This is a genomic window from Cytophagales bacterium (assembly GCA_019456305.1).
Lineage (GTDB): Bacteria > Bacteroidota > Bacteroidia > Cytophagales > VRUD01 > VRUD01.
On the sequence record VRUD01000033.1, the window covers coordinates 1 to 43,920 of the forward strand.

The 43,920-nt window shown below is 36.3% G+C and carries 40 protein-coding genes; 8 read left to right on the forward strand and 32 right to left on the reverse strand.

The window, feature by feature from the left end:
- Together FVQ77_08680 and FVQ77_08685 are read right to left on the reverse strand one after the other, a co-directional pair.
- The coding region (locus FVQ77_08680) for a hypothetical protein (protein ID MBW8050396.1) at positions 1-2,279 on the reverse strand (2,279 nt) is incomplete at its 3' end.
- A 223-nt stretch (positions 2,280-2,502) separates the two neighbouring features.
- Positions 2,503-3,282, reverse strand: a complete 780-nt coding sequence (locus tag FVQ77_08685) for a tetratricopeptide repeat protein (protein MBW8050397.1) — start codon at positions 3,280-3,282, stop codon at positions 2,503-2,505.
- A 1,255-nt stretch (positions 3,283-4,537) separates the two neighbouring features.
- Here FVQ77_08685 and kdsA point away from each other — a divergent pair.
- Positions 4,538-5,353, forward strand: coding sequence for a 3-deoxy-8-phosphooctulonate synthase (gene kdsA, locus FVQ77_08690; GenBank protein MBW8050398.1), 816 nt, complete (start codon positions 4,538-4,540; stop codon positions 5,351-5,353).
- 54 nt (positions 5,354-5,407) lie between these two features.
- Here the strand turns inward: kdsA and apaG are convergent, their stop codons facing one another.
- The gene (apaG, locus tag FVQ77_08695; GenBank protein MBW8050399.1) at positions 5,408-5,794 is read right to left on the reverse strand and encodes a Co2+/Mg2+ efflux protein ApaG; all 387 of its coding nucleotides are present in this window, start codon (positions 5,792-5,794) and stop codon (positions 5,408-5,410) included.
- A gap of 410 nt (positions 5,795-6,204) precedes the next feature.
- Between apaG and FVQ77_08700 the strand changes: the two genes are divergently transcribed.
- Complete coding sequence (locus tag FVQ77_08700) at positions 6,205-6,867, forward strand: uracil-DNA glycosylase (GenBank protein MBW8050400.1); 663 nt, start codon at positions 6,205-6,207, stop codon at positions 6,865-6,867.
- Between the two features lie 4 nt (positions 6,868-6,871).
- Here the strand turns inward: FVQ77_08700 and lepB are convergent, their stop codons facing one another.
- The 6 genes from lepB to FVQ77_08730 all read right to left on the reverse strand — a co-directional run bounded on the left by lepB (position 6,872) and on the right by FVQ77_08730 (position 11,150).
- A complete protein-coding gene (lepB, locus tag FVQ77_08705; protein MBW8050401.1) occupies positions 6,872-8,329 on the reverse strand; it encodes a signal peptidase I in 1,458 nt (485 codons plus the stop codon).
- 15 nt (positions 8,330-8,344) lie between these two features.
- The gene (locus FVQ77_08710; protein ID MBW8050402.1) at positions 8,345-8,599 is read right to left on the reverse strand and encodes a CopG family transcriptional regulator; all 255 of its coding nucleotides are present in this window, start codon (positions 8,597-8,599) and stop codon (positions 8,345-8,347) included.
- The gene (locus FVQ77_08715) at positions 8,583-8,852 is read right to left on the reverse strand and encodes a BrnT family toxin (protein MBW8050403.1); all 270 of its coding nucleotides are present in this window, start codon (positions 8,850-8,852) and stop codon (positions 8,583-8,585) included. The genes FVQ77_08710 and FVQ77_08715 overlap by 17 nt, the downstream gene beginning before the upstream one ends.
- A 225-nt stretch (positions 8,853-9,077) precedes the next feature.
- The gene (locus FVQ77_08720; GenBank protein ID MBW8050404.1) at positions 9,078-9,533 is read right to left on the reverse strand and encodes a hypothetical protein; all 456 of its coding nucleotides are present in this window, start codon (positions 9,531-9,533) and stop codon (positions 9,078-9,080) included.
- Between the two features lie 229 nt (positions 9,534-9,762).
- Positions 9,763-10,503 (reverse strand): 4-hydroxy-tetrahydrodipicolinate reductase, encoded by a 741-nt coding sequence (dapB, locus tag FVQ77_08725; GenBank protein MBW8050405.1) that lies wholly within the window; start codon positions 10,501-10,503, stop codon positions 9,763-9,765.
- A gap of 176 nt (positions 10,504-10,679) precedes the next feature.
- Entirely contained in the window at positions 10,680-11,150 is a 471-nt protein-coding gene (locus FVQ77_08730) for a TlpA family protein disulfide reductase (GenBank protein ID MBW8050406.1), read from the reverse strand.
- A gap of 293 nt (positions 11,151-11,443) precedes the next feature.
- On the opposite strand from FVQ77_08730, the gene FVQ77_08735 reads away from it, so the two are divergent.
- Entirely contained in the window at positions 11,444-12,958 is a 1,515-nt protein-coding gene (locus FVQ77_08735; GenBank protein ID MBW8050407.1) for a DUF5106 domain-containing protein, read from the forward strand.
- 148 nt (positions 12,959-13,106) lie between these two features.
- Here FVQ77_08735 and FVQ77_08740 read toward each other — a convergent pair whose 3' ends face one another.
- The 6 genes from FVQ77_08740 to FVQ77_08765 all read right to left on the reverse strand — a co-directional run bounded on the left by FVQ77_08740 (position 13,107) and on the right by FVQ77_08765 (position 18,885).
- Positions 13,107-13,298 carry a hypothetical protein gene (locus FVQ77_08740; GenBank protein ID MBW8050408.1) on the reverse strand — a complete coding sequence of 64 codons (192 nt, stop codon included), beginning with the start codon at positions 13,296-13,298 and terminating at the stop codon, positions 13,107-13,109.
- Positions 13,299-13,505: 207 nt separating this feature from the next.
- Positions 13,506-14,366, reverse strand: coding sequence for a cation transporter (locus tag FVQ77_08745; GenBank protein ID MBW8050409.1), 861 nt, complete (start codon positions 14,364-14,366; stop codon positions 13,506-13,508).
- A gap of 129 nt (positions 14,367-14,495) precedes the next feature.
- A complete protein-coding gene (locus tag FVQ77_08750; GenBank protein MBW8050410.1) occupies positions 14,496-15,452 on the reverse strand; it encodes a 1,4-dihydroxy-2-naphthoate polyprenyltransferase in 957 nt (318 codons plus the stop codon).
- A 25-nt stretch (positions 15,453-15,477) separates the two neighbouring features.
- The gene (locus FVQ77_08755) at positions 15,478-16,047 is read right to left on the reverse strand and encodes a glutathione peroxidase (protein MBW8050411.1); all 570 of its coding nucleotides are present in this window, start codon (positions 16,045-16,047) and stop codon (positions 15,478-15,480) included.
- Between the two features lie 278 nt (positions 16,048-16,325).
- Complete coding sequence (locus FVQ77_08760; GenBank protein MBW8050412.1) at positions 16,326-16,892, reverse strand: Uma2 family endonuclease; 567 nt, start codon at positions 16,890-16,892, stop codon at positions 16,326-16,328.
- Positions 16,893-16,947: 55 nt separating this feature from the next.
- The gene (locus tag FVQ77_08765; protein ID MBW8050413.1) at positions 16,948-18,885 is read right to left on the reverse strand and encodes an arginine--tRNA ligase; all 1,938 of its coding nucleotides are present in this window, start codon (positions 18,883-18,885) and stop codon (positions 16,948-16,950) included.
- Between the two features lie 116 nt (positions 18,886-19,001).
- Here FVQ77_08765 and FVQ77_08770 point away from each other — a divergent pair, with 116 nt between their 5' ends.
- From FVQ77_08770 to rocD, 3 genes are all read left to right on the forward strand, one after another.
- Positions 19,002-20,351: a GTPase gene (locus FVQ77_08770; GenBank protein MBW8050414.1), complete on the forward strand. Its 1,350-nt coding sequence runs from the start codon at positions 19,002-19,004 to the stop codon at positions 20,349-20,351.
- A 32-nt stretch (positions 20,352-20,383) separates the two neighbouring features.
- Positions 20,384-20,803: a clan AA aspartic protease gene (locus tag FVQ77_08775; GenBank protein ID MBW8050415.1), complete on the forward strand. Its 420-nt coding sequence runs from the start codon at positions 20,384-20,386 to the stop codon at positions 20,801-20,803.
- 79 nt (positions 20,804-20,882) lie between these two features.
- A complete protein-coding gene (gene rocD / locus FVQ77_08780) occupies positions 20,883-22,091 on the forward strand; it encodes an ornithine--oxo-acid transaminase (protein MBW8050416.1) in 1,209 nt (402 codons plus the stop codon).
- A gap of 68 nt (positions 22,092-22,159) precedes the next feature.
- Here the strand turns inward: rocD and argF are convergent, their stop codons facing one another.
- From argF to FVQ77_08810, 6 genes are all read right to left on the reverse strand, one after another.
- Positions 22,160-23,164, reverse strand: a complete 1,005-nt coding sequence (gene argF, locus FVQ77_08785; GenBank protein MBW8050417.1) for an ornithine carbamoyltransferase — start codon at positions 23,162-23,164, stop codon at positions 22,160-22,162.
- Positions 23,165-23,167: 3 nt separating this feature from the next.
- On the reverse strand, positions 23,168-23,659 hold the full coding sequence (locus FVQ77_08790; protein MBW8050418.1) for a hypothetical protein: 492 nt from the start codon (positions 23,657-23,659) through the stop codon (positions 23,168-23,170).
- Positions 23,652-23,882, reverse strand: a complete 231-nt coding sequence (locus FVQ77_08795) for a hypothetical protein (protein ID MBW8050419.1) — start codon at positions 23,880-23,882, stop codon at positions 23,652-23,654. The genes FVQ77_08790 and FVQ77_08795 overlap by 8 nt, the downstream gene beginning before the upstream one ends.
- Before the next feature lie 45 nt (positions 23,883-23,927).
- On the reverse strand, positions 23,928-24,896 hold the full coding sequence (arcC, locus tag FVQ77_08800; GenBank protein ID MBW8050420.1) for a carbamate kinase: 969 nt from the start codon (positions 24,894-24,896) through the stop codon (positions 23,928-23,930).
- Between the two features lie 852 nt (positions 24,897-25,748).
- Positions 25,749-29,657, reverse strand: a complete 3,909-nt coding sequence (locus FVQ77_08805; GenBank protein MBW8050421.1) for a PAS domain S-box protein — start codon at positions 29,655-29,657, stop codon at positions 25,749-25,751.
- A gap of 1 nt (position 29,658) precedes the next feature.
- Positions 29,659-31,242 (reverse strand): hypothetical protein, encoded by a 1,584-nt coding sequence (locus tag FVQ77_08810; GenBank protein MBW8050422.1) that lies wholly within the window; start codon positions 31,240-31,242, stop codon positions 29,659-29,661.
- Between the two features lie 216 nt (positions 31,243-31,458).
- On the opposite strand from FVQ77_08810, the gene FVQ77_08815 reads away from it, so the two are divergent.
- Both FVQ77_08815 and FVQ77_08820 read left to right on the forward strand, forming a co-directional pair.
- The gene (locus FVQ77_08815; protein ID MBW8050423.1) at positions 31,459-32,070 is read left to right on the forward strand and encodes a fumarylacetoacetate hydrolase family protein; all 612 of its coding nucleotides are present in this window, start codon (positions 31,459-31,461) and stop codon (positions 32,068-32,070) included.
- Between the two features lie 327 nt (positions 32,071-32,397).
- Positions 32,398-34,497: a M23 family metallopeptidase gene (locus FVQ77_08820; protein ID MBW8050424.1), complete on the forward strand. Its 2,100-nt coding sequence runs from the start codon at positions 32,398-32,400 to the stop codon at positions 34,495-34,497.
- 339 nt (positions 34,498-34,836) lie between these two features.
- Here FVQ77_08820 and FVQ77_08825 read toward each other — a convergent pair whose 3' ends face one another.
- The 11 genes from FVQ77_08825 to dnaB all read right to left on the reverse strand — a co-directional run bounded on the left by FVQ77_08825 (position 34,837) and on the right by dnaB (position 43,748).
- Positions 34,837-36,333: a NupC/NupG family nucleoside CNT transporter gene (locus FVQ77_08825; GenBank protein ID MBW8050425.1), complete on the reverse strand. Its 1,497-nt coding sequence runs from the start codon at positions 36,331-36,333 to the stop codon at positions 34,837-34,839.
- Between the two features lie 7 nt (positions 36,334-36,340).
- Complete coding sequence (locus tag FVQ77_08830; protein ID MBW8050426.1) at positions 36,341-36,937, reverse strand: hypothetical protein; 597 nt, start codon at positions 36,935-36,937, stop codon at positions 36,341-36,343.
- Between the two features lie 162 nt (positions 36,938-37,099).
- Positions 37,100-38,068, reverse strand: a complete 969-nt coding sequence (locus tag FVQ77_08835; GenBank protein MBW8050427.1) for an electron transfer flavoprotein subunit alpha/FixB family protein — start codon at positions 38,066-38,068, stop codon at positions 37,100-37,102.
- A gap of 18 nt (positions 38,069-38,086) precedes the next feature.
- Entirely contained in the window at positions 38,087-38,473 is a 387-nt protein-coding gene (locus FVQ77_08840; protein ID MBW8050428.1) for a type II toxin-antitoxin system PemK/MazF family toxin, read from the reverse strand.
- Positions 38,445-38,663, reverse strand: coding sequence for a hypothetical protein (locus FVQ77_08845; GenBank protein ID MBW8050429.1), 219 nt, complete (start codon positions 38,661-38,663; stop codon positions 38,445-38,447). Before FVQ77_08845 ends, FVQ77_08840 begins: the two co-directional genes overlap by 29 nt.
- Positions 38,664-38,909: 246 nt before the next feature.
- Positions 38,910-39,887, reverse strand: coding sequence for a hypothetical protein (locus tag FVQ77_08850; protein ID MBW8050430.1), 978 nt, complete (start codon positions 39,885-39,887; stop codon positions 38,910-38,912).
- Positions 39,888-40,030: 143 nt separating this feature from the next.
- The gene (locus FVQ77_08855; protein MBW8050431.1) at positions 40,031-40,423 is read right to left on the reverse strand and encodes a HEPN domain-containing protein; all 393 of its coding nucleotides are present in this window, start codon (positions 40,421-40,423) and stop codon (positions 40,031-40,033) included.
- Positions 40,416-40,700, reverse strand: coding sequence for a nucleotidyltransferase domain-containing protein (locus tag FVQ77_08860; protein ID MBW8050432.1), 285 nt, complete (start codon positions 40,698-40,700; stop codon positions 40,416-40,418). Before FVQ77_08860 ends, FVQ77_08855 begins: the two co-directional genes overlap by 8 nt.
- Before the next feature lie 60 nt (positions 40,701-40,760).
- Entirely contained in the window at positions 40,761-41,504 is a 744-nt protein-coding gene (locus FVQ77_08865; GenBank protein MBW8050433.1) for an electron transfer flavoprotein subunit beta/FixA family protein, read from the reverse strand.
- Positions 41,505-41,583: 79 nt separating this feature from the next.
- The gene (locus tag FVQ77_08870; protein MBW8050434.1) at positions 41,584-42,165 is read right to left on the reverse strand and encodes a DNA-3-methyladenine glycosylase I; all 582 of its coding nucleotides are present in this window, start codon (positions 42,163-42,165) and stop codon (positions 41,584-41,586) included.
- Between the two features lie 14 nt (positions 42,166-42,179).
- Positions 42,180-43,748 (reverse strand): replicative DNA helicase, encoded by a 1,569-nt coding sequence (dnaB, locus tag FVQ77_08875; protein MBW8050435.1) that lies wholly within the window; start codon positions 43,746-43,748, stop codon positions 42,180-42,182.
- Positions 43,749-43,920 lie beyond the last annotated feature (172 nt).

A 43,920-nucleotide genomic window follows, 5' to 3' on the forward strand; every position in this document is an offset into this window, starting at 1 on the left:
CCTGCCCCTGTAAGAAGGCTATCATAATAAGTTCCTGCTGCACTCCTTGATATCCCGTAAATCATAATACTGGAACCATCACAAACAGAAACTGGTGCATCAACAATATTGTATGTCGGATCAAGGGTCAATACGGTGGAATGAACACTGTCACAGCCGTTAATAGTAGTTAAGCTGTCAAAATACGTTCCCGCAACACTTCTGAATATCCCGTAGATCATAATACTGGAACCATCACAAATAGAAACTGGTGCATCAACAATATCATACGTTGGGTTGACCGTAATTGCAATACTTGAGCATGAACCAGGAGTAACACATCCTCCTTCTCCCCTGGCGTAATAGGTTGTAGTAACAGTTGGTGAAATTAGAATAGATGTGCCCGTTCCTTCGGGTGTTCCTCCGCAACTACCCGAGTACCATTGCCAGGACGCGGCATCGTTAAGAAGGCCCGCAGAAACAGATAGGGTGGTACTGGCGCCATCACAAATCGTTGAGCTGGCAACTGTAAGTGTCGGCAGGTCTGGATTGGTGCATCCGCCACATGAAGTGCAGCTACTGTAAATTACAGCAGTATAGCCAGCTACCCTCATACCAAGTCCGTTATGCTGCACACCAAGTGTATTGGTATCACAGATGAATGCATTATTTAATGCAACAGTGTCAGTGACACTAACTATAAAGGGGTAAGTAGGTGGAATACAAAGGTTAAAATCGTTATTGTCAGTAAAAGCACCGATTGAATCGCTATTAAGATAAAAGGTTAAGTCAGCGGGTGTTGGAACATCATTTATGCTATATAAATTAAAAATTATTGAATCTATTTTTACGGTATTGAGGATAAACTGGTCAGATGTTTTTAAGGTCGTATCTCCTGTTACTGAACCGTCTCCGCATATATTAAAAGTAAAATTACTACAAGTAGTATCTCCGCTTCCGCCATTAACGTCATAGATACAAATTGTATCTACTTGTTGTAAATTAGCAATGACCTGATAATTTTTTAAGCTATCGTTGGCATTGTTAGCATCCCCTGATAAAGCGGTCCATGCATCAAAAATGTATGAGCCGGGGATTGATAGATCAGCTAAAGTATCGAAGGTGAAAGTAACGGTATCGCCAGGATTAAGTAAACCCAAAATTGTATCAAAAATGATAGGGCCTCCGTTAAAAGTGTAACCTACCCGGATAGTATCCTGCGTATTAATACCAAAGTTTTTGACCCTGATCGTAACATTTTCAGTTGCATTTAAGCCACACTGATAACCGCTTGGCGGTGCATCAATGGCGATAACTCCAACATCATCAGGAAATGGAGGAGTTTTGAGAATTGTTCCATTGAAACCCACTGCATAGCCTGTATCGGGATAAGTAAAATAAACTGATTTGAGGTTTTCGGTAGTTCCTGAAGATTCAGGAATCCAAGTGGTTCCTCCATTGATAGTTTTCAGAATGGTGCCATTATCACCTACCGCATAGCCTGTATTTGCATTGACAAAATATACAGAGTACAAATTCTCAGTAGTTCCGGAAATTTGCGCATTCCAATTGGTTCCTCCGTCTGTAGTTTTTAAAATGGTTCCAGTCCATCCAACTACATATCCTGTATCGACACTGGGAAAATGAACGCCCTCTAAATAATCAAAAGTTCCGGAAGTTTGTGCAGTCCAACTGACCCCGCCATTGGTCGTTTTGAAAATGACGCCAAGTGTACCCACCGCATATCCGGTATTGACATCTGTGAAATATACCCCGGTAAGCACATCGTCAAAGCCACCTAATGAAGTTGAACTCCAAGTGGCTCCTCCGTCTGTAGTTTTTGCGACTGTATGTTCTAAGAAAAAGTCAAAATCTGTATCCTCACCACCTACTGCAAAGCCGGTATCTGTCGCAGGGAAATAAATTGAATAAATCGCCCATAGTGTAGTAGATTGTGCAGACCAACTGTTTCCTCCATCAATAGTTTTATAAATACTGAATCCAAAAGCGCTGGTCACATACCCGATGCTAGCGTCTGTGAAATACAGTGAGCTGGGGGATGAAAAAGCTGGAAGAGGAGCCTTAGGAACCCAGCTACCGCCTTGATCATCGGTTTTTAAAACAGTATCGTTTTGACAAGCAACATAACCCGTATCGGGATGAGGAAAATGAACGGATTCCAGGTTACAATTGCTCCCTGAAGTTAGTTGCGACCATTGGCCTTTAACATGCTGAGCAAATAAAACCAACGAACAAAATAGAACAGGAGCAACGGATTTTTTAAAAACAGGTGTTTTCATTTCAATTAATTTTTTAATGGTTTAATCATTTGTTGCCGACAGGTTGGAAAATTTACTGAAAAGCAAAAAAAAGAAACTACGTCCTGGTCATTTGTTCCTATAAAAACTTCTACTTCTGAAAGGATATCAATATCTCAACAATGCAAAGGTAAAACTAAAGCACGCAATAGGTGCAAGAACAAAAAAAAAAATAATAAAAGAAGAATTGAAAAGCATGAAAATGTTAATTACTTTCGCTAAAAGTAGATAGTAATTTCTCGTACTTTTCCATTTCTTTCTGATTGTTGAGTTTAGTATATGCTTCTACAAGGATTTCATAGTTGGCTTTTTTTATACGCCCCCAACCTTTTTCTTTAGCAATGGCTAAACTTTTCGTAAAATATTCTATAGATTCTCCATGTTTGCTTAGAAGGCAATAAGCTTCACCAATATTATACATAGTCATTGCAATACCATATTTATCTCCCAATTTTTTTCTTATTTTTAAGGTTTTCATTTCATATTCTAAGACTTTTTCATAGTTGTCTTGTTCATAATAACAGCCCGCTATATTATTCAAACTCCAGGCAACTGCTCCTAACATTTCAGATTTTTCACTTACTTTTAAACCCTGTTGTAAGTATTCAATTGCTTTTTCATAGTCTTTTTGGATTCTATAAACTACTCCACTTTTTGTAAGGCTATATGCAATACCCTTTTGAAAATCTAATTGCTTTGATAAATTCAAAGATTGATCGCAATATTTAAGAGCAATCTCCTGATCTATTGTTCTATAATGCCAGCATAGTTCATATAATGTTATTGCTTTGTTCGTATCTTCTTTGACAGTTTCGAGAACTGCAAGAAGGCTGTCAATTATTTTTGATTGTTCTTGTGCAAAAGCCTGTCCTGAGCGTAGCAAAGGAACAAAAGTAAAAAGTGTAAAGAGGAAAGGTAAAACAACGTATTTACCATACCACCCGCCCGATTTTAAACGGCTTGTTTGTCTTTTTAATTTGTACATGATTGATAATGGTTTGATCAAAATTAGTTTAAAAACATGACGCAATATAATACATAAATTTTAGAAAGTCAAGTAAAATCAAACTTTTTAAAAAATTTTAGTTTTAAAAAAAATTTAGAATACTTATTTAGGATTAGGCGTTTAAATATCTCATTAGCGTAGGGTTTTATACCCTACGCTAATCAATAATGTTTATTCCAGTGAACATTTTTTTATATATCTGTTGAGTTTTATGCTCAAATTTATGATATATTTGGAGATTATTATGCGCCTAATTCTATACTTATTTATTAATATTTGTATATTTGACCAATATAATTATCATTAGATGTAATCAATTTTTATAAATAACAATGAATGGGAATTATTATTTATGCTTAAAGCTACTATCGATTATCAATTGATTTTTGAGATTCCTTCCTTTTATTATCGCCAATATGTATCAATATTACTAAGATTGTAGCAAGGATTACTATCACGACCAATGTAATTCCTAATATCTTCATAATTAATTAATTTTTTTTAGAATAACTACAGCGTAAATCAAAAGTATAAATGTAGCGATAATACTTGTAACGAAAAGCCAATTGGGCATTTTTACTTCTGAGACAAATTTACCGATAACAAAACTAATAAAAATTAATTTACCTAAATCGGCCATTATGCCTGAAACAGCTTTTTTTTGATTATCGTTAAGTACCATCAGTTAAGAATGTAAGTATGTTTGAGATGTAATTCTGTACATTCCATTGTTTTGAATGAGACGCCATAAATGGCATCTGTATATTCCGGATTGTTATTTGATAAATATGTTTTAGATGTAATCATAGGGCTTGCCCCGCACATAAAATTTATGTGCGGGGCGAATATACATAATGTTTTTTATTATCATGCAAATTTAAAAGTTTTTTTTAAAGTTGTACCTAAAAATCTAAATTAAAAAGAAAGAAAAGTTGACCCCCGTTAGATATAATCAATAAAAGCAACAAACAAGTAACATATAATGCAATATTTATAAACATTTACCTGATAGTATAAAAATATCTAACGGGGTGAATGTAAATGTTATGATACTTCCTTAATTTTATGCCGTAAAAGTAAAAAATTAAAACTTTACCCCGCACATAAATTATGTGCGGGGCAAACCACCACTTTTCTTATGAAATACGATAATACAACTGGTAAAGATAATAATAAAAAATATTAGTGAAATTCGTGTAATTAGTGGTTTCAATATCTAAATTTGCAATTAATTATGATGTTAGACATTCCAAAACTAAAATATACTGATTCAGGTAATTTTTTTCTTATAGCCGGGCCCTGTGCCATTGAAGGGAAGGAAATAGTATTTGAGATAGCTGAAAAGCTAAAGGTCATTACTGATAAGTTTCAACTCCCATTCATTTTTAAGGCATCCTATCGTAAGGCAAACAGAACAAAATTAGATTCATTTACAGGCATTGGCGATAAACCCGCACTTGAAATATTGAAGAGAGCAGGGGATGAGCTTGATATACCTACGCTAACAGATATTCATAATAAAGATGAAGCAAAAATTGCTGCGGATTATGCTGATGTGCTGCAAATACCGGCTTTTTTATGCAGGCAAACAGACCTGTTGTTGGCAGCAGGCAAGACCGGGAAACCTGTGAATATAAAGAAGGGACAATTTCTTTCAGGAGCAGCCATGCGATTTGCGGTAGAAAAAGTAAGAAGCACGGGTAATGATAAGATCATCTTGACAGACAGGGGAAATTTTTATGGTTATTCTGACCTGGTGGTTGATTTCAGAAATATTCCTGAAATGCAGTCTAACAAGGTGCCTGTGGTATTTGACGTTACACATTCATTGCAACAGCCAAATCAATCCTCCGGAGTTACCGGTGGCAGGCCGGCATTGATCGAAACCCTGGCAAAGGCTGCTATTGCTGTTGGCGCTGACGGATTGTTTATTGAAACGCATCCCAGACCCGCTGAGGCGAAATCTGATGGAGAGAATATGCTGGCGTTGGATAATATGGAAGGATTGTTGGAAAAATTGATTAAAATTTGTAAGGCCTTAAGCGCATAGCGCATGGCGCATAGCGATGAACGCCATGCACTTACGCGCTATGCGCTATGCGCTTTAATTTAGCCGAGATGGCACTTCCATTACAAATTCAGGTATTATTACTTTAAACGCAGCCCCATCCATGAGACGTTCCATTGTATAATATCCTCTCATTTTTCCAATGGCTGTATTGAGGTTACATCCTGAAATATACTGATGCGTTTCACCTGGCTCTAATACAGGTTGTTCGCCTACCACACCTACACCTTCAACTTCCCTCAATCTACCATGAGCGTCATGGATATACCAGTGCCTTCTTAACAGTTGAACCGTATGATCGCTAAAATTTTCAATAGTGATCTCATATTCAAACACAAAATGAGCCTGACCAGGATTGGAATATTCAGGAAGATAGGTGGTTTTAACTTTTATTTTGATATCTTTAACTATTTGTTCTGGCATAATTTTTTTTTAAAAAGAAAAATAGTATGGATTCATATAAGACAAAATCCGAAATTCAAAATCCGAAATCCGAAACCACTAATTACACGAATTACACTAAATTAGTGAAATTCTTAATTAGTGGTTTCAAAAAATTATGCTGCAAATTTAACAATAGTTTTAAATATTTAAGAGGTTTGTAAAAAAAAATAGGCTCTATTCTAATTATTGGTTGATAGATTATCGGTTTTCGGTTCAGTAAATTCAATAAGTTGGCAAAATGCAGTTGGCAGTTGGCAAATCTTTCCTCGCCTTTGGCGAGGGAATTTTTTGCCAACTGCCTATTGCCAACTGCCGACTTGAAAAGGCCAACTGCCAACTGTTTTTATAATTACTACCAACCAATAATTAGAATAGAGCCAAAAATTATTATGAACGTACAAATCGCTCCTTCCTGGAAAAATGTTTTGAACGATGAGTTTGAACGGGATTATTTCACGAATTTGGTAGAATTTATTAAAGGGGAGATAAGCCGGCAAAGAATTTATCCACCCGGCAAATTGATCTTTAATGCCTTTGATCAATGTCCGTTTGATGAGGTAAAGGTCGTCATTATCGGGCAGGACCCTTACCATGGTGCCGGGCAGGCAAATGGATTATGTTTTTCAGTCAATGACGGGTTACGATTTCCACCTTCATTGATAAATATTTTCCAGGAAATTAAATCAGACCTGGGGAAAGAGATCCCCGGTTCGGGAAATCTTGAAAGATGGGCAAAACAGGGGGTGCTGCTTTTAAATGCCACCTTAACAGTAAAAGCGCATACTGCCGGATCGCATCAGAATAAAGGCTGGGAACAGTTTACTGATACGGTTATCAAAGTGATCTCGAAAAATAAAGAAGGTGTTGTTTTTTTGCTGTGGGGCGCCTATGCGCAGAATAAGGGAAACATTATTGATACCTCTAAACATTTTGTCTTAAAATCTGCGCATCCGTCTCCTTTTTCAGCAGACAGAGGGTTTTTTGGATGCAGGCATTTTAGTAAAGCGAATGAGTATTTGAGGCAGAGAGGATTAAAGGAGATTGAATGGTGAATGGTTAACGAATTATCTTAAAAAGCCTGTTCCACCGGATCTTGCTATTTTTAAAGCTAAATAGTTTTCCATCAGGGTCTAACGAGAGCCAGATAAACAAAGCTTTGCCAACAACATGATCTGCAGGTACAAATCCCCAGAACCTTGAATCTAATGAGTTGTCCCTGTTGTCGCCCATCATGAAGTAATAATCCTGCTGAAAGGTATATTCATTCACTACTTTTCCATCAATATAAAGTGTATCATATTTTACTTCAGCGTCTTCCCACCCTTCGTAATGTGTGATCAACAATTCATAAAAGGGCAGTGTATGAGGGGTGATCTTTACAGTTGTGCCTTTTTGGGGAATAGTAACAGGCCCAAAATGATGTTCATTCCATCTGCAATCCCAGCTTTTCCACATAAAACTTGCTGAACAAGGGAAAATACGATTTTCTTTTTCTTCTTTAGTTCTCTTTAATGGTATTATATTTTTAATAAACGGCACCGATTTTAGTTTCTTTACAGTTTTATTTTTTGTCCAAATAACATAACCACCCTGGACTAATTGAAACTCTGTGATGTCATATTTTTTAAAGACCCTGTCCTTGATTATAGCATCTGTTACAGCCAGATACCGATGCTGCATTTCAGGTAAATTTTCTGTAGGCACTTCATTAATAAGTACCTGCCCATCCCTTACTTCTAATTTATCACCTGCAATGCCTATACACCGTTTAATATAATTTGTTTTAAGGTCAACCGGGCACTCAGGACAAGGATCCTGAATTAATGAAGAAAGAAAGACGGGTGGAAAATTAAAAACCACCACATCGTTATTTTTGATTTTTGAAAGGCCTGGCAGCCGATACTGCGGTAACTGGATCCATGTAAGATAGGATGGAATGTCAGTACCCCAAATCTTTTGATGGGTTAAGGGCATTTGTAGCGGAGTTTTGGGTGTTCTTGCACCATAATGCATTTTGCTTACAAACAAAAAATCACCTACCAGCAGAGATTTTTCCATGGAGGGTGTAGGAATTGTAAAAGCTTCTAAAAATGCCCATCGAATGAGCGTTGCAGCAACTACAGCAAAAACAATTGCCTCAGGCCATCCCCCGTATCTTGATCTATTTCGGGTCACTCCCTGAACATCTGTCATTTTAATTACATTTATTTTCCTGTCTAATGTTTCAATTTTAACTTCATCCCGGGTACCCGGGACCAAGGCTGCCGGTCTGTCTTCAATGATCTTCCCATGAATTATGCTGCCATTTTTTAAAAAGACTACATCTGTTTTTTTACTGGATGTAATAATTAAGGTAAGAATAATTATCTCGGAAATTATATAAAGTACAAAAGCAGGGTATAATTCTACATTGGTTGTTAAAAATACAAAGAAGAATAAAAGAAAAACAATTGCAGAGATTGTAACAAAGGTAGATTTTTTGTCTTTAAAAAGTTTACTTTTTATTTGTTTCATTTTTGTTAATTTGTTTTAAACCTTTTGTTTAATATGATAAATTTTTTCTATTTTTTCAGAAAGCCACATTTTAATAATAATTTCTTTTGATACATTTAATTTCATAGCTTCTTTATCAAGAATATCAATTATCCATTGAGGCATATCAAGGTTAATTTTTTTAACCACAATAGCTTTATCAAAGTCCATATAATCACTAATATCTTCACAATTATCAAATTTCTTATCAAGATCTTTAGCAGAAATATTTTTTTTATTTGACTTTTTCATAGTAATACTTTTGTAATTTTTTATCTGCCCGGTGGCAGCTTATTAATCTAATAATAGATTCTCTATATAAGAAAACACACGTATAAATTTTGTTATTATATTTTGAAATGATAAAATATCGTTGTTCTTCTTTAATTTTTTTGGCAGGTACTATTACATATTCATGATCCCATAATTTTTCAGCCTCTTCCAGACTAATTCCATGTTTTTTGAGATTGCTAATATTTTTATCATTGTCATATTCAAATTGCATATTGGTAAAATACGAGAAATAATTTCATTTTGGTACAAAGTTAGTAAAAAATTAATTACTATTTACAAGTATCCGGGAGTCAATATCATTACCCAACATCTAATATCCAGCAACCAGCAACAATAACCATGACAGATAACTATAACGTGCGGGCTAAAATTAGTGCTTTGGCTTGTGTTTGGCTCTGTGCGGCATTAATTTTAGCTAAGTGTTAGCAATAGTTTTTTATTTCATTGTCAATTCATTCGAACTAGTAGAAATTGCTTTATTATCACTGAACTCTATAGACAAATAAAAAACTGTATTAGCTGTGTCTTGCAATTGGCTTCTATCTATAAAGAAGATTAGTGATTCGTTTTCGTGCTTAGGTCCTAGAAAAACGTTGCCATATTCCACTTCCTGTTGCGAATTAAAAGTTGTGATGAAATCTTGGATGTTCTCAAAACTTAGTCCCGCAGCGCAATCACAGTTCTCTGCGAGACGTTGACACCCCACTCTGTTTAAAGTTTTAGGTAAATATCCATTCTTTGAGGTGTCTCCAACGACATAAAGGCTTTTTCCTTCGGGCTGTTCCGAAATACTAAATTTTGTAATTGTTTCATTACAGCCTTTCCAGCCTTCTGGGTCATACATAATTCCACCGGTTGGACTGTTTTCATCAGAATAATATTCTCTTTCCATGTGTATTATTATTCCAATAGTTTCCGTGCTATCTGTTATGGTAGTCTCAGAAAAATCAGTACATGCAGAATTAGGTCCTTCTCGATAACTTCCGATTTGAATTTCTGCTCGGACTATTCGATAATGATCTTTTACCTTCTCTCCGATACAAGAAGAGAGCACGATTCCTAATATGAAATAGATGAGTATAGAGTTCCTCATAATTATTGCTAACATCCAGCAACCAGCATCAAGTATCAAGCCCCAACATATCCTCCATTCCAAAAACACCTTTTTTACCTATCATCCATTCAGCGGCTAATACAGCCCCCTCAGCAAACCCTTTCCTGCTATGTGCACTGTGACTTATTTCAATGCTATCAACGTCCGAATCATACTTTATTATATGTGTTCCGGGGACATTATTTTCTCTTTTTGAAACAATGACCACTTCCTCTGATTTACTACTGCCACTGCCACTACTACTTTTTACATTAACCCACTTTTTCTTTCTATCAATTGATCCAATAATATCATTGGCAAGGCTGATTGCTGTCCCACTAGGGGCATCCAATTTTTCAGTATGGTGTGTTTCTTCCAATGAGACATTATATTGCAGATAATTATTCATCATGCGGGCAATTAATTTATTAAAATGAAACAACAAATTTACACCAATGCTAAAATTTGAGGCATAAAAAAATGATCCATCGTTTTCTTTACATAATTTATCAATTTCTTTCTTTTTGTCCAGCCATCCTGTAGTGCCTGAAACCACAGGAATATTTTTTTCTATACAAAACTTAATATTGCCGTAAGCAGCGCCTGGTTTGGTGAATTCTATGGCAACATCAATATTTTCTAATGATATATCCTGCAATTCAGCGCTATTATTTGCGTTGATCTTACAGGTTATCCGGTGATCTCTTTTCAGCGCTGTTTGCTCAATGGCTTTTCCCATTTTACCGTAGCCAAGCAATAATATATTCATAAATAAGTTTTCTAAAAAGTTTGTAAAAGTATATAATTATATTAACTTACCCCAAATTTCTATTCCGATGCAAATATACCTAATCTGTAAAAGGGTTTATTAAAAGTAAAGATTGAGTTTCTTAGTTTACTTTGCTTTTTAAAAAGTGGGATGGCAATATTTTATACAATTCGGATTTACTGAGGAATTGCATTTTCCAGTTCCTGTAAAGTGAGCTTACCTTCATGAAAAAAGGTATAATTTTTAGCGTTATTGATTATCAAAGTGGCAGGAATAGAACCTGTCCATTTTTCGTTGATCTGAGGGATCCAGGTATTTTCGTCTGGTTCGTCTAATAAAACCACTTTTGACCTGATCTTGTTTTTTGTTAGGAATTTTTTTAACTTACCTACCTGTTTAGGAAAATCAAGGCTAACTAATAGTACTTTTACTTTCTCATCAGAATGATTTTTCTTGATCTGCTCAAACAAAGGTAATTCTTCAAGGCAAGGCCGGCACCACGTAGCCCAGAAATTGACAACATAAGTGGTATCATTGCGTACTTCGTAGTATGATTTTAATTCGGATAATGAAACTATTTTTACAGTTTGTGCTTTAAGTATAAATGAGAAAGCAATTAAGAATAAGGCTAATATTGTTTTATTCATCATTTTTGTAATTTCATGTAAATGTCATAATTTTGCTACCCAATAACAAAAAAATATTGCCACTAAAGCACAAAAGCACTAAATCCCACGAAAGCAGTTTGCAGTTGGCAGTAGGCAATAAGCAGTAGGCAATAGGCAAATAGGTAGGCAATATTGCCTACTGCCTACTGCCAACTGCCAATTTCTTTAGTGGGATTTTGTGATTTAGTCCCCCCAAAGGCGGGATTGTGGCAAAACAAACTAAATTCCCCCGATTGCATCGGGGCAGGCGATACAATAAATTATATAGCAGGATGAAGAATTATATTCTTAAAATAATAGTTTTTGTTTGCGCTTTTATAATCAGTGTAAAATCTTTTGCAGGAGATGGTTATATCATCAGGATCAAGGTCAGTGGAATTAAAGACACTGTTTGCTTTCTCGCAAATCATTACGGAGGCAAACAATACTATAAGGATACTGCCAGGGTAGATGCAAACGGAGTATTTATTTTCAAAGGAGATAAAGCATTGCCGGGAGGTATCTACTTAGTCATAATTCCGGGTACAAAATATTTTGAATTTTTGGTCACCGAGCAAAATATTTCAATAGAAACAGACACGCTGAATCTCGTTGGAAACTTGAAGGTCAAACGCTCTGAGGAGAATAAATTATTTTACGGATACATCAGGTATATCAATAATAAAAGAAAGGAAATTGGCCCGCTGAGAAAAGCGCTGAGAGCTATAAAGGATAATGAAGATTCAACCGCATTGTTAAAAGAACGAATTGCTAAAATTGACGAAGAAGTTAATAATTACCAGCTAACATTCATTAAAGAGCACTCAACTACTCTATCCGCTAAAATATTTAAAGCATCAATGGAAATAAAAATTCCGGAGACACCGATCCTTAAAAACGGTAGAAAAGATTCGTTGTTTGCTTATAGATACTATAGAGCGCATTTTTTTGATAATGTTGACCTTTCTGATGACAGGTTGTTGAGAACTCCGATCATACACAATAAGATTATAAAATTCATTCAAAAAATGACTCCGCAGATACCTGATTCTATCAATAAAGCGGCTGATTTTGTTGTGGAAAAAACAAGAGCAAACAAAGAAGTATTCAAATATGTAGTCCACTGGATCACGAATACTTATGAAAAATCAAAGATAATGGGTATGGATGCAGTGTTTGTGCATATGGCTGAGAATTATTATATGACTGACGATGTTTACTGGATAGATTCAACCCAGCGATTCAGGATAAGCGAGAGGGTGAAAACGTTAAAACCGCTGTTGATCGGGAAAAAAGCCAAAAATTTAATAATGAAAGATGTTCATGAAAAGCAGGTCTATTCTCTGCATGATTTTTCCGGCCAATATACTATCCGCTTATTATCCGGAGCGGACTGCAAAGAAAACCGGAGCTATACGGTTCTGCCTTTAAAAGCCAGGTTTACGATTCTTTGTTTCTGGGACCCGGATTGCGGGCATTGTAAAAAAACCATACCGAAGCTTGAAGCTGTCTATCAAAAATATAAAAGAGATGATGTTGAAATTTACGGTGTTTGTACTGAAGCTGTTCTTACTAAATGCATTGCTTTTATTGAAAAGTATAATTTGACATGGCTGAATGTAGCTGATCCCTGTTATCAAAATAACTTCCGAGCTGACTATGATATCAGCAGCACGCCTAAAATATTCCTTTTAGATGAAAATAAAAAAATAATAGCTAAACAGCTTGATGTGAAGCAATTGGATGATTTTTTGGCGAGATTGCTGAATAAAAAGATAGAACCCGAACAGGAAGAGGGTAGTGAGTAGTGATGTCTAAGACTATGACAAATGACTAAAAACCTTTCGCTGTTCGCCAATTACAACTTACAGTACAAATAACCCGCGATATAAATATCGCGCTACAGGCAGCACGAAATTTATTTTGTGCTGAAAAGAAATATTTATACAAATTATACTAAAGATAATCAGGATTATAATAAGTTCCTTTCCAATCATCCCAATTTTCTACCAATCCGGCATTAACTGGATTTTCAATAATATAATATATTATCCTTTCTTTCTCATTATCGTCTCTCACAGTGATAAAATAATCGGTTTCTGATAAAAGAAATAAATGTGGTAAGTTTCTATTATATTTGGTTTTCATAATACGATGATTTACTTATCCTTGAATAATGTAATTCTAATGACATGAATTATTAAATTAAAAAATGCAAAATTAATACCACATAACGATCAGCGATATAAATATCGCGCTACAAGTAAAACGATTTTTTTTTGTAGCACGATATTTATTTCGTGGAACAATATAACGACCAGCGATATAAATATCGCGCTAAAGTCAGCACGGAATTTATTTTAGTTCACATTTCTCATTTTCATATTCCACTTCCAAAGTAACATGTTGAATATTGAGATGAGAGACCAGGGATTTCACTTTTTCTTTTATCATGATTATATCCTTTTGGGAAATATTTTCCTTAATCACTACATGGGTGGTGAGCACGTGTTGTTCACCATCAAGCGACCAGGTTTGTGTATGGTGAACTGATTGCACATCATCAATTGTAATAATTTTATTTTCGATTTCACTAATATTAATTTGTTCCGGAGTTCCTTGAAGGAAAACAAATAAAGTTTTTTTCAAATATTTTAAGCCATTGTAGAGTACATATAAGGTAATAAGGATTGACAGAATGGGGTCAAGGATATAAATTTCTTTAAACATCAGCACGATACTCACAATCAATATGGCTGCCCAGCCCAATACATCTTCCAGTAAATGCCATGTTATAACCCGTTCGTTGAGCGTTTTTCCACCTTTTAAGCGCAGTACCGCCAACCCATTCACTATGATCCCTCCAAGGGCAAAGAAAAACATCCCTTCCGCATAAGATGGTTCAGGATTAATAATTCTCGGTATTGCTTTAGAAAGTATATATAAAGAGCCTCCTACCAGGATCAGGCCATTTATTAAAGCTCCAAGTAAAGAAAAACGCCTGTAGCCGAAGGTAAAGTTTTTGCTTGCTTTTTTAGCAGAAAATCTTTCCAGGTACCAGGCAAGACCAAGCGAAAAGCTATCCCCCAGGTCGTGCAAGGCGTCTGACAGGATTGCTATACTATTTGTCCATATCCCTCCGAATATTTCTATAATGGTAAAACAGAGGTTGAGGAAGAAAGCAACTTTAATATTGCCGGTACTGTTTTTGGTCATTGGTTTAATTAATTGTATCGGGATTTTAATGTTTTCTTTTGCCACTAAAGCTCAAAAGCACTAAATCCCACTAAATTATTTAACAAATCGTTTGATTCCCTGCCCTATATTTACAATCATTTTATGAAGTTATGTTCTATATATCGCAATTAACTCTCCTATACCAAAAGTGACGACAAATATCAGCGTAGCCATGGCCATTTGTTTCAAATAAGGATCCAGTTCTACGGGCTGTTTCTTCCAGACAGCAATGCCGTTCATTAATACGAGTGGTATGCTGATAAGAAACAGAAGCTGTGAAGCGCTCTTATAATTGACCATGATGTAGATCAAAGTGCATCCAATACCGCATATCAATAAAAACCAATGATAAATTTTTGCTTTAAAAGCTCCAATTCTCACAGGAATAGATTTTTTACCTGCAATCTTATCTGATTCAATGTCTCTGATGTTATTCACATTTAATACTGCTACGCAAAAAAAACCACAACTGGAGGCTGGTAACATAACTGTAAAGCTGATCTCAGCAATAAAAGCAGCATCAGTAGTAAAACTCTGTAGTTGATGAAGGCAATAGGTACCAAACACACCTACCCAGCCGAAGAAAAACATCACAAAAATATCTCCTAATCCGGCATAGCCGTAAGGGTTTTTTCCTGCTGTGTATTTAATAGCTGCTGCAATGGCTAATATTCCCAATAGAAAAAAGAAAAAAAGGCTGTTTACAGATGGAAGGCGATGAGGAATAAATGCTGTAAAAAGTAGATATGAGCCTGAAATTAAAGTTAATACTGCGAAGACCACAATAGCAATCTTCATAGTATCGGGAGTAATATAGCCCGACTGAACTGCTCTTTGAGGCCCTTTCCTGCTAACGTTATCGGCACCATGCTGCCAGTCACCGTAGTCATTAGCAAGGTTTGATAATATTTGCAACAACGTAGCAGTTAAGGCGCAAAGAATGAAAATCGTTAGATCAAAAGCACGATGAGAGGCAGCTAAAAAGCTGCCCATCCCAATACTTGCTAAGGCAAGGGTTAAGGTTCGTAATCTTATAGCAGAGATCCAGGACTTTAAAGTGTTCATGTGTTCTATATTAACACAATTTTCTTCACTTATTGATCGCGCTCAATATTTCCTCACTCATCGGCTTAACGCCTGACCCGAAAGATTTGACAAGCTCCCCATCTTCATTAATGAGATATTTGGTAAAATTCCACCTGGGTCGCTGGTCATTCCAGCCATTCTGTTCAGGGTCTGAGATCCATTGATAAAGCGGATGCTGATCATCACCTATTACAGAGATCTTTTCAAACATCTGGAAAGTTACTCCGTAATTCTTTTTGCAAAATTGCACAATTTCTTCATTCGTCCCCGGCTCCTGTTTGCCAAAATTATTTGCAGGGAATCCAAGCACGGTTACTTTATCACCATATTTCTGGTGTAATTCCTGCAGCTCAGTATATTGAGGCGTATAGCCGCATTTTGAGGCAACATTTACAAGCAAAACTTTTTTGCCTTTATACATGGAAAAGTCAATTTCTTTTCCATCAATTGCCTTCATCTTAATATCATAGAATGATGTTGTTGATTGCTGCATATTTTTTTCAGGTTTTGATCTTACCTCTTTCATGCCGAAACAGGAAGATAACAGAATGATGATTGAATAAAGGGTTTTCATGATAAATAGTTGGTTATAATTAGTGTCTGTCTATAAAGTCGAATGTTTAATATATTATAGTAAAAACATAGCTTCGTAAGTTGATTAAAAAGTCGGCAGTCCACAATCGGCAGTCCATCCCGAGTACTCGGGAGCAGTCGGCAATTGTTTTTTGCCGACTGGGGACTGTGGACTGCCGACTGCCGACTTAATGTTGAAACTTTGGATTTTCATTATTGTATTCATGTTTTCAAGTGCCCATTGCCCACGTACTCACGTGAACATATTATCTTCTCAGACTAAAAAATTTCCTTTAAATTGATCGTCTTTTCTTTTCCGATTTTTAAAGGAATAGAATCGGTGATATTGTAAATTTTCTTTTTTCTATAAGAACCTTCTAAAGGCTGTGAATAAACTTCTACACGTTTTAATTTAATATCAAAAAGCCAATACTCCGGGATGTTTGCTTTAGCATATATGGAAGCTTTTTTCCGGTCAATATCTAAACTGGATACGGCAATTTCGATTACCAAAAGTGCCTTATCAGGATGTGAAAACCTGTATTTTTTTATTTTACCCTCAACAATTGAAATATCAGGTTCAGGTTCTGATCTATCAAAAGTTAATGGATCTTCCTTACGGATCAGCAAATCCTCAGGGATTAATGCTCGTAACAATTCGTATAATTCAGCTACGATATAAGTGTGTTCTGGTGACTTTGGCATTATTTCTATAATTATTCCATTTAACAATTCGGTTTTTTCTCCAATACTCCCAGCTTCTTCTAACCAGTGATGGTATTGCTCTACCGTTATTGGAAGTACCATTTTTCGGATACTTTCGTTTTCTAAAATTGCAGTTTGCATAATTAATGTAAGCGAGTTGTGAGTTATAAGTTATAAAATCATTTATACGCTGATTTTACATTCTCTCCGGTACCTCAATACCTAACAGCGCCATTGCCCTTTTTATAGTTTGTGCCACAATATACGAAAAAATAATTCTAAAAAAAAGTGTATCGTGATTTTTTTCACTTAAAACAGGAACTTCAACATAAAAACGGTTATACGTTTTTGCCAGGTCATACACATATTGAGCAATAATGGCAGGAGAATACGCTTCTCCGGCTTCTTTAATCCTATCAGGAAATCTGCTTAACAAAATTATAACTTCACGCTCTGTTTGATGCAAAGAATGTTTCTTCCCGAGTACCCGGGACAAAGGCCGCAAAGAAAAAAAATCAAACAACTTTGCGTCTTTGCGAGAAAATTTTTCTTTAGCTTTTCTTAATATCGAAGAAATTCGTGCATAAGTATATTGCACAAAAGGGCCTGTAAATCCCTGGAAATCAATGGATTCTTTTGTATTGAAAAGCATTCTCTTTTTGGGATCAACTTTTAGCAGAAAAAATTTCAACGCCCCCAGAGCAAGCACACGATATAGCTGTTTGGCGTCTGCTTTTGTAAAACCTTCTATTTTGCCCAATTCTTTTGTGTGTTTTTCTGCAATTGCGATCATTTCCGCTACAAGGTCATCGGCATCTACTACGGTTCCTTCCCTGGATTTCATTTTGCCCGCAGGCAGGTCAACCATTCCATAAGAGAGGTGGTAAATACCTTCAGCATACGGCTTGTTTAGCTTTTTCAAAATTTTCTTTAATACATCAAAATGATGATCCTGCTCATTGCCTACCACATAAACAGATCTTTGCATTTTATGATCTTTATACTTCAGGTCGGCTGTTCCAAGGTCTTGCGTGATATAAACAGATGTTCCGTCAGCCCTGAGCAATAATTTATCATCCAGGCCATCACCCGTTAGGTCAACCCATACAGAGCCATCATCTTGCACTAAAAACAGGCCATCTTTCAATCCCTGCTCCACAATTTCTTTACCCAGTAAATACGTATCAGATTCGTAATAAAGTTTGTCAAAATCAACCCCGATTGACTTATAGGTAGCGTCAAATCCCTTATAAACCCAATCATTCATTGTTTTCCATAATTTTCTCACTGTTTTATCTCCCTTTTCCCATTTATGTAACATCTCCCGTGCTTCTACCATTAATGGAGCTTCTTTTTGGGTAGCTTCGTCTCCAACTCCTTTGCTTTTCAACTGCAGAATTTGTTCCTGGTAAGCTTTCTCAAATTTTACGTAATAATCACCCACCAGGCGGTCTCCTTTAATGCCGGTTGATTCCGGCGTTTCGCTGTTTCCGAATTTCTGGTAAGCAAGCATTGACTTACAGATGTGGATGCCTTTATCGTTTATGAGGTTTGTTTTGATCACTTCATAACCATTTGCCTTTAAAATTTCACAGACCGAAAAACCTAAAAAGTTATTTCTCAAATGACCCAGGTGCAATGGTTTGTTGGTATTCGGAGACGAATATTCTACCATTATTTTAGCCCCCCTAACAGCCCCCCTGCCTCCCGCTATGCTGGCCCGATGTCCACTGGACATCGTCCTCCCCAAAGGGGGGACTTCCCCATCCCTTTTCCCACCCTTGTGTGGTTTCAGGTGCCTGCCCCGAATTCCTCGGGGTTTCCACCTGACAGAAATCTTGTTGAATACATTAACCCAAGCTTCATCACTAATGATAATATTTAAAAACCCTTTTACAACGTTGAAATCAGCAACTTCATTAGTATGCTGCTTTATATACTCCCCGATCTTTTTAGCAGTATCTTGTGGTGAACATTTTGTAATTTTAGAAAACGGAAATGTGACAAAGGTGAAGTCGCCTTCAAATTCTTTAGTGGTAGGCTGAAGGCTTATAGCTGCCTCTTTTAAATTAAGATCAAATAACTTTTTAAATGATGTGGCGATTTGTTTTATTAGAATTTTGTTTAAATCCATTGTGTGGAGTATAAATTTAATATCTTTGCACAATATTCGTCAAGACACAAAGAAACACAAAGATAATTAGAAAAATGGAAGATGGATATCAATCCTTGATTTTGAAAAATAAAACTATGGCAAAAAAGAACGTAATCATCATCGGTGCAGCAGGTAGAGATTTTCATAATTTCAATACTTATTTCAGGAATAACCCTGACTACAATGTAGTAGCTTTTACCGCAGCGCAAATTCCTGATATTGAAGATAGGAAATACCCTGCAGCATTAGCAGGTGACCAGTATCCTTCAGGTATACCGATCTATCTGGAAGAAGAATTACCCAAACTGATCAAAAAACATAATGTAGACGACTGTGTCTTCTCTTACAGTGACGTATCTTATAATTATGTAATGGGGATGGGCGCTATTGTAAATGCAGCAGGCGCTAATTTTGTATTATTAGGAACCAGGGATACTATGATCAAAAGTACAAAACCATTGGTTGCTGTGGGAGCGATCAGAACCGGGTGCGGCAAAAGTCAGACTTCACGGAGGCTTGTAGAATTATTGATGGCAAAAGGGCTTAAAGTCGTTGCTATCCGGCACCCTATGCCTTATGGTGATCTGACGAAACAAGGGGTTCAAAGATTTGCAACGGTAGATGACCTGAAAAAACACAATTGCACCATTGAAGAGATGGAAGAATATGAACCACACGTCATTCGGGGTAATGTCATTTATGCAGGCATAGATTATGAAGCGATTATAAGAGAAGCTGAAAAAGAAGCAGATGTTATTTTATGGGATGGTGGCAACAATGATTTTCCATTTTACAAACCCGACCTGACCGTAATTGTTACTGACCCGCACAGGGCCGGACATGAATTAAGCTATTATGCAGGTGAAATCAATTTGAGAAATGCTGATGTGGTGGTTATCAATAAGATGGACAGCGCCTCCATGGAAGATACTCAAATTGTGAGAGATAGCATTGCAAAGGTCAATCCTGATGCCATCGTAGTTGACGCAGCATCACCGATCAGTGTAGATAAACCTGAAATTATTAAAGGCAAGAGAGTGCTGGCAATAGAAGACGGGCCTACTTTAACCCATGGAGAAATGAAGTATGGGGCAGCTATTGTAGCGGCAAGAAAGTTCGGGGCAAAAGAACTCGTTGATCCAAGGCCTTTTGCTGTCGGGAAAATGGCAAAAACTTACGAAATATACCCTAATATCGGCACGCTCTTACCCGCTATGGGTTACGGAGATGAACAGTTGAAAGATCTCCAGGAAACCATCAACAGATCAGATGCTGAGGCAGTAATTATCGGTACGCCTATTGACCTGAGCAGGATCATTAAGATTGATAAGCCGAATACAAGGGTATATTATGATCTGCAGGAGATCGGCAGACCCAATCTTGAGGAAGTTATTGATGAGTTTGTGGAGAAGTATGAACTGAAATTAGAGGAGGTGGCTGGATAAATTTGTAATAAATATTTAAAAACATTTTTCTTATGGGAAAAGTTACAGAAAAAATCAAGCTCACTAGCCTTAAAGATATCCATGCCGTTGAGTTTGGTATCAAAAATAAAAAAGATATACGATCAGTTGTAGTAGAAGGGTTAGCAGACACAGGAGCCACGTTGCTGGTATTACCTGAAGACATTGCTAAAAAAATTGGTTTGAAAAAATACCGTGAAGCTAAGGTAACCTATGCCGATAATCGTCAAGCAAAAAAAGGGGTCGCCCGCGGAATAATGATTGAGATATTAAACAGAACCACAGAAGTTGAATGTGTAATTGAAAAAGAAGGTACAAAAACTTTGATAGGACAAATACCCCTTGAAGCCCTTGATCTTTATGTGGATTGTAAAAAAGGCAGGTTGGTTCCCCGTCCTGAATCACCTGATATGCCTATGATAGATTTGTTTTGAAACTTAAATTTACGTGATTTTGCTATAAATTATTAATTGAGTAAAAAATAAAACTATGGAAAATATCCTAACAGAAACAATGGTTTCAACAGAAGCAATCGCCTTAGAAGAACATTACGGTGCCCACAACTACCGCTCGCTTCCTGTAGTATTGTGCAAAGGTGAAGGAGTATTTGTATGGGACACAGAAGGAAAGCGGTATTACGATTTCCTGTCGGCTTATTCTGCCCTGAACCAGGGACATTGTCATCCAAAAATAATAAGGGCAATGACCGAACAAGCCCAAAAGCTTACTTTAACCTCGCGGGCATTCTACAACGACTGCCTTGGGGAGTATGAAAAGTATGTGACCGAATATTTCGGTTACGATAAAGTATTGCCTATGAATACCGGTGCCGAAGGGGTAGAAACGGCCCTGAAGCTTGCCCGGAAGTGGGGGTATCAGAAAAAAGGCATTGCTGAAAATAAGGCAAAGATCATCGTTTGTGAGAATAACTTTCACGGAAGAACGATAACCATCATCTCTGCTTCCAACGACCCTGACGCCAGGAATGATTTCGGGCCCTTCACACCGGGCATTGTGTCCATTCCTTACAATAACGTTGACGCTTTGGCCAAAGAGCTTGAAGATGCCAACGTTACTGCATTTTTGGTAGAGCCGATCCAGGGTGAAGCAGGCGTACTTGTGCCGGATGAAGGTTACATTTCCAAAACTCATGCTTTATGCAAAGAGAAAAATGTGTTGTTCATTGCCGATGAGGTGCAAACAGGAATAGCAAGAACAGGTAAACGCCTGGCATGTGACCATGAAAATATAAAACCTGATGTGCTGATCCTTGGTAAAGCTATTTCAGGCGGCCTGTACCCGGTATCTGCTGTCCTTGCTGATGATGATATTATGTTGTGTATCAAGCCCAATGAGCATGGTTCTACTTTCGGAGGAAACCCGGTTGCCTGCAAAGTCGCTATTGCAGCGCTTGAGGTTGTGGAAGAAGAGCGCCTGGCTGAAAATGCTGATCATTTGGGGAAGATCATGAGAAATGAGTTGAGTAAAATTGATTCACCAATGATTACCACAGTTAGAGGAAAGGGATTGCTCAATGCAATAGTTATAAAGCCCACTAATGGAAAGGTGGCATGGGATGTTTGCCTTGCCCTGAAAGATAATGGATTGCTTGCCAAGCCAACCCACGATGATATCATTCGTTTTGCCCCACCATTGATAATGACAGAGGAGCAGTTGATGGAATGTGTGGAGATAATCAAAAAGACGATACTTTCTTTTTAGTTTTCTTTTTCATTGATTTTATTAAGAGTAGTCTCATTTTTCTGGAAATCCACGGCATAAATGTTGTGCTACAGCGTACCCAAAGTCACCACCATCACCGCCTTAGCCGTATGCACCCTGTTCTCTGCCTCATCAAAAACTATTGAAGCATCTGATTCAAAAACATCATCAGTTACTTCCATGGCTTCCAGGCCAAATTTCTGATAAATCTCTTCTCCGATTTTTGTTTCGTGATTATGAAATGCGGGTAAGCAATGGAGGAACTTCACACCGGGATTGCCTGTCATCTCCAAAACCTGTTTATTTACCTGGTAGGGTTTCAGTAGTTTTATCCGTTCAGCCCAGGCCTCTGCCGGTTCACCCAATGACAACCAAACGTCTGTATATAGGAAATCACAATCTTTGACCGCTGTCTTTACATCGTCAGTGAGCAAGATCTTAGCGCCTGTTTGTTTAGAAATTTCCCGGGCTTGAACCACCAATTTTTCATCAGGCTGCAGGTTTTGCGGGGCAGCAGCTCTGAAATCCATGCCCATTTTTGCAGCGCCTATCATTAAGGAATTTCCCATATTGTTTCTCGCATCACCCAAAAAACAAAATTTTATCTGGTCAAGTGATTTTTGTGAATGTTCTTTCATAGTCAGCAGATCTGCAAGCACCTGGGTAGGATGGAACTCATCTGTCAGGCCATTCCAAACAGGTACGCCTGCGTATTCTGCCAATACTTCCACTATTTCCTGGCCAAAGCCGCGGTATTCAATACCATCATACATTCTGCCTAATACCCTGGCAGTATCTTTCATGGATTCTTTGTGACCAATCTGGGAGCCGGTAGGCCCGAGATAAGTAACGTGTGCTCCCTGATCGTAAGCAGCTACTTCAAAGGCACACCTGGTACGTGTTGAGCTTTTTTCAAAGATAAGGGCGATGTTTTTTCCTTTTAATCTCTGCTGCTCGTTTCCAGAATGCTTTTCCTTTTTTAATTCAGCAGAAAGGTCTAATAGAAACTTTATCTCTTGAGGGATATAATCCAATAGCTTAACAAAATTTCTCTTCTTTAAATTATTAATCATATTTTATTTTTTCATATTCTGTATATGTTTTCTTATTTTTTCAAGATAAAAAATATGTATCTGGTCTTTTTTTCTATTAGCTAGCTGTTTTACTTTTATTAAGTCATCATAACTAAGAACTTTTACTTCTATATGCATATACTTATAATTTTTAGCTCTTTTAACAACTTCATCAAAAGATAGATTACCCATTATAGTAGCAGCGGACATAAAATCAACTTTACCAAAACCATCTCTATTCCAAACAGGTATTGAATTGACATTGATTTCTAACAAATCTTTTATCTTTAATTTTGATGTATTATAACCAAGTTCTTTAATAATATCAAATATTTTTTCTGCATTTTCTTTTGTTGGGTTGTACCATATATCCATATCTTTGGTACTATATTCATATCCATGATATATAACTGCATACCCTCCAATAATGATATATTCTACTTTTTTTATATTAAGAATTTCAAGTATGTTAAGATAAAATTGATTTTCAGTCATTTTCGATCTCAAAACTTCTTTTAATTTTTTGGAAATAAGCAATACGTTCCTTGAAAAATTCATTAACAAATTCTTTCATTTCAATAACTTCTCTAATTCTTTCTTCAGGGCTTTTTGCTGCCATTTCTTTCAATTCTTCTTCTTCAGTTTTTTTTGAACTAATTTTTCTAACTATATTTTTATTTATGGTATTCATAGTTAATTCTTTTTTAATATTTTTCAAAGATATTAATTAATAACTTTGTACCAAAACATGTCTTGTCTTGTCCTAATTCTCATAATTCAAAGTTATTTTTGTCCCATACGATCTATCTTCCAGCTTTGTTGCCTCTGTAATCACGCTTTTTTTACCTCCATGCCTGATAAAATACAATGCTGCAATGATCTTTGGTTTCATATTTCCTTCTCCAAACATACCTTCTTCCAAATATTTTTCGGTATCAGCTTTATCAAGAAATTCGACTTTTCTTTCATCAGGCTGGTTGTAATTAATATAAACATAAGGGACATCGGTCAAAATGTAGAATTCATCTGCATTGATCCTGCTTGCCAAAAGAGCGGACGTAAAGTCTTTATCAACCACTGCCTCAACAGGATGAAGATATTTATCTTTTCCAATAGATACGGGAATACCCCCTCCGCCAACAGCAATTACAATAGCCCCCTGTCGTGCAATAGTTTCGATTGAATTCCTGTTAAATATTGAAATGGGTTTAGGAGAAGGTACGACCCTTCTCCAGCCTTCTTTTTTTTTCGGAGTTTCTTTAAAGCTCCAGCCTTTTTCTTTTTTAAGTTTTCCTGCTTCCTGTGCTGAATATGTAACACCAATCCTTTTTGTTGGATCATCAAAAGCTTCGTCATTTTTATCAACGATTACCTGGGTTACTATTGTTACAACATCTTTTTCAATATTATTCTTATAGAGGATGTTTCTTAACACTCTTTCGATCATATATCCAATGCCCCCCTGTGAATCAGCAACGCATATATCCAAAGGCATCTGGGGAATATTGTAAATTTGCTCCCCGGCATCATTCCTCATGAGTATATTGCCAACCTGTGGCCCATTACCATGGGTTATTACTATATCATAACCCTCTTTTATTAAATAGATCAAGTTAGATAAAGTATCCGTTGCATTTTTTTCCTGCTCATCTATGGTCCCTGTTTGATCATCTCTTAATAACGCATTTCCTCCGAGGGCAATTACAGCTAGCTTGTTATATCGAAATTTCAATGTTTTAAAATAAAGTTTATTTTAAATTTATCTTTTCTGCATTTAATAATCAGGTTCTTGGTTCTGGGTACTTGGTTCTTGGTTGTAGATACTCATTGTCACTCCGCTTTTCAAGTACCCAGTGCCCAGTAACTAACTTATTATTTTTACTTCATTCAATTTTTAGTAATTTCATTTTTTAATTCAATTTACAACGTTATGTTCTTCATACAAAAATAGTGTTTATATTTGGGATGTAAAGAAAACGATTTTTTTCTAAAAACAAAACGATGAATCAATATAAAGAATATTCAATTAATTGTAATTTTAATACAACAAATTTAAAAAAAAATCGTATTAGTTTTTTATTAAGTATATAATTATTACTTTTGTGCCGACCATTTTAAAAAAGATGTTCCATTTTCACTGTAATACAGTCTTAGTGAGAAATTTTTAAACTTTGTAAATTAAGAACCCGAAGATATGAAAAAAATATTTTTTGCAGCGGTACTGCTTGCTTTCGCTATGGCTTCCTGCAGACCACATACTTGTCCGACTTATATGAAGAATGATCCTGGGAACCAGGATATCAGGGTTAAAACGCAAACTACGATTGAGAACAGAGCTTAATTTTGTTAATTCGATTTGCATCCCGGAGCTATTATCAGAGGATGATGAAATCTTATTACCTTGAGAGTACTTAAGTTTTATCTGATAACAGTTGCACTTCATGAGATATGGTAAGTAAAAGTTGAGTTGTCCGGAAATCCCATAACCCCGCATAAAAGAAATGCCTCTTAAAATTTTAGGCATTTCTTTTGTGCGGGGTTAATTATTTAATTAAATTCTAATTCCTGACAATCCCTAACCTGCTCAAATTCTGATTCCAATCACTAAGACATCATCTAGCTGTTCTTCTTTATTTTTCCATTTTTCAAAAGTTTCATCCAATATTTCATGTTGTTTTTCCATTGAATGATGCTGTATTTCAATGAGCAAATCCTGGAACCTTTTATAGGTAAATTTCTTTCCTTCAGGGCCTCCAAATTGGTCTGCATAGCCGTCTGAAAATATATAGTAAGTATCACCATTTTTTATCTTTATATGGTGGTTTGTAAATTCTTTATCCTTGCCCACTTTATACATGCCGATAGAAAATCTGTTTCCTTTGAATTTTTGTAACTGTTTATCCCTGATCAGGTAAAGCGGATTATACGCACCGGAAAATTGTAATTCTTTTTTGTGTAGATCAATTAAACAGAGCGCTATATCCATACCGTCTCTTGCTTCCCCTTCCTTTCCTTTTTGTTTTAAGGCATTAACTATACCATCGTTCAATGCGCCCAATATTTTTGCTGCATCTGTAATTCCTTTATTATTTATTACTTCATTTAACAGATCATGCCCAATCACGCTCATAAATGCTCCAGGTACACCATGGCCTGTGCAATCTACTGCGGCTATGATAATAGCCCCCCTACCAGCCCCCTCTAAATTCCCCTCGCCACTACTCCTTGCCGAATCGGTGAATATGTGAATCGGTGAATCGGTGAATTGTTTCTTTTTTCTTCTCTCCGTTTCTCCGATTCCTCGTTTCTCCGATTCAGGGGGGCTTGGAATTAGAGGGGGGCTGAACCAATAAAAATCTCCACTCACAATTGCTTTGGGCTTAAAGAGAATAAAAGAGTGTGGTAAAACAGTTTGAATTTCTTCAGGATCCGGAAAGATTGCTTCCTGAATTTGTTTTGCATAATTGATGCTGTCTGTAATGTCTGTATTCTTCTGCTTTATTATTTCTTCAGCATTTTTTCTCTCTGTGATATCAGTATCTATAGCCACCAATTTCTTCAATGTCCCATTTTCGATAATGGGCGTAAGTGTAGTCTGTACCCATATCTCGTTGCCATCTTTGGTGCTATTCTTTACTTCATACACTACCGAACTCTTTTTATTAATACAATTATCAATCACTTGTTTTATTTCAGGATTATTGCTCATTTCCATCATTGTTTCCCCTTTTTCTTTTTTAAATTCCTCCAGAGTGTAACCCATCATTTTTGCGAAACCTTCATTAGCCCATTCCAATTTTCCTGCCGCATTAGCGATTAATACTGCGTTATCAGTTTTGCTCGCCACAATAGAGAGTTTTTCTAATTCCTTCTTTTGCCTTGAAATCTCTTGAGTTCTGATCTTAACTTTTTGTTCAAGTAATCTTTTTTCCCGTTTCAGGTTTCTTTCACGTATCTTAATGTAGCTAATAATACCTCCTAAGCCTGTAAATCCAAATCCTAAATAAAACCATAATGTCTGCCACCAGGGGGGGGAAATATTAAAGCTAAATATTGTTGGCTTTTTATTCCATATTCCATCATTATTGCAGCTTTTTACTATAAAGGTATACTCTCCATGAGGCAAATTTGAATAGGTGGCTTCTTTTCTTTGTGTAATGGGCGACCAATTTTTGTCAAATCCTTCTAATTTCCATTGATATTTTACTTTTTCCGGTATTGTTAAGCTGATACCAATAAATTGAAATGTCAAATGATTTTGATCATGGGGAAGATCTAAGCCTAGAGGCAAACCGGTTTGATAGCTTATTGTATCAGAATAACCAGACCAGTTAAAATCCTCAAAGAAGAGCTGCAATTTGGTGATATGGGTAAGCGGCTCTGTTTTGTTGGATATATCCAATTTAGGATCATATTTAATGGCTCCTTCAACAGTGCCAAACCAGATATTTCCATTGCTATCCTTATATACAGCATTATGACTTGTCTCAATTCCTCTGAAACCTTCTAACTTTCCAAAGTGCTTCACCTTTTTAATAGGACTTGCTTTGATATAAAATTTATCAATTCCTTTATTAGTACCTACATATAAATAGCCATTATCATCAAATATCATTAAATAAGGAGTATCTGAACTTAAGCCATCCCTGGTAGAATAATTTCTAAAGGTACCTTTCGGACCGATATATGAAGGATATGTATATTTAGATATTCCATGGACTGTTCCAAACCACAAACTACCCTCATTATCTTCAACTATTGACAGGATGTAATTATTTGGTAAACCGTCATCAGTAGTAAAATTTTCAAAAATAATACTATCATTCTCAAAAGATGAAACTTTACACCTTGAAAGACCATTTGATGTGCCGATCCAAAGATTACCTTTGTTATCCTCGCATATTGCTTTAATAGAATTAGCCGTTAGGCCATCATCAGTAGTATAGCTTTTAAATTTGCTCATACTACCGTTCAAGTTGAGTTTGGAAAGACCACCAAAGGTGCCTGCCCACAAATTTTGCTGACTATCCTCAAAAAGTACCATGACTGATGTTACAGGTGCACCTGGTGGGGCTAATAATCCATCTTTTTGGCTGTAAATTTTAATTACAGGTTTCCCACCTTTCGTTTTGGGTAGTGTATATTTTACCAGGCCGTCACGTGTTCCGATCCAAACGCTGCCTTTGGAATCTGAGAGCATTGACCAAATAGAGTTACTGGCTCCAAAGTACCCTGGCATAAAAATTTCAAAACCTTGATATTTGGCTGGATTATGCATGGTAAGATATGCTGGATTAGTATGAATTGGATGAAATTTTGCAATTCCGGCTACTGTACCAAACCAAATATTGCCCTTTATATCTTCTGTAATTGCCCTAACATTGTCGCTACGCATTCCATGCAATGTAGTATATGTTAAAAACATTTTACCTTTATACTGTGTTATTCCTTTTCCGTAGTTTCCCATCCATATATTACCTTCCCTATCTTCACACATCGAGAGAGCTACACCTCTTGCAAACCCGTTTAAGTGACTAAATCGTTCATGATTCTTTCCATCAAATTTGATGGCAAGTGCAGATCCTCCACTTGACCAGATATTACCTTTCCGGTCTTGCAATAATGCCCAAATATTACCCAACATTTCTGGTGTGGATAGTGTTAAGCTTTCAAGCTCCTGCAATAAATTTGAAGAATAATTTACTATCACTTTTGATATCCTGTCATAGAGAGCAATCCACAAAAAACCATCTTTATCTTCCAATATTTTGCTCACGCTTTGAGGAGCATTCGCATTTTCAAGAGTGTAATTTTCAAACATATACAAAGGCTTCTTGCGATTACCAGCTATTTCGCTGCTGATCTGTATGAGTTTCGAAATACCATTTCTTGTAGCAAACCATATATTTCCTGCCCGGTCCTCAATAATATCATTAATGGTATTGTTGGCAAGTCCATCTTTGGAAGTAAAATTATCAAGGTAGCTATTAAACTCTGAGCCATCACGGGTTTTTAGAAATGGAGCATTTGATGAAAGTTTTGAAATACCCTCTGTTGTCCCAAACCAAATATTGCCTTTGGAATCTTCAAAAATGGCGCTGATGCTGTTACCGATCAGCCCGTCATCAGTGGTTATGCTAACAATGTTGATAGAGTCAGCTTTGTATGAAGATTTAGGATGAAAAGTAGAAATTCCCATGTTGGTTCCAATCCAGATATTTCCTCGTTTATCCTCCATTATTTTTGAGGTACGGTTTGTGATAAGCCCTTCATAGGTAGTGTAATTTTTAAAACTCCTGCCATCATATTTTGATACGCCTCCATCAGTTGCCATCCAGATATTACCATCTCTATCCTGGATGATGTCGTAGACGGTAGCTTGTGCCAAACCATCTTCTACTGAGTAGATGCGGGTATTGTGGAGTTGGGCCTTTAATTTCACCCCGTTAGATAATATTAATAAAACTAATAATATTGATAGTAATTGTTTCATCTTAAAATATTTCTATTTTTTCTTTTAACAAAATAGGAATTGTGGTATTGATACTCCCTCCACGAGTCATTTGCAGTGCATTTGCATGCAAAACATCCATGATCGGGTTATCATCAGTGAGTATGATCCCTTCACTAAAATCATAATCATCAATAAATATATTTTGACCTGTGAGGAAACTAAATGGGTCAGCAAACCTATCCCGTCTTTCAAATGAATACGAAGTTAAATCAATACCACCTTTACCGGCAGGCTTCATGCTAGCAAAAAACATTAATTCAGAAATTAGTTTCCAGTCATTTTGGGTGTTAATAAGCTTGTGATAAAACCCTGATTTTTGCAATGTTTTACCAATTGACTTTGCGGCTAAATCATGTTCGCCTTCAAGTACATTTTGATAATGAAGAAAAACGATACCGTCATCATTTAAAATAGATTGTAGCTCTTTAAAACACTCTACAGTATAAACATTAGAGGGCTGATTTTCTCCGGCACTCATATCAAGGACGATAATATCATATTTCTTTTTACAGGTTCTAATATAATGCCGGGCATCATCGGTATAAACCTTTACATTGTGGGTCATATAAAAATGTTTCCAGGCAAGGTATTTCATCCTCCTGTCTATTTCCACTGCGTCAATATTAAATCCAAGGAAGTTGAGCTCATTTACAAGATTACCGCCACCCAATCCGCAGATCAACACCTTTGAACCTGCTGGTTTGAATGAGGAATAAAAGGCAATCCTGTGTATGTATTTCCACTGAGACCGGCCTGTTGGTATATGCATAAAGGTTTGGGATATATTATTGATGTGTAGGGAGCGTTTTTGTGTCTTTTTATCGTCTGCAATCATTACCTGCCCTAATAAACCATCGCTTCTGTGTACTATTTTTATGTGGGAATGTCGTTTTTGTTTTTTGGGATTTAAATAGGCAGCTGCTGTTATAAAAATAAAAAATATAATACCCAGTGTAACTAAGAATTTTCTGTTCATTATAAAATAGGATAAGGAAATAATTGCCAATACAACGACATTAGTTACGATACTTACTTTCAATCCATAAATTGGAAGAATATAAAATCCTGTTAAAAAAGTTGTTATTATACCGCCTGCTGTTGAAACAGCATAAACATTACCAGCAATATTACCTGCATTACTTATCTTTTCAGTAATTAATTTGATTATAACCGGTGATGTCATCCCAAAACAGACCAAGGGTGGAAACAGAAATGAAGTGCAAGAAATAATCCCGCCTGCCATATATCCCCAATCCAGCGTGCGTATCATTACAAGATTTCCCCAGAAAGGCATTATTACAACCAGCATCGTTGCAAGCAGCAATAAATAAAACAAAGTATTTGTTTGAGGGAATTTTTTAGAAACAAGACCACCTAAAAAGTACCCTGAGGTCAATCCGGCTAAGGTAATGCCAATAACAGATGTCCATACGTATAAAGAATTGCCATAAAAGGGCGCTTCCATTGCAGCTCCAAGCAATTCCACGTTCATTACAGAGGCTCCTTCTATAAAAGCGATCAGGTACAATATATTACCTGATAATGACTTTTTGTTATTTTCCATAATTAATACACAGATTACACAGATTTAAGACATATATTTGTAAAACTAATAGAAATCTTTGAAAAATTCAAATAGTGGCAAAAAAAAATTGCCACGAAGACACTAAGGCACAAAGAAACACAAAGATAATTTTAACCACAGATTACACAGATTTATTATAAAAAACTTTGTGAACCTTTGTGCCTTCGTGTCTTTGTGGCAAGATTTGTGGAAAAAATGAAAATCCTTGCTATCGGAAGAAATTATTTAAAACACATTGATGAGCTCGGCAACAAAAAAGCGGAAGAACCTGTTGTTTTTATCAAACCGGATACAGCGCTTTTAAAAGATAACGCATCATTCTTTTATCCGGATTTTTCTACTGAAATACACTATGAAGTAGAATTAATAATAAGAATTAATAAAGATGGCAAAAACATTGATAAAAGATTTGCCCGTAATTATTACAACGAAATTGGCGTTGGTATAGATTTTACCGCAAGGGACCTGCAGCAAAAAGCCAAGGAGAAAAGATTGCCTTGGACTTTGTCAAAAGGATTCAACGGTTCTGCTCCGGTCTCAAATTTTCTCCCGTTGGAAGAATTTGATGATATAAACAACATAGACTTTAGTCTTAAAGTTAACCATATACTCAAACAAAAAGGCAACAGCCAAAATATGATCTTCAGTTTTGACTATATTATCTCCTATATTTCAACATTTATTACCTTTAAAAAAGGAGATATTGTATTTACAGGTACACCCGAAGGCGTTGGTCCAATCCATATCGGTGACAAAATTGAGGCCTACATTGAGGATAAAAAGATGCTGGCGTTTGATGTTCGGTAGCGTAATAAGGAAATAAAGAAATTGGTTATTGGTTGGGTGGTCGGTTGGTTATAGTTGAATAGTTTTTAGTTCTGGTTTTATAGTTGTTTAGTTTGTTGCTCATCGTGCTCCTCCCGAGTACTCGGGACTGGTTTTAAAGGGTTGGAGTGGGGGTACGAATAATCTGGCAGCCTGCTATTCAGTCTCTATTCGTACCCCGACTACAACGCATAATCCCAGCAGAGTGGGAGCACGAGTAGCTACCGTTAAATGAAGCAAACCAAAAAACTAAAAAACTAAAACCAATAACTAAATAACCATAACTAAAAACTAACAAACTAATAACTAATGATAATGAAGCAATTATTTTCAACTCTATTTATTATAGTTATAATAACAAATATCTATGCTCAAACAACTATAACCGAGATAAAGCAAACATCTATCAATCTACGTGCCGGCTACCCGCAAGATTTCTTCCAGTTTCCCATTATGCCAAATCAACAAAATTTTTTATCCGGGAACATGGGAGAAATAAGGGGAGATCATTTTCATGCCGGCATTGATATCAGAACTGGCGGAAAAACAGGATTACCGGTATATGCGGTAGCGGATGGATATGTTTACAGGATCAAAATTTCTTCAGGAGGCTATGGAAATGTATTATACATTGCTCATCCTGCTCATCCCGAATCCCCGGGATCACCAAAAGGTTACATTAGTGTTTATGCCCATCTTGAAAAATTTGATGGGCCCATTGCAACTTATGTAAGGAAGAAGCAATATCAAAATGAAAGTTTTCAAATCGAATTATTTCCTGACGCCAGACAATTTCCAGTAAAAAAAGGTCAGCAAATCGGACTTTCAGGCAATAGCGGCTCATCAAGAGGCCCGCACCTGCATTTTGAAATAAGAGATGATACAGAAAAGGCATTAAATCCTTTGTATTTTGGTTTTGATGAAATAAAAGATAATATTCCACCACGTTTTTATAAAATAGCGCTTCGTACGTTAGATATCAGATCAAGAATTAATGGTGAATTTGGAAGGTTGCAATTTATACCAATAATCTCAGACAAAAGCTCCCTAAAAGAAGGAAATAAAGGAAATAGGGGAGAAAAAGAAGGAAAGCAGTCAGCGTATATTATAGAAGAAACGATTAATGTTACCGGCTTAATTGGTATTGAAATAGAATCTTACGATCAGGTAAATCGTTCAAGACGTAAAATGGGAGTAAACTTTATAGAGTTAATGATAGATGGTACACTATTATACCGTTATCATCTGGAAAAATTAAATTTCAACAAAACAAAAAATGTTAAAGTCCATATAGATTACGAAACAGCACTCAGAGAAAAGAGAAAATTTCAAAAATGTTACCTGGCAGATGGAAATGACTTAAAATGTTATCGTACGTTTGGTTTATTACCGGAACAGGCAGGACAAAAGGGGAAAATATTTATCAATGATACCCTGTTGCACGATGTAACGATCCGTATTTATGACGCTTATTATAATAGCGCTCAGATAAATTTAACTTTAAAAGGAGCGCCTTTAAAATTTGATATACACGGGCCTTTTCCACCACCATCTACTACCATCCGTTATAATGTGTTTGAAAATATTCTAAAAGTATCAGCAAAAGGTTTTTCTAATTATAATTCACCTGCACAAATATTTACCGGCAAATTTAAATACGAACTTGATGTAACCTATCATAAAAATAATGAAGTTGTCTGGTTGTGGGACTTACGTAAAGGCCTTCCCGATTCAATGGATCTTTGTGGTATTACAAAAAAAATGACTTTTACTGAAATCATACCTTCAAACACTGAATTTTATTTTGACAATGAAAAAATGAGCATCTATTTCCCCAAAAAAGCTCTTTTCGACACTTTATATTTACAAATCATCTCACCCCCCAAGTCTCCCTCTGCTAAAGGAGAGGGGGACTTCTCCGCCTTGCAAAGCAATATGGCGCATGAACAAATCTATGAGATCAATGACCCGGCTGTTCCATTATATAAAAATATTTACATTACTTTAAAGCCAAAGCGTGAGGTGTTTGATAAAGCCAAGACCCGTGTTTATTATATTGAGGGAAAGGACAAATACGCTTATACCGGGGGAGTTTGGCAAGACAATAAAATAAAATTCAAAACCCGGCATTTAGGTAAATTTGTTTTATTAGCAGACACTATAGCCCCCATAATCAAGGTAATTATTAAAAATAGTCAGGAAGTCAAAGTAAAGATTGACGATGATCTTTCTGGTATAAAAAGTTTTATTGCAAGGGTCAATGACAAATGGTTGTTAATGAATTATGACCACAAAAGTAAGCTGCTTTGGTCAGAAAGATCAGATAAAAAAGTACCGCTTAAAGGAGAATTTAAAATTACTGTAACAGATAATGCGGGAAATGTTAGAACACAGATTACACAGATTTGAGAGATAGATTAGGGTTAGCTGTTAGCTGTTAGCTGTTAGCTGTTAGCAATAGATTTGATAACACAAAATCAAAATGAAGAACTTTAGAAGATTGAAAATTTGGGAACGAGGAATGGAATCTGTTAGCTTTTAGCTATTAGCTTTTGGCTTTTAGCTAACAGCTAACAGCTTTTTGAACGGTTGCATGAAGAGCAACGCATGATCAACAGTTTCATTATTACACTGAAATTAACGGGCTAACCCTAACAGCTAACAGCTAACGGTTATTATCCAATATCTCACCCTGCGGGTGACCAGCCGAAGGCTGGCAATATCATACATCAAACATCCGGATTCCCATCATCCCAACAATATCCCTGCGATCGTAGCGGTAATCAGAGAGACAATGGCTCCTCCGAACATGGCTTTAAGCCCTATTTTAGCAAGGTCGGTTTTTCTCTTTGGAGATATGGCGCTGATACCACCGATCTGAATACCTATAGAAGCAAAATTGGCAAATCCACACAGGGCATAGGTTGATATAATAACGGCTCGCTGGCTTAAGACACCCTCCTGCATATAAGAGGTTAAGGTACCATAGGCAACAAATTCGTTCAGGGATAATTTAATTCCGATCAAATTGCCAACATAGGCGGCATCTTGCCAGGATACGCCCATCAAAAAGGCGATGGGCCTTAAAACAGTGCCAAAAAGCGTTCTTAATGATCCGGGAAAATAACCTGAATATTCTCCTTCTGCAGGAGACATACCACGTCCTACATAATCGTAATGTTCTCCGCTAAAAATTTTAAAATCTATCCAGTAATCAACTTTATTAAGGATTAGATCAGCAACAGCAATCAATGCAATAAAGCCAATTAACATACCACCAACGTTCACAGCTAACTTCAACCCGTCTGTGATACCATTGGTGGCCGCCTCAATAGGATTTTCTCCCACTTTAATATCGGGTAATTTTAGATCACCTGCTGTTTGTGAATGCTGCAGCTCAGGGTAGATTATTTTTCCAACAACCAAAGCCCCGGGTGCGGCCATAACACTTGCAGCAATAAGGTGTCCTGCAGGGATGCCCATTGCGATGTATCCTGCCAAAACGCCACCGGCTATGGTAGCAAAGCCGCCTACCATTATGGTTAAGAGCTCTGAGCGTGTCATGTTGTCAAGAAAAGGTTTGATCAAAAGAGGCGCTTCGGTTTGGCCTACAAAAATGTTAGCACTGCAGGAAAGCGTTTCTGCCCCACTGGTACCAATAGTCCATCGCATAAATTTACTTAATGCTTCAATAACTACTTGCATCAATCCAAAATAATAAAGTACGCTCATCAAACCACCAAAAAAGATGATTGTAGGCAGTACCTTAAAAGCGAACTGGAATCCAAATCCGGGCCAGAAAGAATTCGTGTCAGGGAAGAAGTAATTTGGGTCAGCTAAATTGCCAAATAAAAACTTTGCTCCATAATCTGAGAGGCTCAAAAAATAGGCAACCTTAGTACTGAGGGAATCAAAAATTCTCTGACCATGCAGATCATTTACAATCAGGTAAGCTACACCTCCGATAAGTAACAGTACCCCTGCATATTTTTTGATAACTGTGCTTAATTTGAAGGAGGTATTTTTCTTGAACTGATCTTTTAAGATAAAGATAATGATCAATGAAGTTAGTATACCCATCCCAACAAAGCTCCACCAATCATCTTTCAATACGATAACAGCAAACAGAAATTGCAGCCCTATTCCCCAGAAAATCTGTCTAAAATTTATTTTTCTTTTATGGTATGATAATAGCCATGCAATAAATAGAATGGAGATAAGGCCAACTACGTTGATGAAATTCATTAATAATTTAGTTTCTTTTACTCAACTCGTCCCTCACCCGTGCTGCGTTTTCATAATCTTCTTTTTTCACCGCATCATTCAGGAGCGCTTTTAATTGTTCGGCAGTCATATCTTTCAAATCCTTTACGCGAGGTGGTTGCGCTTTACGTATTTTTCTCTCGCTGAATTCCCCCTGTTCACTTTCAGGTTCTTCACTCAAAATGATACCGGCTTCTGACAAGATTTCCTCAAAAGTGTAAATGGGTACGTTGAAACGCAAGCCTATGGCGATGGCATCAGAAGGCCTGGCATCTATATCAAAAGTCTTCTTTCCGTTAGCACATACGATCTTAGCGAAAAAAATACCTTCTTTAAGGTTGGCAATGACTATCTCTTCAATAGAAAACTTGAATTTAAGAGCAAAAGATTTAAACAGGTCATGGGTCATAGGCCTGCTTGGAGTGATCTTTTCCATTTCAATAGCGATAGCTTGCGCTTCAAACATGCCAATGATAATGGGCAGCCTGCGGTTTCCTCCTTCCTCTCCCAAAACCAGCGCAAACGATCCTGTTTGAGACTGGCTTGACGAAAGCCCTAAAATTTCCAACTTTATTTTTTTATCCAATTTGTGAATTTGTTTTTGATTACGATACGAATAGGGTATAATGCTAATATACTAATTTATACTAATGATACGAATATTTTTACTCTGCTTCTTAATATAGATTTCTTTATTAGTATCATTAGTATTCATTCGTATATTAGCATTTTATTATTAGTATTATGATTATTTCTTCAATTTCTTAGCCGCTTCAATCAGCTTAGGTACTACCTGGAAAGCGTCTCCCACAATGCCATAATCGGCTGCTTTAAAAAACGGAGCTTCCGGGTCTTTATTGACCACTGCCATCACTTTGGAAGAATTTACTCCCGCTAAATGTTGTATTGCCCCGGATATTCCTATAGCCAAATATAAATTGGGGCCAACCGTTTTCCCGGTTTGGCCAACATGCTCATCTTCCGGCCGCCAGCCTGCATCAGACACAGGTTTGGAGCAGGCTGTAGCTGCTCCCAATAATTCAGCCAATTCTTCGATCATGCCCCAATTTTCAGCGCCTTTTAATCCCCTGCCGCCTGACACTACAATATCTGCCTCAGTGACTGACAATTTAGCTTTTGACTTTTTAACTTCTTTTACGGTTTCTTTGAAATATTTATCTTCTAACTTGGGTTCGTAGGTTTCTATTGAAGCCGAACCGCCTGATTCGGTGATCTTATATGAATTAGGTTTGACAGATAATATCTTAAATTCATTTAATAGCGCTACATATACGAAACCTTTACCTGAATATACGCTTCTTTTAACTACTAAACCTTTCTTTACTTCAGGAAGTTCCACTACACCTGCGCCATAGCTTGCGTTGAGCTTTGTCGCCAGGCGGGAGGCAATTGCCTGCCCGTTAAAAGTATGGGACAAGATCAAAGCTTTTGCCTGCTCTTTCTCTGCTATTTGAGCAATGGCAGATGCGTATCCCTGGAGCGAAAATTGTTTCAGCTTTTCGCTTTTTACGCTGATCACTTTTTGGGCTCCATATTTTCCGAGATCTTTCAGATCCGGATCGGATGCCAACCCGATTGAAATGGCAGTAACGTCTGCTTTTAGCAGACCAGCTACATCCGTGGCGTAAGTAATAGCCTCAAATGTAGCTTTTTTAAATACGCCATCCCAATTTTCTGCGAATACTAGTACGGACATTTTTTTGTTCAAATTTAATTAATTATGGATTTTTTTCTTACTCTTTTTTCTTTCTATCAAACGTTTTATTTTCTCTTGTACTTTTGTAAATAATTCATCTTTTACAAGGCTAAACTTTTTTACAATTCTTGCTTGGTGAATAGTAAAAAGTTTATGAGTTTTTATGATTGACCTTTCTGGAAGTGTACCTGTTTCTAAATCCCGGTTGGTTAAAGCAACTGAATAACTATCTTTATATTGACTGCTTGTAATTACACATACTATTACGTCTTCAAAATTCTTGTTATAATCATTATTAGAAATTATTAACACAGGTCGTTTTTTTGTTGCACTTAAATCGGAATATGGAAATGGCACAAGTACGATTTCCTTTTGTTTATAGTTTATCCCAGGCACTTTTTTCATTCTTCCAATTATCGTTGATTGAATATTCAGTTAAATCTTCAGTGTATTCTTTCATAAAAAGACCATATCTATCTTCATACAATAAGTCAATTAACCTATTGAACTTATCTAATAATTTTGTATCTTTTAAAAGCTCAACTCTTTTTTTAAGGTCCTGGTATTCACTTAATGGTATTTGTATCGTTTTCATAAAATATTTTTTTATAATTTAGTTTGTACAAAGATACGAAACTTTTTTCTTTATTAAGAATTGATGTTAAACTCATGGTCGTCTTTTTAAATGTGTGGCAACGTGCAGCGGTATGGCAAGTGCCTGACCTTCCGACCGTTACTTATTTATTTTGCTTGTAATAACTTTCAATTATATAAATTATTTACCAAATTGCAATAAGGGCATTTGCTATACTGCATGTTGGCGGTTCGTGCTTTTGTCATGTCATTCGTTAATACTAATTTTCTTATTGTCTCCGTGTCCATTAATTTTGATTTCCCCAACACGTTCTAAGGTTTTTAAATTCGCCCCAATACTACCAGATAGTTCATTTGTACAACCAAAATGCGAGACACATTTCTTTTTTAATTCTCCCCAGGTAACTATCTTCTCTTCTTGAATATAGTTAAGCATCTTATTTATCAAATTATTGGGATTTTCTAATTGCTTTTTGTAAGCAGCAAAATACTTAGGATGATTTTCCTTGGGAATTGTTTTGCGAGATTGATATCCTGTTTTCTCAGAATTATTGTCGGTACTTGATTTTTCTGGTGTAGTGAATAATCGTGAACTTTCTTGTAGCTTACCTGTGACAAATTTTTCTATTTCAGCAAATTCATAAGTATGTTCCGAATTTTCTAAGTCAGAGTTAAGAAACTCAATAAAGGTTTCTTTTAATCTGTTGGGATTACTAACAATATTGTCCCATGCTGTAATTAATTTGTCACGTTTATCTGAAAGAGTTTTTAATTTAGGAAAGTTGCTAAATGAAATTGTATTTAACCTTGCTTCAATTTCTGCTGTGCTGTCTTTTTCAAAATCAATTTCCCAAATTATTCTGTCGTGTAATTTTGTATCCTCCTCAAATGCTTTGAACAATATCCATTTCATTCCATCTGTCAGTATTCCATATTGCTTGCCTTGATTGGTGCAATATCTTGCAAGTTGTCCGATATGGTCTTTAAGTTTAGGAGAAATCTTTTTTGCTTCAATGTATGCAATATCTTTGTCATTAGTTCTTAATGTATAATCAGGTATATCCTTTTCGTCTGTCGGAGAATTAGGAATAACAAAGTCAGTTGTCCAACCGAGTTGATTTAAAACTGGATCAATAAGATGCATTCTTACTGCGGCTTCATTTTTTTCATAAATGTTTCTGTTTTTAGAAACCTTTGTTTTGTTTTGTTCAATGATGTCATTCATAATATTATCGTTTTTTCAGCATTACCGCCAACTTGTATATATATCCCCTCTTATATAACTTAAATTTACACACCCCATAGAGTCGTGTATATTCATATTTTGTTAATAACTGCGACTTAAAAGTCGCGTCACAAATGCGATTGTTATATTTTAGTTTTTATTTTTTTCAATACAAATTCTTTGATCTTAGTTGCATCCTTTATTGCTAATTCCATATCAGGCATCGTTATATCCAAGTGCGTAGGATATCTTATATCTGCTCCATATTTAGTTAGTCTAATACATTCTTTTTGTATTTTTTTAAAATCAATATTAATGTTGTTGCATTTTTGATTTATTCTTATTAGGTCATGTGTTTTTTTTATTTTTATTTCGTTGTGAACAAGATAACCTTTTAAATACTTTTCTGCACATTGTTGACAATGAAAACAAATAATTTCCAATGGTGCCGGATGCATATTTTTCAGAAAAATGGCGGATTCCAAATCTGAATTTGCTATAAAAAACCACTCATCTACTAATTGTTTTTTATCCATATAAAATTATTCCTTTATTTAAAATCTCATGTTCCATAGTGAAGTGAAACTCAGCTCTCTCTTTAAATTCTTCTTCAGTATAGACCAAAATATCTAAGGAATGAGTATATATAGGAATTAATGCCGTTCTTATCATTGTCAATATATCCAGCTTCCTTTTATTAACATTTGTAATAACACATAGATCTACATCACTATCTTCATTAGTTTTGCCATAAGCATAAGAACCAAATAAAATGATTTTTTCTACTTTTAATGTTTGTGAGATTTTTTTCACAAGTTTGTTTATATCTTCACTGTTATTCATAACTTTAAACTTTAAACTCTTAATTTTGAACTAAATCACTTTCGCCTCGCTATGCAGCAACTCTATCAATTCTTCAGCCTTATCAGCATCAATGAACTTACATCCTTTTTTTGCAGGCGGCAGTTCATAATTAACAACTTCAGTAGCCCCGCCAGTTGGCGGGGCTATGGGTTCAACAACTTTGAGCGGTTTGGTTCTTGCCGACATGATCCCTCTCATAGTTGGAATTCTTGGTTCAGCCATTCCTTCTATAGAGGCTGCTACAAAGGGCAGGGGCGCAGTCAAAACTTCTGTTCCCCCGTCAATTAATCGTTCTACCGAAGCTGTTTTTCCATCAATATCCAGCTTGGTTACAGCAAAAATTGTGGGTATATCAAGTATTTCTCCAAGCATACCCCCGACCTGGGCGCCATTATAGTCAATTGTTTCCATTCCTGTTAATATGATATCATAATTTGCTTCTTTGATATGCTCAGCTATTTGTTTTGAAACAAAAAATGCATCAGCCGGATGAGCATTAATTCTTATTGCATCATCAGCGCCAATGGCAAGGGCTTTGCGGATATTTTGCTCTGCATCAACTTCTCCTACATTGATCACGGTTACGCTTCCTTTAAGGGCGTCTCTTAATTCAATAGCCCTGCTAAGTGTAATTTCGTCATAAGGGTTGATAATAAACTGAACACCTTGCTTATTGAATTCAGTATTATTATTCGTAAATGCTATTTTAGCAGTTGTATCCGGAGTTATGCTTATACATACTAATATTTTCATAACAATTTAATTAAAAAAATGAAGGATTATTTTTTGGGGGGTAAGTTAGAAAAAAAAATATATTAATAAACAAAGTGTCTCATTTTCCTTTTAATTCTTCATACCTAAAACAATCTACCACGTGGTCGTTGACCATTCCAGCTGCCTGCATGTATGCATAGCATATTGTCGGACCAACAAACGTGAAACCACGTTTCTTTAAATCTTTGCTCATGTTATCTGACTCCTCTGTTCGGGCAGGAAGTTCTTTTAGCTCTTTGAACTTGCTGTGTATCGTTTTGTTCTTCGTGAACTGCCAGATGTATTTGTCAAAACTTCCGAATTCTTTCTGAAGCTTGAGAAAAGCCATGGCGTTTTTCACAGCACCTTTTATTTTCAAACGGTTTCTTATTATTCCCTCATCCTCCATAAGTCTTTCGACATCCTTCTCCGTGAACTTCGCAATTTTTTCAGGATTGAAACCATGAAAAGCTTTCTTGAAATTTTCTCTTTTGTTCAATATAGTTCTCCACGAAAGCCCTGCCTGAAATCCATCAAGAATGAGATACTCAAAATGCAGTTTATCGTCATGAACAGGAACTCCCCATTCTTCATCGTGATATTTTATCATTAAGGGTTCTTTCTCTTTTTTTCCTGGCCAAGAGCATCTTTTCTTTTCCATTTATATTTTAAAATCTAAAACGGAGTACTTTCAGAATTCTCTGCATTTTCTCCATCACCATTGATTTTACTTTTTTTAATTATCGTTTTCTGGGTTTCAGTAGCATCATCACTATGTATATCATCGTCCCCCCAGGGGTTGTAACCAGAGTCATTAAATTTTGTAAATTTCTTAATAAATTGTAACTTAATTTCTCCTGTTTGTCCATTTCTATGTTTGGCTACAAGCACTTCAGCCAAACCACTGGTTGAATTACCTTCATTATCTTCAGTAAGCCCATAAAGTTCCGGTCTGTACAGGAAAATTACAAGATCGGCATCTTGCTCAAGACTTCCGGATTCCCGCAGGTCAGCGAGTAGTGGTTTTTTATCCCCTCCTCTATGCTCTACTGCCCTGCTTAGCTGGGATAAGGCAATTACAGGTACGTTAAGCTCTTTAGCCAAATTCTTTAGGGCCCTTGATATGGAAGCTATTTCCTGCTCTCTGTTCCCGGAACCATACTTTTTATTAGTATCGCCAACCATAAATTGCAGGTAATCTACTATTATCAATTTAATATCATGTTTAATTTTCAATCTCCTGCATTTCCCTCTTAATTCCATAATTGATAAAGCGGGCGTGTCATCAACATAAATAGGGGCTTGAGTTAAAGGTTTGATCTTTTCATGTAATTGCAGCCATTCAAAATCTTTTAATCTCCCCTGCCTTATTTTTTCACCTTCTAATTCAGCTTCAGCAGACATTAACCTGTTGACTAATTGGATAGAAGACATTTCAAGGGAGAAAAAAGCTACCGGGAAATGAGAATCTATAGAGGCATTACGCATTGCAGTAAGGGCAAACGCTGTTTTACCCATTCCCGGCCGGGCAGCAATAATTATCAGGTCAGACTTTTGCCAACCGGAAGTTATTCTGTCAAGCTCAGTAAAACCGCTTGGTACGCCTGTAAGTCCATCTTTAAGATCTTTCTTTGCTTCTAACTCTTCAAGCGCTTCTATAATTTTAATATTCAGGGAAGCATAATTCTTTCTGATATTATTTTCAGAAACTTCAAAAAGATTCTGTTCAGTTTTATCCAATAAATCAAAAACATCTATTGTATCCTCATAAGCATCCCTTAATACTTCAGAAGCAATAGTGATCAATTCTCTTTTAATTGCATTCTGAATTACGATGCGGGAATGTTTTTCAATATTGGCTGCAGCATTGACGCGGGTTGTAAGCCCGGTTAAGTAAAATGGGCCGCCAACAGATTCTAATTCTCCATCCTCTCTAAGCTGGTTTGTAATTGTGATCAGATCAACTGGTTCGGATTTTTCAAAAAGGGCGAGGATTGCCTGATAAATTTTTTGATGTGCTTCTTTATAAAAACTTTCTGGCTTGAGAATATCCACTATCTCAGTGAGTGCGTGTTTTTCAAGTAATATTGCACCGAGCACAGCCTCTTCAGCTTCAAGGGCTTGGGGAGGGATCTTGCCCATTCCCAATGAAATATCATTTTTCAACGTTTCACTTTTTTTAGAATGTGAAGACGTCTTGGAAGATTTTTTACCTGCTTGCTCTTTTTTACTACTTAATTGCATTTATTTGTTCTTTAAATTCGTACCAAAAGTAAAAAAGTGGATTATGGGGTTAATAACAATTTAGTAACAACTTATTGACAAGGTTATCCACTATGAAATTTTAGTTCATGGTTTTTGGTTATTAGTTTTAGTTATTTGGTTATTAGTTTTAGTTCATTGGTTCAATAGTTTG

What these genes read in the sequence shown, in the direction of transcription:
- FVQ77_08685 (MBW8050397.1), bottom strand. Translation starts at nt 3,282, where the DNA reads ATGTACAAATTAAAAAGACAAACAAGCCGTTTAAAATCGGGCGGGTGG.
- kdsA (MBW8050398.1), top strand. Translation starts at nt 4,538, where the DNA reads ATGATGTTAGACATTCCAAAACTAAAATATACTGATTCAGGTAATTTT.
- apaG (MBW8050399.1), bottom strand. Translation starts at nt 5,794, where the DNA reads ATGCCAGAACAAATAGTTAAAGATATCAAAATAAAAGTTAAAACCACC.
- FVQ77_08700 (MBW8050400.1), top strand. Translation starts at nt 6,205, where the DNA reads ATGAACGTACAAATCGCTCCTTCCTGGAAAAATGTTTTGAACGATGAG.
- lepB (MBW8050401.1), bottom strand. Translation starts at nt 8,329, where the DNA reads ATGAAACAAATAAAAAGTAAACTTTTTAAAGACAAAAAATCTACCTTT.
- FVQ77_08710 (MBW8050402.1), bottom strand. Translation starts at nt 8,599, where the DNA reads ATGAAAAAGTCAAATAAAAAAAATATTTCTGCTAAAGATCTTGATAAG.
- FVQ77_08715 (MBW8050403.1), bottom strand. Translation starts at nt 8,852, where the DNA reads ATGCAATTTGAATATGACAATGATAAAAATATTAGCAATCTCAAAAAA.
- FVQ77_08720 (MBW8050404.1), bottom strand. Translation starts at nt 9,533, where the DNA reads ATGGAAAGAGAATATTATTCTGATGAAAACAGTCCAACCGGTGGAATT.
- dapB (MBW8050405.1), bottom strand. Translation starts at nt 10,503, where the DNA reads ATGAATATATTATTGCTTGGCTACGGTAAAATGGGAAAAGCCATTGAG.
- FVQ77_08730 (MBW8050406.1), bottom strand. Translation starts at nt 11,150, where the DNA reads ATGAATAAAACAATATTAGCCTTATTCTTAATTGCTTTCTCATTTATA.
- FVQ77_08735 (MBW8050407.1), top strand. Translation starts at nt 11,444, where the DNA reads ATGAAGAATTATATTCTTAAAATAATAGTTTTTGTTTGCGCTTTTATA.
- FVQ77_08740 (MBW8050408.1), bottom strand. Translation starts at nt 13,298, where the DNA reads ATGAAAACCAAATATAATAGAAACTTACCACATTTATTTCTTTTATCA.
- FVQ77_08745 (MBW8050409.1), bottom strand. Translation starts at nt 14,366, where the DNA reads ATGACCAAAAACAGTACCGGCAATATTAAAGTTGCTTTCTTCCTCAAC.
- FVQ77_08750 (MBW8050410.1), bottom strand. Translation starts at nt 15,452, where the DNA reads ATGAACACTTTAAAGTCCTGGATCTCTGCTATAAGATTACGAACCTTA.
- FVQ77_08755 (MBW8050411.1), bottom strand. Translation starts at nt 16,047, where the DNA reads ATGAAAACCCTTTATTCAATCATCATTCTGTTATCTTCCTGTTTCGGC.
- FVQ77_08760 (MBW8050412.1), bottom strand. Translation starts at nt 16,892, where the DNA reads ATGCAAACTGCAATTTTAGAAAACGAAAGTATCCGAAAAATGGTACTT.
- FVQ77_08765 (MBW8050413.1), bottom strand. Translation starts at nt 18,885, where the DNA reads ATGGATTTAAACAAAATTCTAATAAAACAAATCGCCACATCATTTAAA.
- FVQ77_08770 (MBW8050414.1), top strand. Translation starts at nt 19,002, where the DNA reads ATGGCAAAAAAGAACGTAATCATCATCGGTGCAGCAGGTAGAGATTTT.
- FVQ77_08775 (MBW8050415.1), top strand. Translation starts at nt 20,384, where the DNA reads ATGGGAAAAGTTACAGAAAAAATCAAGCTCACTAGCCTTAAAGATATC.
- rocD (MBW8050416.1), top strand. Translation starts at nt 20,883, where the DNA reads ATGGTTTCAACAGAAGCAATCGCCTTAGAAGAACATTACGGTGCCCAC.
- argF (MBW8050417.1), bottom strand. Translation starts at nt 23,164, where the DNA reads ATGATTAATAATTTAAAGAAGAGAAATTTTGTTAAGCTATTGGATTAT.
- FVQ77_08790 (MBW8050418.1), bottom strand. Translation starts at nt 23,659, where the DNA reads ATGACTGAAAATCAATTTTATCTTAACATACTTGAAATTCTTAATATA.
- FVQ77_08805 (MBW8050421.1), bottom strand. Translation starts at nt 29,657, where the DNA reads ATGAAACAATTACTATCAATATTATTAGTTTTATTAATATTATCTAAC.
- FVQ77_08810 (MBW8050422.1), bottom strand. Translation starts at nt 31,242, where the DNA reads ATGGAAAATAACAAAAAGTCATTATCAGGTAATATATTGTACCTGATC.
- FVQ77_08815 (MBW8050423.1), top strand. Translation starts at nt 31,459, where the DNA reads ATGAAAATCCTTGCTATCGGAAGAAATTATTTAAAACACATTGATGAG.
- FVQ77_08820 (MBW8050424.1), top strand. Translation starts at nt 32,398, where the DNA reads ATGATAATGAAGCAATTATTTTCAACTCTATTTATTATAGTTATAATA.
- FVQ77_08825 (MBW8050425.1), bottom strand. Translation starts at nt 36,333, where the DNA reads ATGAATTTCATCAACGTAGTTGGCCTTATCTCCATTCTATTTATTGCA.
- FVQ77_08835 (MBW8050427.1), bottom strand. Translation starts at nt 38,068, where the DNA reads ATGTCCGTACTAGTATTCGCAGAAAATTGGGATGGCGTATTTAAAAAA.
- FVQ77_08840 (MBW8050428.1), bottom strand. Translation starts at nt 38,473, where the DNA reads ATGAAAAAAGTGCCTGGGATAAACTATAAACAAAAGGAAATCGTACTT.
- FVQ77_08845 (MBW8050429.1), bottom strand. Translation starts at nt 38,663, where the DNA reads ATGAAAACGATACAAATACCATTAAGTGAATACCAGGACCTTAAAAAA.
- FVQ77_08850 (MBW8050430.1), bottom strand. Translation starts at nt 39,887, where the DNA reads ATGAATGACATCATTGAACAAAACAAAACAAAGGTTTCTAAAAACAGA.
- FVQ77_08855 (MBW8050431.1), bottom strand. Translation starts at nt 40,423, where the DNA reads ATGGATAAAAAACAATTAGTAGATGAGTGGTTTTTTATAGCAAATTCA.
- FVQ77_08865 (MBW8050433.1), bottom strand. Translation starts at nt 41,504, where the DNA reads ATGAAAATATTAGTATGTATAAGCATAACTCCGGATACAACTGCTAAA.
- FVQ77_08870 (MBW8050434.1), bottom strand. Translation starts at nt 42,165, where the DNA reads ATGGAAAAGAAAAGATGCTCTTGGCCAGGAAAAAAAGAGAAAGAACCC.
- dnaB (MBW8050435.1), bottom strand. Translation starts at nt 43,748, where the DNA reads ATGCAATTAAGTAGTAAAAAAGAGCAAGCAGGTAAAAAATCTTCCAAG.